Source organism: Mesorhizobium salmacidum (SeqCode), from assembly GCF_037179605.1.
Lineage (GTDB): Bacteria > Pseudomonadota > Alphaproteobacteria > Rhizobiales > Rhizobiaceae > Mesorhizobium > Mesorhizobium salmacidum.
On the sequence record NZ_JAPYKS010000010.1, the window covers coordinates 55,744 to 110,148 of the forward strand.

61 protein-coding genes, 1 tRNA gene and 2 pseudogenes (2 of these 64 cut by a window edge) are annotated in these 54,405 nt (G+C 62.2%); 31 read left to right on the top strand and 33 right to left on the bottom strand.

Annotation, left to right across the window (positions count from 1 at the left end):
- Positions 1-736, bottom strand: partial view of an adenine deaminase gene (ade, locus tag O7A60_RS15225; protein WP_337107004.1) — the 5' end (the start) only. The gene continues 1,082 nt to the left of window position 1, outside the view; only the first 736 of its 1,818 coding nucleotides appear in the window; the start codon lies at positions 734-736; its stop codon lies off the left edge, out of view.
- A gap of 247 nt (positions 737-983) precedes the next feature.
- On the opposite strand from ade, the gene O7A60_RS15230 reads away from it, so the two are divergent.
- Complete coding sequence (locus O7A60_RS15230; RefSeq protein WP_337107005.1) at positions 984-1,646, top strand: outer membrane protein; 663 nt, start codon at positions 984-986, stop codon at positions 1,644-1,646.
- A 279-nt stretch (positions 1,647-1,925) separates the two neighbouring features.
- A tRNA-Leu gene (locus tag O7A60_RS15235) sits at positions 1,926-2,011 on the top strand.
- A gap of 64 nt (positions 2,012-2,075) precedes the next feature.
- On the opposite strand, the gene O7A60_RS15240 is transcribed toward O7A60_RS15235, so the two are convergent.
- Entirely contained in the window at positions 2,076-2,363 is a 288-nt protein-coding gene (locus O7A60_RS15240; RefSeq protein ID WP_337107006.1) for a PilZ domain-containing protein, read from the bottom strand.
- A gap of 211 nt (positions 2,364-2,574) precedes the next feature.
- Here O7A60_RS15240 and O7A60_RS15245 point away from each other — a divergent pair, with 211 nt between their 5' ends.
- Positions 2,575-3,114 (top strand): DnaJ domain-containing protein, encoded by a 540-nt coding sequence (locus tag O7A60_RS15245; RefSeq protein WP_337107007.1) that lies wholly within the window; start codon positions 2,575-2,577, stop codon positions 3,112-3,114.
- A 22-nt stretch (positions 3,115-3,136) separates the two neighbouring features.
- Here the strand turns inward: O7A60_RS15245 and O7A60_RS15250 are convergent, their stop codons facing one another.
- Positions 3,137-3,715: an NUDIX domain-containing protein gene (locus O7A60_RS15250; RefSeq protein ID WP_337107008.1), complete on the bottom strand. Its 579-nt coding sequence runs from the start codon at positions 3,713-3,715 to the stop codon at positions 3,137-3,139.
- Positions 3,716-3,872: 157 nt separating this feature from the next.
- On the opposite strand from O7A60_RS15250, the gene O7A60_RS15255 reads away from it, so the two are divergent.
- The 4 genes from O7A60_RS15255 (at position 3,873) to O7A60_RS15270 (ending at position 6,062) form a co-directional block, all read left to right on the top strand.
- Positions 3,873-4,976 carry an NADH:flavin oxidoreductase/NADH oxidase gene (locus O7A60_RS15255; RefSeq protein ID WP_337107009.1) on the top strand — a complete coding sequence of 368 codons (1,104 nt, stop codon included), beginning with the start codon at positions 3,873-3,875 and terminating at the stop codon, positions 4,974-4,976.
- Positions 4,977-5,141: 165 nt separating this feature from the next.
- Positions 5,142-5,417, top strand: a complete 276-nt coding sequence (locus tag O7A60_RS15260; protein WP_337107010.1) for an SH3 domain-containing protein — start codon at positions 5,142-5,144, stop codon at positions 5,415-5,417.
- Positions 5,418-5,515: 98 nt separating this feature from the next.
- Positions 5,516-5,794 carry a DUF982 domain-containing protein gene (locus tag O7A60_RS15265; RefSeq protein ID WP_337107011.1) on the top strand — a complete coding sequence of 93 codons (279 nt, stop codon included), beginning with the start codon at positions 5,516-5,518 and terminating at the stop codon, positions 5,792-5,794.
- Between the two features lie 28 nt (positions 5,795-5,822).
- Positions 5,823-6,062 (top strand): DUF2188 domain-containing protein, encoded by a 240-nt coding sequence (locus tag O7A60_RS15270; protein WP_027145493.1) that lies wholly within the window; start codon positions 5,823-5,825, stop codon positions 6,060-6,062.
- A gap of 67 nt (positions 6,063-6,129) precedes the next feature.
- Here the strand turns inward: O7A60_RS15270 and O7A60_RS15275 are convergent, their stop codons facing one another.
- Together O7A60_RS15275 and O7A60_RS15280 are read right to left on the bottom strand one after the other, a co-directional pair.
- Positions 6,130-6,411, bottom strand: a complete 282-nt coding sequence (locus O7A60_RS15275; protein ID WP_337107012.1) for a hypothetical protein — start codon at positions 6,409-6,411, stop codon at positions 6,130-6,132.
- Positions 6,412-6,470: 59 nt separating this feature from the next.
- The gene (locus O7A60_RS15280; RefSeq protein WP_337107013.1) at positions 6,471-6,644 is read right to left on the bottom strand and encodes a hypothetical protein; all 174 of its coding nucleotides are present in this window, start codon (positions 6,642-6,644) and stop codon (positions 6,471-6,473) included.
- Positions 6,645-6,923: 279 nt separating this feature from the next.
- On the opposite strand from O7A60_RS15280, the gene O7A60_RS15285 reads away from it, so the two are divergent.
- The 7 genes from O7A60_RS15285 to O7A60_RS15315 all read left to right on the top strand — a co-directional run bounded on the left by O7A60_RS15285 (position 6,924) and on the right by O7A60_RS15315 (position 16,010).
- Positions 6,924-7,667 (top strand): competence/damage-inducible protein A, encoded by a 744-nt coding sequence (locus O7A60_RS15285; RefSeq protein WP_337107014.1) that lies wholly within the window; start codon positions 6,924-6,926, stop codon positions 7,665-7,667.
- Positions 7,668-7,747: 80 nt separating this feature from the next.
- Entirely contained in the window at positions 7,748-8,581 is an 834-nt protein-coding gene (locus tag O7A60_RS15290) for a universal stress protein (RefSeq protein WP_337107015.1), read from the top strand.
- 116 nt (positions 8,582-8,697) lie between these two features.
- Positions 8,698-9,198 carry a xanthine phosphoribosyltransferase gene (gene gpt / locus O7A60_RS15295; protein ID WP_027145490.1) on the top strand — a complete coding sequence of 167 codons (501 nt, stop codon included), beginning with the start codon at positions 8,698-8,700 and terminating at the stop codon, positions 9,196-9,198.
- A gap of 211 nt (positions 9,199-9,409) precedes the next feature.
- On the top strand, positions 9,410-9,898 hold the full coding sequence (locus tag O7A60_RS15300) for an NUDIX hydrolase (RefSeq protein ID WP_337107016.1): 489 nt from the start codon (positions 9,410-9,412) through the stop codon (positions 9,896-9,898).
- A 104-nt stretch (positions 9,899-10,002) separates the two neighbouring features.
- Complete coding sequence (locus tag O7A60_RS15305) at positions 10,003-10,314, top strand: PilZ domain-containing protein (protein ID WP_337107017.1); 312 nt, start codon at positions 10,003-10,005, stop codon at positions 10,312-10,314.
- Between the two features lie 674 nt (positions 10,315-10,988).
- Positions 10,989-14,786, top strand: a complete 3,798-nt coding sequence (locus O7A60_RS15310) for a vitamin B12-dependent ribonucleotide reductase (protein ID WP_337107018.1) — start codon at positions 10,989-10,991, stop codon at positions 14,784-14,786.
- A gap of 186 nt (positions 14,787-14,972) precedes the next feature.
- Positions 14,973-16,010, top strand: a complete 1,038-nt coding sequence (locus O7A60_RS15315; RefSeq protein WP_337107019.1) for a hypothetical protein — start codon at positions 14,973-14,975, stop codon at positions 16,008-16,010.
- Between the two features lie 119 nt (positions 16,011-16,129).
- Here O7A60_RS15315 and O7A60_RS15320 read toward each other — a convergent pair whose 3' ends face one another.
- Together O7A60_RS15320 and O7A60_RS15325 are read right to left on the bottom strand one after the other, a co-directional pair.
- Positions 16,130-16,723 (bottom strand): hypothetical protein, encoded by a 594-nt coding sequence (locus O7A60_RS15320; protein ID WP_337107020.1) that lies wholly within the window; start codon positions 16,721-16,723, stop codon positions 16,130-16,132.
- A gap of 34 nt (positions 16,724-16,757) precedes the next feature.
- Positions 16,758-17,264 (bottom strand): hypothetical protein, encoded by a 507-nt coding sequence (locus tag O7A60_RS15325; RefSeq protein WP_337107021.1) that lies wholly within the window; start codon positions 17,262-17,264, stop codon positions 16,758-16,760.
- Between the two features lie 185 nt (positions 17,265-17,449).
- On the opposite strand from O7A60_RS15325, the gene O7A60_RS15330 reads away from it, so the two are divergent.
- On the top strand, positions 17,450-17,809 hold the full coding sequence (locus O7A60_RS15330) for a hypothetical protein (protein WP_337107022.1): 360 nt from the start codon (positions 17,450-17,452) through the stop codon (positions 17,807-17,809).
- Positions 17,810-17,821: 12 nt separating this feature from the next.
- On the opposite strand, the gene O7A60_RS15335 is transcribed toward O7A60_RS15330, so the two are convergent.
- The gene (locus O7A60_RS15335) at positions 17,822-18,802 is read right to left on the bottom strand and encodes a DUF3592 domain-containing protein (protein ID WP_337107023.1); all 981 of its coding nucleotides are present in this window, start codon (positions 18,800-18,802) and stop codon (positions 17,822-17,824) included.
- 190 nt (positions 18,803-18,992) lie between these two features.
- Between O7A60_RS15335 and O7A60_RS15340 the strand changes: the two genes are divergently transcribed.
- Positions 18,993-19,181, top strand: a complete 189-nt coding sequence (locus tag O7A60_RS15340) for a hypothetical protein (protein ID WP_337107024.1) — start codon at positions 18,993-18,995, stop codon at positions 19,179-19,181.
- 38 nt (positions 19,182-19,219) lie between these two features.
- Here O7A60_RS15340 and O7A60_RS15345 read toward each other — a convergent pair.
- Together O7A60_RS15345 and O7A60_RS31955 are read right to left on the bottom strand one after the other, a co-directional pair.
- Positions 19,220-20,080 (bottom strand): annotated as a pseudogene (locus tag O7A60_RS15345) (glycoside hydrolase family 25 protein); the annotation flags it as partial.
- Positions 20,081-20,137: 57 nt separating this feature from the next.
- A pseudogene (locus O7A60_RS31955) lies at positions 20,138-20,293 on the bottom strand (glycoside hydrolase family 25 protein); the annotation flags it as partial.
- Between the two features lie 328 nt (positions 20,294-20,621).
- Here O7A60_RS31955 and O7A60_RS15350 point away from each other — a divergent pair.
- The gene (locus O7A60_RS15350; RefSeq protein WP_337107026.1) at positions 20,622-21,254 is read left to right on the top strand and encodes a DedA family protein; all 633 of its coding nucleotides are present in this window, start codon (positions 20,622-20,624) and stop codon (positions 21,252-21,254) included.
- Positions 21,255-21,282: 28 nt separating this feature from the next.
- On the opposite strand, the gene O7A60_RS15355 is transcribed toward O7A60_RS15350, so the two are convergent.
- The 5 genes from O7A60_RS15355 to O7A60_RS15375 all read right to left on the bottom strand — a co-directional run bounded on the left by O7A60_RS15355 (position 21,283) and on the right by O7A60_RS15375 (position 24,770).
- On the bottom strand, positions 21,283-22,074 hold the full coding sequence (locus O7A60_RS15355) for a phosphodiester glycosidase family protein (protein ID WP_337107027.1): 792 nt from the start codon (positions 22,072-22,074) through the stop codon (positions 21,283-21,285).
- 114 nt (positions 22,075-22,188) lie between these two features.
- A complete protein-coding gene (locus O7A60_RS15360; RefSeq protein ID WP_337107028.1) occupies positions 22,189-22,815 on the bottom strand; it encodes a transglutaminase-like cysteine peptidase in 627 nt (208 codons plus the stop codon).
- A 147-nt stretch (positions 22,816-22,962) separates the two neighbouring features.
- Positions 22,963-23,835, bottom strand: a complete 873-nt coding sequence (locus O7A60_RS15365; RefSeq protein WP_337107029.1) for an undecaprenyl-diphosphate phosphatase — start codon at positions 23,833-23,835, stop codon at positions 22,963-22,965.
- Positions 23,836-24,026: 191 nt separating this feature from the next.
- Positions 24,027-24,224 carry a hypothetical protein gene (locus O7A60_RS15370; protein WP_140506309.1) on the bottom strand — a complete coding sequence of 66 codons (198 nt, stop codon included), beginning with the start codon at positions 24,222-24,224 and terminating at the stop codon, positions 24,027-24,029.
- Positions 24,225-24,374: 150 nt separating this feature from the next.
- Entirely contained in the window at positions 24,375-24,770 is a 396-nt protein-coding gene (locus O7A60_RS15375; RefSeq protein ID WP_337107030.1) for a GFA family protein, read from the bottom strand.
- A 113-nt stretch (positions 24,771-24,883) separates the two neighbouring features.
- Between O7A60_RS15375 and O7A60_RS15380 the strand changes: the two genes are divergently transcribed.
- Positions 24,884-25,912 carry an isopenicillin N synthase family dioxygenase gene (locus tag O7A60_RS15380; RefSeq protein ID WP_337107031.1) on the top strand — a complete coding sequence of 343 codons (1,029 nt, stop codon included), beginning with the start codon at positions 24,884-24,886 and terminating at the stop codon, positions 25,910-25,912.
- 47 nt (positions 25,913-25,959) lie between these two features.
- Here O7A60_RS15380 and O7A60_RS15385 read toward each other — a convergent pair whose 3' ends face one another.
- The gene (locus O7A60_RS15385) at positions 25,960-26,916 is read right to left on the bottom strand and encodes an alpha/beta fold hydrolase (RefSeq protein WP_337107032.1); all 957 of its coding nucleotides are present in this window, start codon (positions 26,914-26,916) and stop codon (positions 25,960-25,962) included.
- A gap of 119 nt (positions 26,917-27,035) precedes the next feature.
- Entirely contained in the window at positions 27,036-27,284 is a 249-nt protein-coding gene (locus O7A60_RS15390) for a ParB N-terminal domain-containing protein (protein ID WP_140769256.1), read from the bottom strand.
- A 154-nt stretch (positions 27,285-27,438) separates the two neighbouring features.
- Here O7A60_RS15390 and O7A60_RS15395 point away from each other — a divergent pair, with 154 nt between their 5' ends.
- From O7A60_RS15395 to O7A60_RS15415, 5 genes are read left to right on the top strand one after another with little or no spacing between them, the layout of a single operon-like run.
- Positions 27,439-29,079 carry a N,N-dimethylformamidase beta subunit family domain-containing protein gene (locus O7A60_RS15395; RefSeq protein WP_337107128.1) on the top strand — a complete coding sequence of 547 codons (1,641 nt, stop codon included), beginning with the start codon at positions 27,439-27,441 and terminating at the stop codon, positions 29,077-29,079.
- A gap of 1 nt (position 29,080) precedes the next feature.
- Positions 29,081-30,466 (top strand): aminotransferase family protein, encoded by a 1,386-nt coding sequence (locus O7A60_RS15400; RefSeq protein ID WP_337107033.1) that lies wholly within the window; start codon positions 29,081-29,083, stop codon positions 30,464-30,466.
- Positions 30,467-30,471: 5 nt separating this feature from the next.
- The gene (gene kce, locus O7A60_RS15405; protein WP_337107034.1) at positions 30,472-31,401 is read left to right on the top strand and encodes a 3,5-dioxohexanoate:acetyl-CoA acetone transferase; all 930 of its coding nucleotides are present in this window, start codon (positions 30,472-30,474) and stop codon (positions 31,399-31,401) included.
- Positions 31,402-31,420: 19 nt separating this feature from the next.
- Entirely contained in the window at positions 31,421-31,924 is a 504-nt protein-coding gene (locus tag O7A60_RS15410) for a GNAT family N-acetyltransferase (RefSeq protein WP_337107035.1), read from the top strand.
- Positions 31,921-32,949 carry a histone deacetylase family protein gene (locus O7A60_RS15415; protein ID WP_337107036.1) on the top strand — a complete coding sequence of 343 codons (1,029 nt, stop codon included), beginning with the start codon at positions 31,921-31,923 and terminating at the stop codon, positions 32,947-32,949. Before O7A60_RS15410 ends, O7A60_RS15415 begins: the two co-directional genes overlap by 4 nt.
- 15 nt (positions 32,950-32,964) lie before the next feature.
- Here the strand turns inward: O7A60_RS15415 and O7A60_RS15420 are convergent, their stop codons facing one another.
- The 5 genes from O7A60_RS15420 to O7A60_RS15440 form a co-directional block, all read right to left on the bottom strand.
- On the bottom strand, positions 32,965-34,233 hold the full coding sequence (locus O7A60_RS15420) for a cysteine desulfurase-like protein (RefSeq protein WP_337107037.1): 1,269 nt from the start codon (positions 34,231-34,233) through the stop codon (positions 32,965-32,967).
- Positions 34,234-34,281: 48 nt separating this feature from the next.
- Positions 34,282-35,349: an aldo/keto reductase gene (locus tag O7A60_RS15425; protein ID WP_337107038.1), complete on the bottom strand. Its 1,068-nt coding sequence runs from the start codon at positions 35,347-35,349 to the stop codon at positions 34,282-34,284.
- A 117-nt stretch (positions 35,350-35,466) separates the two neighbouring features.
- The gene (locus tag O7A60_RS15430; protein WP_337107129.1) at positions 35,467-35,928 is read right to left on the bottom strand and encodes a hypothetical protein; all 462 of its coding nucleotides are present in this window, start codon (positions 35,926-35,928) and stop codon (positions 35,467-35,469) included.
- A 368-nt stretch (positions 35,929-36,296) separates the two neighbouring features.
- The gene (locus O7A60_RS15435) at positions 36,297-36,512 is read right to left on the bottom strand and encodes a hypothetical protein (protein WP_337107132.1); all 216 of its coding nucleotides are present in this window, start codon (positions 36,510-36,512) and stop codon (positions 36,297-36,299) included.
- Between the two features lie 9 nt (positions 36,513-36,521).
- Positions 36,522-37,028 (bottom strand): DUF1993 domain-containing protein, encoded by a 507-nt coding sequence (locus O7A60_RS15440; protein ID WP_140506332.1) that lies wholly within the window; start codon positions 37,026-37,028, stop codon positions 36,522-36,524.
- 140 nt (positions 37,029-37,168) lie between these two features.
- Here O7A60_RS15440 and O7A60_RS15445 point away from each other — a divergent pair, with 140 nt between their 5' ends.
- Complete coding sequence (locus O7A60_RS15445) at positions 37,169-38,218, top strand: DUF1176 domain-containing protein (RefSeq protein ID WP_337107039.1); 1,050 nt, start codon at positions 37,169-37,171, stop codon at positions 38,216-38,218.
- A gap of 20 nt (positions 38,219-38,238) precedes the next feature.
- Here the strand turns inward: O7A60_RS15445 and O7A60_RS15450 are convergent, their stop codons facing one another.
- Genes O7A60_RS15450 through O7A60_RS15480 form a run of 7 tightly spaced genes read right to left on the bottom strand, consistent with a single transcriptional unit; the run spans position 38,239 to position 44,595 of the window.
- Entirely contained in the window at positions 38,239-39,147 is a 909-nt protein-coding gene (locus O7A60_RS15450) for an alpha/beta hydrolase (protein WP_337107040.1), read from the bottom strand.
- Positions 39,148-39,180: 33 nt separating this feature from the next.
- Positions 39,181-40,791, bottom strand: a complete 1,611-nt coding sequence (locus tag O7A60_RS15455) for a molybdopterin-binding/glycosyltransferase family 2 protein (protein ID WP_337107041.1) — start codon at positions 40,789-40,791, stop codon at positions 39,181-39,183.
- The gene (locus O7A60_RS15460) at positions 40,788-41,492 is read right to left on the bottom strand and encodes an XdhC family protein (protein ID WP_337107042.1); all 705 of its coding nucleotides are present in this window, start codon (positions 41,490-41,492) and stop codon (positions 40,788-40,790) included. The genes O7A60_RS15455 and O7A60_RS15460 overlap by 4 nt, the downstream gene beginning before the upstream one ends.
- Positions 41,493-41,498: 6 nt before the next feature.
- Entirely contained in the window at positions 41,499-41,837 is a 339-nt protein-coding gene (locus O7A60_RS15465) for an XdhC family protein (RefSeq protein ID WP_337107043.1), read from the bottom strand.
- 49 nt (positions 41,838-41,886) lie between these two features.
- Positions 41,887-43,137 (bottom strand): vWA domain-containing protein, encoded by a 1,251-nt coding sequence (locus O7A60_RS15470; protein WP_337107044.1) that lies wholly within the window; start codon positions 43,135-43,137, stop codon positions 41,887-41,889.
- A gap of 4 nt (positions 43,138-43,141) precedes the next feature.
- Complete coding sequence (locus O7A60_RS15475; protein WP_337107045.1) at positions 43,142-44,071, bottom strand: AAA family ATPase; 930 nt, start codon at positions 44,069-44,071, stop codon at positions 43,142-43,144.
- On the bottom strand, positions 44,068-44,595 hold the full coding sequence (locus O7A60_RS15480) for a flavin reductase (RefSeq protein WP_337107046.1): 528 nt from the start codon (positions 44,593-44,595) through the stop codon (positions 44,068-44,070). The genes O7A60_RS15475 and O7A60_RS15480 overlap by 4 nt, the downstream gene beginning before the upstream one ends.
- 175 nt (positions 44,596-44,770) lie before the next feature.
- On the opposite strand from O7A60_RS15480, the gene O7A60_RS15485 reads away from it, so the two are divergent.
- The gene (locus O7A60_RS15485) at positions 44,771-45,844 is read left to right on the top strand and encodes a branched-chain amino acid ABC transporter substrate-binding protein (protein WP_337107047.1); all 1,074 of its coding nucleotides are present in this window, start codon (positions 44,771-44,773) and stop codon (positions 45,842-45,844) included.
- Entirely contained in the window at positions 45,844-46,869 is a 1,026-nt protein-coding gene (locus O7A60_RS15490) for a P1 family peptidase (RefSeq protein ID WP_337107048.1), read from the top strand. Before O7A60_RS15485 ends, O7A60_RS15490 begins: the two co-directional genes overlap by 1 nt.
- Before the next feature lie 9 nt (positions 46,870-46,878).
- Here O7A60_RS15490 and O7A60_RS15495 read toward each other — a convergent pair whose 3' ends face one another.
- Entirely contained in the window at positions 46,879-47,133 is a 255-nt protein-coding gene (locus tag O7A60_RS15495; protein WP_337107049.1) for a DUF2171 domain-containing protein, read from the bottom strand.
- A gap of 277 nt (positions 47,134-47,410) precedes the next feature.
- Here O7A60_RS15495 and purB point away from each other — a divergent pair, with 277 nt between their 5' ends.
- On the top strand, positions 47,411-48,718 hold the full coding sequence (gene purB, locus O7A60_RS15500; protein WP_337107050.1) for an adenylosuccinate lyase: 1,308 nt from the start codon (positions 47,411-47,413) through the stop codon (positions 48,716-48,718).
- Positions 48,719-48,899: 181 nt separating this feature from the next.
- On the opposite strand, the gene O7A60_RS15505 is transcribed toward purB, so the two are convergent.
- The gene (locus O7A60_RS15505; RefSeq protein WP_337107051.1) at positions 48,900-49,712 is read right to left on the bottom strand and encodes a VOC family protein; all 813 of its coding nucleotides are present in this window, start codon (positions 49,710-49,712) and stop codon (positions 48,900-48,902) included.
- Positions 49,713-49,956: 244 nt separating this feature from the next.
- On the opposite strand from O7A60_RS15505, the gene O7A60_RS15510 reads away from it, so the two are divergent.
- Complete coding sequence (locus O7A60_RS15510; RefSeq protein WP_027143685.1) at positions 49,957-50,505, top strand: RBBP9/YdeN family alpha/beta hydrolase; 549 nt, start codon at positions 49,957-49,959, stop codon at positions 50,503-50,505.
- A 125-nt stretch (positions 50,506-50,630) separates the two neighbouring features.
- Positions 50,631-51,830, top strand: coding sequence for an acyltransferase family protein (locus O7A60_RS15515; RefSeq protein ID WP_337107052.1), 1,200 nt, complete (start codon positions 50,631-50,633; stop codon positions 51,828-51,830).
- Between the two features lie 20 nt (positions 51,831-51,850).
- Here O7A60_RS15515 and O7A60_RS15520 read toward each other — a convergent pair whose 3' ends face one another.
- The gene (locus tag O7A60_RS15520) at positions 51,851-52,624 is read right to left on the bottom strand and encodes an HpcH/HpaI aldolase family protein (protein WP_337107053.1); all 774 of its coding nucleotides are present in this window, start codon (positions 52,622-52,624) and stop codon (positions 51,851-51,853) included.
- A gap of 110 nt (positions 52,625-52,734) precedes the next feature.
- Positions 52,735-53,055, bottom strand: a complete 321-nt coding sequence (locus tag O7A60_RS15525; protein ID WP_140506359.1) for a DUF1476 domain-containing protein — start codon at positions 53,053-53,055, stop codon at positions 52,735-52,737.
- Between the two features lie 275 nt (positions 53,056-53,330).
- On the opposite strand from O7A60_RS15525, the gene purC reads away from it, so the two are divergent.
- Both purC and purS read left to right on the top strand, forming a co-directional pair.
- Entirely contained in the window at positions 53,331-54,125 is a 795-nt protein-coding gene (purC, locus tag O7A60_RS15530; RefSeq protein WP_013532127.1) for a phosphoribosylaminoimidazolesuccinocarboxamide synthase, read from the top strand.
- Between the two features lie 43 nt (positions 54,126-54,168).
- Positions 54,169-54,405, top strand: the 5' portion of a protein-coding gene (purS, locus tag O7A60_RS15535) for a phosphoribosylformylglycinamidine synthase subunit PurS (RefSeq protein WP_013895864.1). The gene runs 6 nt beyond the window's last position; 237 of the gene's 243 nt are visible here — the first part of the coding sequence; its start codon is at positions 54,169-54,171; its stop codon lies off the right edge, out of view.

Sequence of the window (54,405 nt, forward strand, 5' to 3'; positions counted from 1 at the left end):
TGCCCTCGTGGTCATCCTCGGGTCCGCCGGCGACATAGCCGTGGAACGGCAAACCAAGATCGCGCGAGGCATAATGCCCGCCAACCGTCTTGCCGGCTTTGACCGTCTCGGCGATCTCGCCCGACATCACCGGATCGTTGGCGGCGACGCCCGGGAAATTCATCACCTCGCCAAGTCCGATGATGTTTTCCCAGCCCATCGCTTCCGCGACATCGGCGACCGTCAGTTCGGCGCCGGCATGTTCGAGCCCAGGCGCCGAGGGCACGCAGGACGGCATCTGCACATGCACGTTGATGGGCATGGCCACGGCCTCGTCATGCATCAGCCGCACGCCCGGCAGGCCCAGCACATTGGCGATCTCGTGCGGATCGATGAACATCGAGGTGGTTCCGTGCGGGATGACGGCACGGCAGAATTCGGTGACCGTCACCATGCCGCTCTCGACATGCATGTGCGCGTCGCAAAGGCCGGGCACGAGATAGCGTCCGCCCGCGTCGACCACCTTGGTGCCCTGCCCGATCGTGTGGCCGGCATTCGGCCCGCAATAGGCGAAGCGACCGCCTGAGATGGCGATGTCGGTGCCGGCGATGATCTCGCCCGAATGGACGTTCACCCAGCGCCCGTTGCGGATGACGAGATCGGCGGGTTTGCGGCCCATCGCGACATCGACCAGATCGGTCGCCATTTCGGTCCACCGTTTGGGTTTCGTCGCGCGAGCGGGCGGCTTCGTGGCCATCAAAGACTCCTGTTTGCCCGACTGTGCCAAGCCGATTGCGTTTTGGCCAGCGAGGAAGAAGGGATTTGCCTGGAGATTGCCGGATTACTCGGGTTTCAGGTCGACTTCGACCTTGGCGTTGCCGGCTGAAATCCGCTCGGCGATGCGCTCGACCTCGCCCTATCACCTTTGCAGAAATCCGATTCCGTTTTGCCGCAGATCAGGTTATGTTCCGATCCAGGATATTTGACTCTTCTCGGGGGGTTCGATGCATCGCCTGGTCGCAAGTGCCGGTCTTCTTGCAGTCCTATCCGTGCCGGCTTTCGCTGCCGACGCGACGGTCGACGTGCCGATGACCGCGCCTGGCTTCGACTGGACCGGCTACTATGCCGGCCTGCAGGCGGGATATGGCTGGGGCCGCTCCGAGATCGCCACAACGGAAGGCGCGCCGTTTTCCATCACGCCCGACGTCGACGGCGGGTTCGTCGGCGGCCATGTCGCCGGCCTCTGGCAGTTCGATCAGGCCGTGCTGGGCGCCGAAGCGGACCTCAACTATTCCTCGGTGGACGGCACGGCGCAATCAGGCTTCGGAGATACATTCGGCGCCAAAATCAAGTGGTTCGGGTCTGTCAACGCCAAGGCCGGCTTCGCCATGGACCACCTGCTGGTCTACGGCATCGGCGGCATAGCCTTTGCCGACATCGAGACGTCGCAGACCTCGGGGCCAGGGTTTGACAACACGCGCACAAATGTCGGTTGGACCGTAGGCGCGGGCGTCGACTACGCGCTGACCGACAAGTTCGTCGTCGGCGCGCAATATCGCTATTACGATTTCGGCTCAGAGAACCATGAGGCGCCGGCCCCCTTCAACGACCGCGATCAGAGCGTGAAACTGAACACGGTCGGCATCAATCTCAGCTACAAGTTCTGAACGTGGCCACCGGCGTCGTTGCTGGACAAGCAGCGCGCAGACCTGTCTTGCCGGATGTGGGGGCGGCCGGCGCCCCCTAGTGGGCGGGGGGATGGGTTGGGCTGAGAGGCGCCGGCCATGGCGGATCAAGTCCGCCGCCCAGATATTTACCCACGCCCGCGGTGCGGATAATTCCGTGATCGCGCCAGTATCGTTACGCGACCTCCTCTGGGTTGCGCGTTCGGGCACCGCAGAACACGACTTGACGGGCTTTGTCTGGCGTCTGAAAAGGGCAGGCCTGCGGACGTGGCGGAATTGGTAGACGCAAGGGACTTAAAATCCCTCGATTTCTGATCGTACGGGTTCGATTCCCGTCGTCCGCACCACATTGGATATGGAACTGCGCTCCTTGGCAGGCGCGCCCCTGAATATCAGGGCGGCCTCCCCTTATCATCTAATCTTCAGCGAGAAATCGCCGTGGATCTGGATGCCTAACCGCTCGCCTTTTCTCCACCGCACTTCCGCTCGATAGGTCGCGCCGTCCAACGGTACGCGCAGCCGGAAGTTATCTGGCACTTTTGCCCCCGCGGCGACACGCAACTCGGCGCCGTGCTCATGCTGATTTCTGACGGCGCAGCCTATTTCGCCGTCCTGCGTGATTATGAACGCGTCCTTCAAAACCACCTCACGCAGGTGGGTTCGACGCTCTACCGGAGGGTCAGAAGGTTTATCGATCATGCAAGCCGCCTCCGACGAGCGAAATGCTCCCAGACTAAAGTCTGCGGCTCAGGACGCAAAGGTCCGACGTTTTCGCTTAAATCCTGTGCCTGTCCTTTGTACGCTCGTCATATTATTAAATCGTGAAGTATATACTCTATAGTCATCGCCAAGGTTGTCACCTGACAGTGCGTCAGAGACAGCCGAAAATGCATGGCATGGGGAACCCGGTATGTTCGTTGACTTCTATGAGATGCTGGAAATCAGTCCGAATGCAAATTCGGAAACGATAGAACGCATTTTTCGTCATTTTGCCATGCGCTACCACCCCGACAACCAGGTCACCGGTAACGAGTCACGCTTCAGCGACATCCTGGAGGCGCACAACACGCTCAAGGATCCGGTCAAGCGTGCGCAATACGATATTCAGTACAAGGCCCATTTGAACCTCCGGGCCGAGCTGACCGATCAGGCGAGTAACAGCAACAACCTCGATCGCGATTCGATCTTTCAAGCCAAAGTGCTCTCACTGCTTTATGTAAAACGCCGACAGGACGTCAACAATCCTGGCATTGGCGACGATGAGCTCGAACGAATGTCAGGCTGTCCGCGTGAGCACCTCGAGTTTCACCTCTGGTATCTAAAAGCGAAGGGCTGGATAGCCAGAACAGAAAACGGGACGTTCGCCATCACAGTCGAAGGCATCGATCGCGTTAATTCCGAACATCATCGTGACGCAGCAACCACCCGCCTGTTGGATCATGCGGGCTGAATTGGAGTCCCTCGGTCCCTGATCAAGCCGCCATCGGGTTCAGCTTCAGATGCTGGATCAGGATGATGGTCTTGGCATCGATGATGCGGCCGTCGGCGATGCCGGCCAGCGCTTCGTCGAGCGGCATTTCCAGGACCTCGATGTCCTCGCCTTCGTCGGGTGCTCCGCCGCCGGCCGAGATGCGGTCGGCGGGCGAATAGCGCGCGATGAAAAACCAGAGCCGCTCGGTCACGCTGCCGGGACTCATGTACGGCGAAAACAGCCGCTCGATCCTGTTCAACCGGTAACCCAGTTCTTCCTCGGCTTCCTTGCGGATGGCGGTCTCCGGATCGTTTTCGTCCAGCAGCCCGGCACAGGCCTCGATCAGCGGTTCGCGGTGGCCGGTGACATAGGCGGGATAGCGGAACTGACGCACCAGAAGCACGGTCGAACGCCGGGGGTCATAGGGCAGGATCACCGCACCGTCGCCGCGATCATAGGTCTGGCGAATCTGCGTCTCCCATTGGCCGTCACGCCGACGGTAGTCGAGCACCGTCTTCTTCAGGACCGCCCAGTCGTTGGAAAGAATCTCTTCCGAGCGGATACGAATGCGGTCTTCCATCTGACACCTCGATGCTTGCTGGCGGAGGCAGGCGTAGCCGCGAACCGGTAAAGGCGCAATCGGGCCAGCGATTGGTCCAGCACCCTTCACTGTCTCGTGTGTGGTATGGACGGGTGCCATTGCCTAAATAGCGCATTCCCGTCCCCGGAGTTTGTTCATGACGACATCGCTTTTCCAACCGATCACACTCGATGGGCTCACCTTCCCCAACCGCATCGCCGTGGCGCCGATGTGCCAGTATTCCGCCGAGGACGGCTCGGCCAGCGACTGGCATCTCTACCACTGGATGAACTTGGCCATGTCCGGCGCCGGCATGGTCACGGTGGAGATGACAGATGTCGAGCGGCGCGGACGCATCAGCCATGGCTGCCTCGGCCTCTATTCCGAAGACAATGAGGCCGCCGCGCGCCGCGCACTGGACGCGGCCCGGCGCGTGGCCGCACCCGGCACGAAGTTCGGCACGCAGCTGGCGCACGCCGGCCGCAAGGCTTCGAACCGCAAGCCTTGGGAAGGTGGCGGCCCATTGCAGCCAAACGAGGATCCCTGGCAGACCGTCTCGGCCTCGGCCATCGCCTACGACACCGGCTGGAACGTGCCGCACGCCCTGGAGGACGAGGAAATTCTGCAGCTCATCGAGCGGTTCGCGGAAGCCGCCATGCGGGCCGAACGCGCCGGCTTCGACTTCATCGAACTGCACGCGGCGCACGGTTACCTGATCTTCCAGTTCCTGTCGCCGCTGTCCAACCAGCGCACGGATCGCTGGGGCGGCTCGCTGGAAAACCGGATGCGTCTTGTCGTCGAGATCGCCAGGGCGGTGAAGAAAGCGGCGCCAAAGCTGATGCTCGGCGCACGGCTGTCGGTGAAGGACTGGGTCGATGGCGGCTTTGACGTCGAGGACGCAATCGAGGTGGCGAAAGCGCTGAAGGCCGAAGGCATCGCCTATCTCTGCTGCTCGAGCGGCGGCAATTCGCCATTGCAGAAATTACCCTCTGGCCCCGGCTATCAGGTGCATCTGGCGGAAGCCGTACGCAAGGGCGCCGGCATTCCGACCCGTGCGGTCGGCCTGATCGACGACCCGAGACAGGCCGAGGCTGTTATAGCCGAAGGCCGCGCCGACATGGTGGCGCTAGCACGCGCCTTCCTCGCCGATCCGCGCTGGGGATGGCGTGCGGCCGCCACCTTCAGTGAAAAAATCCATCCGGCACCGCAGCTCGCCCGCTCGGTGACGACGATGGAACACTGGATGAAGGCCGCGGGCTGATCGCTCATCTCCCGATCCCGGCGCACTCCTGCTTGTGATCCCGGACTGTTCCGCTTCAATTCTGGCCGCAACCTGTTACGCTGGGTCAGGCTGCGGCGGGCGCGGCCGGCTTGGGAGATAATCAGGTCGTTCAGGGCATTCTTGTCGGCTGCAGCACTTACGGCCGTGGTCGCGTCTTGGCTCGGCGCTTCGACGCCGACCGTCGCGCAATATTGCGAGGGTACGGTGCACGGCCTCTCCGGCCGCTACAATCTGGCGACCGGCAGCGGCTTTCTAGCGGTGCGCACACGGCCGAACTCGTCGTCGCGGATGATCGGGCAATTGTTCAACGGCGACCATACCGAGATCTTCGACCGGCGCGGTAACTGGTACCAGGTCGAAATCGGCGGCAGCACCGGCTGGGCGAATGCACGCTGGCTGCGCAACAACTGCGGTTACTGAGACGCCAATGCATCCAGCGCGCTGCGGATGCGACGCGGCTTTTGGGCGCAGGCCGGAGGCCATTTTTGCAACCAAATTGGCTGCTTTGCGTTGCGGCCATGATGGACAACAAACCTTTTGAAACGCCTGTCGTGGTCGAGCTTGGCCACGTCGGCAAATATCGCCATATCCGCTCGACCCAGGAGGCGGCGGAGTGCCTGATGACTGTGTGGCCGCTCAATCGCGGTCCCTGTCATCGTGATGCTCTCGACACTTGCCTCAAAGTGCTGGAAGGTTATCGTTCGACAGCGGAAGCGCGCCGGGCACTGATCGAGGCCGCCAGGGAATCGGAAGTCCTGGTGCCCGACGATAAGCTGCCCGATGACCGGTTGCATTGAGCAGGCGGACCTTTAACTGGAGGTTTTGATGGCGAAGCTGACTTACAAGATCGTCGAGCATGACGGTGGCTGGGCCTACAAGGTCGGCTCAACCTTCTCGGAGACATTTCCCACCCATCAGGATGCGTTGCGCGCCGCCGAGATCGCTTCGGCCGAGCAACAAGTGGCGGGTTCCACCGACGGTATCCAGTATGAGGACGCCGAGGGCAAATGGCACGAGGAACTGGCCGACGGCCGCGACCGGCCTCAGACTGAAATCTCGGATTGATCCAGCAGAACTATGGCCGCGGATAATATGAAAACCATCCGCGGCCAGCCGGCGCCCTGTGGCCGAATTACTTGCCGCAGTACTGATCGTTGACGTTCTGCCCGGAATTGGCGTCGGGACCAGGCGTGTTGTGAGCACATGGCCCGATACCTCCAGTTTGGCCTTGGGTGCTCAGCCCCGAGCCGTAGGCGTTGATGCTTCCCGTGGTGCGTGGATCGACAGTTGTCTCATCATTGTTGCCGAACAGCCACCAGCTGTGGTTGGTATATGTCGGTTCTGACGACTGAGCCATGGCCGATGTGGCGAGACCAATCGTCAGAGCGGATGCGGCTAGAAATTTTACATACATATTAGTTACTCCGTATCTACTTTGGTCGTCTTGGATGCGACAGGGTGAAAACCCAATAGTCAGCCGAATGGTTCCCTGAAATTCTCGTGAAGTAGCGGTGATGCCGGGGCGACAAAAGCGCGCGCCGCGATGCGCTCGATGAACGCGACGACTTGTTCAGGCGCGGCGAATTGCGGCATGTGGCCAAGGCCGTCGACCGCCTCGAAATCGAGCCCGCCGATCCCGTCGCGCATCGGTTCGCCGTGGAATGGCCATGCCGATGACGCGGTCGGCGCTGCCGAATAGGATGCCGGCCGGCATAACAATCTCGCCGTAACGCTGCTCGACGCCGCCGAGATCCTGTTCGACCGCGACGACATCGGTCGAAGTCGCATGGAAATGCGCCGGCCGCAGCCCCAGCCACCCGCCGCCGGCGACCCGGTGATATCCTTGTGGGAACGTTCGCCATTTGGCGGGCATTGCCGCCGCCCGTCGGTCGCGCTATTCAGACGTCCCGTCCGCCGGAGCCTTCCATGCCTGAAATCGTCACTGCCGCCATGCTTGTCATCGGCGATGAGATTCTGTCCGGCCGCACCAAGGACAAGAACATCGGCCACCTTGCCGATATCATGACGGCAATCGGCATCGACCTGAAAGAGGTGCGCATTGTTCCCGACGAGGAAGACGAGATCGTCGCGGCGGTGAATGCCGTGCGCACACGCTATACCTATGTGTTCACCACCGGCGGGATCGGCCCGACGCATGACGACATCACGGCCGATTCGATCGCCAAGGCATTCGGCGTGCCCTGTGAATACGATGCCAAGGCCTATGCCCTGCTGGAGGCGAGCTATGCCGCACGCGGCATCGAATACACGGAGGCTCGCAAGCGCATGGCGCGAATGCCGCGCGGCGCCGACCACATCGACAACCCGGTGTCCGTGGCCCCCGGCTTCCGCATTGGCAACGTCCATGTCATGGCCGGCGTGCCGTCGATCTTCCAGGCCATGCTCGACAATGTCGTCCCGACGCTGAAGACCGGCACGAAAATGCTGTCGGCCACGGTGCACTGTCCGTTCGGCGAGGGCCTTGTCGGGGGGCCGTTGGGTGAGATCCAGAAAGCGCATCCGGATACGATCATCGGCTCCTACCCCAAATATGGCGATGGCAAATTCTGGACCGAACTGGTGGTTCGTGCCCGCGGCGCGGATGCGCTTGAAGCCGCGCGCGCCGATGTCGAGGCCATGGTGGCCGGCTTCGCCGGCAAGGCGAGCTGATCCGGCGCAAACCGGAACCAAGGCCGACGCCGCAACGTTTCCCTGCCGCGACCCGTCACTCGCAAGATCGAGAGATCATCATGCGCTTCAAGACCATCGTTGCCATTCTGCAGAACGAGCAGGACGCCGAGCGGGTGCTCGACTGCGCCATTCCGCTTGCCAGCCGCTTCGAAAGCCATCTGATCGGCATCCATGCCGAGGCGCTCCCGGTGCCCTACACTTCGGCGACGGGTTTTCCCGATACGGAGTTCCTGCAGGTTTCCGCCGACATGAACCGGGAGCGGGCCGAAAAACTCCAGGCTTTCTTTCTGAGGCGCATCGAGGATTCCGGCCTTTCCTTCGAATGGCGCAGCCTGGAGAGCTTCTCCGGCGACAGCGCGCTGACCGGCATTTCAAACGTGCGCGCCGCCGATCTCATCATCGCCGCCCAACGCGAGACCGACGGCGATCCTAGCGCAGACGTCGATACGCTGGTCTACGATGCCGGCCGGCCGGTGCTGGTGGTGCCGCATGCCGGCCCTCTCGTCACCACCTTCAAACGCGTTCTGCTCGCCTGGAACGGCAGCAAGGAGGCCGCCCGCGCCGCCTTCGATGCCCTGCCCTTCATCATCGAGGCCGACAAAACCGACATACTGGTCATCGATCCACCCGATACGCTCGACGAAAGCCCGGAGGCCGCGGGCGCCGAAATCGCCTCCGCGCTGTCGCGCCACGGCGCCACCGTCAGCGTCTCGGTGCAGAAATCGGGCGGCACCTCGGTCGACGACATGATCCAGAACAGGATCGCCGAGACCGGCGCCGATCTGCTGGTGCTGGGCGCCTACAGCCACTCCTGGCTGCGCCAGCTACTGTTCGGCGGGGTGACGCGCACGGTGCTGCGCACGGCACAGGTAGCAGCCTTCCTGTCGCGGTAAGTCCACAGCGATCGCTACCAGCCACCCTTGCCAAGCCGTGGGGTTTCCAGTTAATTCCGCGCGCATTCCCCTGTTTTCTTGCACGCGGCTGTCGCGTGCCGCGGAGTGCGCGAGACATGTCCCTTCCCGAAAAAGCTTTCCCGGTCTCCTGGGACCAGTTCCATCGCGACGCCCGCGCACTTGCCTGGCGGCTTGCCGGCGCAAGCAAGGGTCAATGGAAGGCTATTGTCTGCATCACGCGCGGTGGCCTGGTCCCGGCGGCTATCATCTCGCGCGAACTCGGCATCCGTGTCATCGAGACGGTCTGTGTCGCCTCCTATCACGACTACACCAGCCAGGGACAATTGCAGGTGCTGAAGGAGATCACGCCGGCCTTGCTGGCCGACGATGGCGCCGGCGTGCTGATCATCGACGACCTGACCGACACCGGCAAGACCGCCGGCATCGTGCGCGCAATGATGCCCAAGGCCCATTTCGCGACCGTCTACGCCAAGCCCAAGGGCCGGCCGCTGGTCGATACTTTCGTCACCGAGGTCAGCCAGGACACCTGGATCTATTTTCCCTGGGACATGGGCTTCACCTATCAGAAGCCGATCGCCGACGATCACGCCGGCTGATTCGAGGCAAGCCGCTTTTTGCCAATCAAGCCAGCGCCGATGACGATATTTGCTTGCGCGGAGCGACCCGCCGACAAGCTATCCTGTGAAATCGACGCCTTGTTGACGGGAATTAGCCGGCGTGACCGAAGTTTTTACTTTTATTGGCCACAATTAGCCGTAAGATTCATAAGACGGCAAACGATTCTGGAGGCTGGGGCTAGCTTCTCCGATGTTGACACGGCCAACGACGCACAACCACCTTGCTGAAAGAGTCCGACGGCTCTTTGGCACGGCGCCGTGCCGTCTGCAGGTTGCTGCCCTGCCCTGGCGCGATACTGGGGATGGCGTCGAGGTCATGCTGATCACCAGCCGCGACACTGGCCGGTGGGTGTTGCCGAAAGGATGGCCGGAAGCCAGGGAGCCGCTCTGCGAAGCGGCCGCGCGCGAGGCCGCCGAGGAAGCCGGTCTGCGCGGCAACATCGCCCATCTCGAAGCCGGCCGCTATTTCTATGCCAAGGTGATGGCTTCGGGCGAAGAAGTGCCTTGCGAGGTGCTGGTGTTTCCGCTGCACGTCGACAAGATCGCGGACCGCTGGAAGGAAAAGCACTCCCGCACCCGCAAATGGGTCAGTTCCAGCGAAGCCGTGCGCATGGTCAATGAGCCCGACCTCTGTCAGATCATCGCCTATTTCTGTGCCGACCCGCGCAGGTTCTCCTGATAGACGCCTTTTGCGTGTATCACGGCGGATTCACAACCTTGTGCTGTGCCGCAATGATTTGCTAATTTTTCTTCGCTAAGAATCGGTCACTCCTGGTTTGATCGATGACGAAACCCGTAGACCCACTTCAGCAAGATCCCGGCGAGCCAAAGCGCGAGCATCGGCCGCGCGTGCTCAAAGGTGGAACGATCATCACCGGGATCCAGAATTCAGAAGTCGGTTGCACGGTGCGCAACCAGCATGCGGACGGCGCAGAACTGAAAATGCCGCTCGAAGCCCGGGTTCCCGATCATTTCCTTCTGTATGTGCCGCTCGACGGCGTCGCCTATCGCTGCGAGGTCCGCTGGCGCCGCAACGACCGGATCGGCGTACAGTTCACCGGTACCGAACCCAAGCCGAAGCTGCACTACGGCTGACGCCCTGCGCACCGGCTTGCCTGGCTTTTGCAGCCTGCGGGACAGTCTTACGCAGCCCGCGTATCGCGGACTGGGTGACCGCGTGTGCCTGCCGCCGGAAAGTGGCAGCCACAGCGGTCAATTCTATCCCCGTTATCCACATGTGTGACACACAAGATGTTGGGGTTACAAAAGCTACGCAAACGAATCCTTGACGGCTCGAAACGAGTCGCCTTTTATAGGCCATGCGCTCCTGTTGAGAGCGCGACCGGAAAGTTCTGAGCCCGGTCTTTTTCCCGGATTATGTGCGTTTTGCCCGCATTTCCGCCTGTTTACGAGGCCGGCGGAAGCGTTGGGATCGTGGGTGGTGGGGCGACGAAAGGGAGAATTGTCGGACTGGAATAAATTGTCTGTTAATACTATATTTAGTGTTTGCAGCTAGGTTCGACGCTAGATAGTGTGAACTTCCCTCGGGTGAGGGAATCGAAAAATTCAGTTTTGAGGGACCCGCGGGGTCGGTTGGCAGCCTCGGCAAATGCCCGGCAAGGCGTTTTGTCGTGTGCGTGGCCGCGCCTGCGAAGAGGAGATGCCGGCATTGTTCGCGATGCCGGCAAACGGCGGACTGCGCGTTTCGTCTTTTGGGGGCAGAAATCCCCCGATGAAAGCGCTATATATAGACAAAAGGGACCGGACCAATGCGCATCGAGCGTCGTTTCACCAAGCCAGGACATGCAGGCCAAGAAGGGGCCGCTTATGCGGAGATCGAATTCCGCAAGGCGCTTTCCGAGATCAAGAATCCGGATGGCTCGGTGGTGTTCCGCTTGGACAACATCGACGTGCCGGCGCAGTTCTCCCAAGTCGCCGCCGACATCCTGGCCCAAAAATATTTTCGCAAGGCCGGCGTTCCCGCGCGCCTGAAGAAGGTCGAGGAGAACGACGTCCCTTCCTTCCTGTGGCGCTCCGTCGCCGATGAGGCCGAACTCGCCAAGCTGCCGGAAGCCGAGCGCTACGGCTCCGAGATCGACGCCCGCCAGGTCTTCGACCGGCTGGCCGGCACCTGGACCTATTGGGGCTGGAAGGGCGGCTACTTCAAGGCTTCGGAGGAAGACGCGCGCGCCTTCCGCGACGAGCTTGCCTACATGCTGGCCACGCAGCGCGTCGCGCCGAACTCGCCGCAATGGTTCAACACCGGCCTGCACTGGGCCTATGGCATCGACGGCCCGAGCCAGGGCCACTTCTATGTCGACCCCTTCACAGGCAAGCTGACGAAGTCGAAATCCTCCTATGAGCATCCGCAGCCGCATGCCTGCTTCATTCAGGGCGTGCAGGACGACCTCGTCAACGAGGGCGGCATCATGGATTTGTGGGTGCGCGAGGCGCGCCTGTTCAAATATGGCTCCGGCACCGGCTCGAACTTCTCGCTGCTGCGCGGCGAAGGCGAAAAGCTGTCCGGCGGCGGCCGCTCGTCCGGCCTGATGAGCTTCCTCAAGATCGGCGACCGTGCGGCGGGCGCCATCAAGTCGGGCGGCACGACGCGCCGCGCCGCGAAAATGGTCATCGTCGACGCCGACCACCCCGACATCGAAGAATTCATCGACTGGAAGGTCAATGAAGAGCAGAAGGTCGCCTCGCTGGTAACCGGTTCCAAGATCGTCAAGAAGCATCTCGAAGCGATCATGAAGGCTTGCGTCAATTGCGAAGGCCATGACGACGACTGCTTCGATCCGGCCGTCAACACGGCGCTGAAGCGCGAAATCAAGGCGGCCAAGAAATCGGCGGTGCCGGAAAACTACATCTACCGCGTCATCCAGTTCGCCAAGCAGGGCTACAAGTCGATGTCGTTCAAGACCTACGACACCGACTGGGATTCTGACGCCTACCTCACCGTTTCGGGCCAGAACTCCAACAATTCGGTGTCGCTGAAGGACAACTTCCTGCGCGCCGTCGAGACCGACGCCGACTGGCACCTGACCGCCCGCAAGGATGGCAAGGTCTTGAAGACGCTGAAGGCGCGGGACCTCTGGGAAAAGATCGGCTACGCCGCCTGGGCTTCGGCGGATCCCGGCTTGCATTTCAACACGACGATGAACGACTGGCACACCTGCGCTTCGGCCGGTGCGATCCGGGCCTCCAACCCGTGCTCGGAATACATGTTCCTTGACGACACGGCCTGCAACCTCGCCTCGATCAACCTGCTCCCCTACCGCAATGCCGACGGCACGATCGATATCGCTGCTTACGAGCACACGGTGCGGCTGTGGACCATGGTTCTGGAAATCTCGGTGATGATGGCGCAGTTCCCGTCGAAGGAGATCGCCAAGCTCTCCTACGACTACCGCACGCTGGGCCTCGGCTATGCCAATATCGGCGGCCTGCTGATGACTTCGGGCATTCCCTACGATTCCGACGAGGGCCGCGCCATCTGCGCCGCGCTGACCGCAATCATGACCGGCGTCGCCTACTCCACCTCGGCGGAAATGGCTTCCGAACTCGGCGCCTTCCCCGACTATGACCGCAACGCCCAGAACATGCTGCGCGTCATGCGCAATCATCGTCGCGCCGCCTATGGCGACAAGGACGGTTACGAAAAGCTCGCCGTCAATCCGGTGCCTCTCGTGGCGTCGGACCTGAAGCAGCAGGATTTGGCCACCCACGCCAAGGCCGCATGGGACCGCGCCATCGAGCTCGGCGAGGAGCATGGCTACCGCAACGCGCAGGCAACCGTGATCGCGCCCACCGGCACGATCGGCCTGGTGATGGATTGCGACACCACCGGCATCGAGCCCGACTTCGCCCTGGTGAAGTTCAAGAAGCTCGCGGGCGGCGGTTATTTCAAGATCATCAACCGCGCCGTGCCGGAAGCGCTGCGCACGCTCGGTTATTCCGAGAGCCAGATCGCCGAGATCGAGGCCTATGCGGTCGGCCACGGCAATCTCAACCAGGCGCCGGCCGTCAACCCCGGCTCGCTCAAGGCCAAGGGCTTCACCGACGACAAGATCGCGGCGCTCAACGCCGCGCTGAAGTCGGCCTTCGACATCAAGTTCGTCTTCAACCAGTGGACGCTCGGCGCCGACTGGGTGAAGGAGACCTTTGGCTTCACCGACGAGCAGCTCAACGACTTCTCGTTCGAAATGCTGCCGGCGCTGGGTTTCTCCCGGAAGGACATCGAGGCCGCCAACATCCATGTCTGCGGTGCGATGACGCTGGAAGGCGCGCCCTTCCTCAAGGCCGAACACCTCCCCGTGTTCGACTGCGCCAGCCCCTGCGGCAAGATCGGCAAGCGCTCGCTTTCGATCAACAGCCACATCCAGATGATGGCGGCGGCCCAACCCTTCATCTCCGGCGCCATCTCCAAGACCATCAACATGCCGAACGACGCGACGGTGGAGGACGCCAAGAACGCCTACATGCTGTCGTGGAAGCTGGCGCTGAAGGCGAACGCGCTCTATCGCGACGGCTCGAAGCTATCGCAGCCGCTCAATGCCTCGCTGCTCGCCGATGGCGAGGAGGATGACGACGATGCGATCGAGCAGCTGATCCAGGCACCGGCTGCGGCGCGCGCGGCGCAGATCACCGAGCGCATCGTCGAACGCATCATCGAACGCGTGTCGCGCGAGCAGGAAAAGCTGCCCGGCCGCCGCAAGGGTTACACGCAGAAGGCCAAGATCGGTGGCAACACCATCTTCCTGCGCACCGGCGAATATGACGATGGCCGTCTCGGCGAGATTTTCATCGACATGAACAAGGAGGGTGCCACGCTGCGTGGCCTTCTCAACAACTTCGCCATCGCGATCTCGCTTGGCCTGCAATATGGCGTGCCGCTCGACGAATATGTGCACGCCTTCACCTTCACCAAGTTCGAGCCGGCCGGCATGGTCATCGGCAACGATGCCATCAAGAGCGCGACGTCGATCCTCGACTACGTGTTCCGTGAACTGGCCATCTCCTATCTCGGCCGCAACGATCTCGCCCATGTCGACCAGTCGGACTTCTCCAACACCGCACTTGGCCGCGGCATCAGCGAAGGCAAGACCGACGCCGTCTCCAAGGGCCTGACCCGCGGCTCGCCGGTGAAGCTGGTTTCGAGGGCAAGCGGCAACGAGCCGAAGGGTTTTGCCGGCTCCTCCGGCATCCCTGCCCGTTCGGCGCCGACGGCCTTCTCCGGCTCCAACGTGCTTGCGTTGAAGCCGGCGAGCGACGAGGCGATCGCCTACAAGCGCGACTATGAGGAGCGGGCCAAGGAATTGGCGGAAGACATCGCCTTCGAGGAAGCGGCCTCCGATGCCTCGACCGATCGCACCGCGGCCCTGTTCACCGATACGGCGGCCCATGAAGCGGCCGAGGCGAAGAAACTCGCCGCCGACCGCCGCGCCAAGTCGCTGCTCCAGGGCTACACCGGCAATTCCTGCTCCGAGTGCCAGAATTTTACCATGGTGCGGAACGGGACCTGCGAGAAGTGCGATACGTGCGGCGCCACGAGCGGGTGCAGCTGAGAACTTTGGGATGCTACTAGCCATCCGTATACGCACAAGGCAAATTGTCTTGTGCGTATACGGCTACCGGAACAAAGCTTGAATATGAGGCCAACTGCCAGACCCGTTCGAATTTACCTAGACACCTCAGATTATAACGAGATGGCGAAAGAGGTATCTGAACATTCTGACACCAAGGAATTTCTGTTGGCTGGCATTGAAAGTGGCGAAATAGTTACGGGTTACTCTTACCCGTTAATGTTTGAGCTTTTCAGAAAGTATGATGCCAAACATAAGCCCGAGCGGCTTCGGATAGCGCGCTTTCTCAAAGCCGTTTGTCAGGCTAATGCATTTCCTTACCTGGCAGATTTGAAATCCGGCGCTCAATTTCCTAATGACGGAATTTGGATGCCGTTGTCGGCACTCGAATCTTTCTCTCCCAAGGCGCTAAAGGACAATCTGTGGGAGGGTATCCGAAACGGCATTGCAAAGGATGATCGAATAACTCGAAAGTTACGACGGCAGCTAAAATCAAAATCTGGCTACCTGGATTTAGTTCGCCAATTACCCTATCACGAATTGAAGAAGTCTGATTTTCCAAATATGCCAATCTCAGATGAGATTCTCTCCGGAGGTTATATTCAAGGTTATGTTAACGGCACTATTTCTGCCAATATCGTGTCGAGAGAGCTCACCCGATGGTTAAGCGACCCAGAAGCATTTATTCAGATTTGGTACGAGTACTCAGAAAAGGACAACCCTCTTGAGAATCTAATTGATAAATCATACCATAAACTTTCGACGGCAATTGAGAATTTTAAGATACAGAGCCAGAAAGTTGATGAAATTTACAAATCTGCTAAGAAAGCTCACTCTGATTTACATCATACTCTGCATAATTCTGATTTTCCAAAAGATTTTAGATCGTCAATTGCGCTCCCCGAGCGGCCACGCAAACCAAAGATGCCTAAGGCTGACTTAAAGCTCGACGAGAAGTTTGGAGTCGGCAGGGGTGGCCATTTTGATCATTATTTCAATGCTTTGCAAAATGGTAGAATTGATCCAGCACCATCAGATTTCGCCGACTTAATTCATCTAATTTATTTGAAAGATGTCGACCTGATACGATGCGACCGTAGAATGGCCAATTTGATGAAGGGCTGTCAATCAATCGATACTACCAAAATCGTGGGTAGCTTGCGAGATCTGCCCGAAGCTATCCGTCGCGTTGGGGCGAATCTTTGAAGTAGTTGGTGCTCCAAGATTGCCATCCGCTGCCGCCAACTCGGTAGCGTTACGCTTTGACGTCGACTGGGACAAGCTAAGGTCAATGCGGTCTCTCAATCCCGATTGGCCCAGCGCGCCTACCCCTCCGGCAGCACTTCCAAGGTCTGCTCATCAAACAACGGCTCGTCCTGACCGACGCGGACAAACAGCAGCTTGCGCCCCTCGCCCGCTGGAGCTTCAAAGTATTGGATGCCATCTGGCATTTCGCCCCAATCGCCGCAGGGTGGTTCGGGAACCTCATTGGGGTTGGCAAGTGCCTTCAGCTCTTTCGCATAGGCAGCGTCGGGGCTGAATGTGTAGCGCTTGACGCCGGCGGGCACGGTGCCCTCGGTGTAAGGCGTCACCACGCAGCGTGCGCTGATAGCCTTGTCGGTCTTCTCCTGCAACAGACGCTCCACGGCAGCCTCGCCCGTTTCGCCTGATTTGATGTGGAACACCTCGACAAGAGGATCCGTCGCGCCGCCATCGCTGTACTTGATGGCGAGTGCATTGCCGGCGAATTCGAAATGGATCTGGCGAAAACCGAAGTCGCAACGCTGCACCCAGGCGGCGAGCCCGATATTTTTGTCCGTCAGCCTTTCCCAAACGCATTTGTCGATGGGCGGGCGCGACGGCGCCGATTCGCCCGCCACAGCGGGAATCGATCCGGACGCAAGCAGGGCGAAGGTCAAGCTGATCAGTCTCATCGCGCTATTCATCGCTGCATCACATCAAGGCAAAGGCATCCCAGGCCGAGCCGTCGGGGTTGGCGTTGGTGAAATCCGGCCATTCGGCGAACGTCGCACCGAACTCCGGCAGCAATAGCCCTTTCGGCGCCGGTGTCGCTTCGCGGGAATTCAGCTGCTCGGCGCCGCCTCCGGTCAGGGCGTAGACCTGCCCGTCCCATATCCTGCACAGCCCGCTGCCGTCCTGAAGACCCGCTTCGCGGTCGTCATCGGTGCAGGCGTGGCGGATGGTGCCGAGCGGAAATGCATTTTTGCCGTTGGTCCACGTGATGTCGGCCGGCAGGCTTATGCCGGTGTGGGGCACGGTCAGCGAGAACACCTGCGTCGTCAGTGCCGCCGGTTCGTTGTCGAGCGGCCGGAATTGCATGACCGCGCCCGAACGTGGCTCCCGATAGGTAGCGTGGCTCAGGAGGCATTCCTTGGCGCTCGCCGCTTGCATGAGCCCGAGCGAACCCAGGACAACAAAGGCCAGTTTGCGAATGATCATCGAAATCTCGGGGAAAGCATTGTGAAGCAGGGCCGGTTGCGTGCCGGGCTGCACAGTCTCGCATCATCCGTGCAAAACCATAAGCGAAATCCGGAGCCGCAGCGTTTATCGCACCTCGGTCGAAAACTTGCCCCACACAAGCCCGCAATCTGTATGATCAGCCACAGCGGCCCAGGGAACAACAGATGCAGCGTTTGGCAATGATCATAGCGATCTCCGCGACTACGATTGTGCCGGCCGCAGCGGCAGCGCCCTATGTCGGGACGTGGTCCAGGGACAGGTTGAACTGCCATGCGACCGCAGACGTCCAGCGCCAGACTGTCTTCACGGTGGATCAGTCGGCCCTGTCGTTTCCCAACCTCGGCTGCGAGCACGCGAGCTTCCGCAAAACCGCCACCGGTTGGGTCGTTCGCGCCAGCCAGTGTTATGGCGAGGACCCATCGCTGGACGAGCCATTTTCCCGCATCATCCATATCCAAAGAGATGGCGCGACGGTGCGGTTGACCTGGCGGGGATTCGACAGCGGACCTCTCGTCCGCTGCTGAAGGCGGCGACACTCAGACCAGCCGGACCAGCAACGCCGCGCCTCCGAGAAAGCCTGCCGAACAGACCCACAGCAGCCAGAGCCCGCGCACCCGGCATTCGAGCACCGCCGAGGCGGGATTGGCGGGGTCATAGCGCACGTCGACCTTGCCGCCCTCGACATACCGCCGCGCCTGACCGCCGACGAGGCCGGGCAGCGAGGCCGTCACGCTGGCGCCGAAAGCGACATGATCGGCGCTGTAGCGCTGTCCGGCGACACCATAGCTGTAGATGATGCGGGATTTGAAGACAGTGCGCCAAGGCCGGTAGCCCACGCCTTCGAACCTGTCGCGGGTCTTGATCGCCTGCAGGCCGGAGGCATTGATACGGCCGGCGGTGGTCGGCCATTTTGTCGCCTTCTCAGCCATCGATTTCTGGGCAAAGCCCATGCGCAGCACAAAAAGACCCATGAACAGCAGGAACGCCGCGGCACCGAGGTTCTGCGGCTTGGGCAAATGCGGCCCGATTGCCTCCAGCACGCCACCGACGGAAAACACCAGCACCAGCGCGCCAACCACCAGGCCCGCCGAAAGCTGGATCATGAACTTGAAGGCGCCATCCGGCATGGTGCGCTCGATCACCGCCTTGCCTGGACTGGACGGGTCATAGAACACGGTTACGGCCGCGCCACGCGGAAACCGCGCAAGGGTTTCGGCGACTTCGAAATTTCCGAGGTTCTCCTGCACGCTATAGTGCGAACTTTGAAACATCTTGCCGCCCACCTTGTACTCATAGGTGATGGCCGGGAAATTGCGGATTTCGGTCGAAGTGCTGCTCTCCGAGCCAGTGCCGGAGCTCGTCACCTCGCGCGCCTCGACGCGCGACGAGACGATCTTTCCAGGCGTCGGCAACCAGCGGCTGGTCGCCTTGACCTCTCGCCATTTCAGGAAGGTGACGATCGACAGCATGCCGGCGACCGTGCAGGCAAAGCCAACCAATAGAAATTTGAGCTCCATCTCGTCCCCTGACGACCAAGAGTGCAGCAGCCCGCATATAGACAGCACGGCGACGAAAATGTCTTGTCTATTCGCAAGATTGGGAAATGAACGCCGGCAAGGCCATCCGCACCATGACGTGATAAAAGGGCTACTTGACGATCGACCCGATCGGATAAAATCCAGGAAGACAACAGCCGGGACGATGCGCATGAGTGACAAAGCCGACGACGAACCCGATATCGTGAACCAGCTCGCCTATGTCAGGGCCGACCCAACCCAGCACGACACGCTGACGCTTCTCGCCATGATCGATGCCGCCATCGCCGAGATCATGGATTTGAGGACGCGGCTGCGGCTGAGTGAGGAAAAGCACAGCGGGAGCAACCAGTTCCGATAGGCCGGGAATGAGCGCCTGGGCGGCGGACGTATCCTGTCCTAGTTCGAGTCAGCCATCATCTGCCGGCCGCCGCCGCCGGCCCAGGCGCGCCATTGCCGCTCATCGCCATGGAAGACGTTGAGATCGATGCGGCCGGTCACGCCATGCGACAGGCCGGAGCCGGAATACTGCCAGAACAGCCACTTGCGATCGGGATAGACCTTTGACGGGTGCCGGGCCACGGCGCGCAGCCAGAACGGATAATCCGGGAAGGCGCCCTGAAGGTTGTCTCGGTAGAAATCCGGCGCCGTGTAGATGATCGGCCGCTGGCCGTAGTGGCGCTCCAGCTTGTCCATGAACACCTGCATCTTTTCCAGCACCTTTTCGCGCGAAGGGCGCCGCTGGCAACTGGAGTCGCCGTTCCACTCTACGTCGATCACCGGCGGCAGCGCGCCCTCGACCCTGGGTACGTTGCGGATGAACCAGTCGGCCTGCTCGCCGGCGGTGCGGCACCAGTAGAAGAAATGATAGGCGCCGCGCTTGAGGCCGGCGGCGTCGGCGCCGCGCCAGTTCCTGGCGAACATCGGGTCGAGATGGTCGCCACCGTCGGTCGCTTTGATGTAGGCGAAATTGGCGCCCTGGGCGCGCAGCTTCTCCCAGTTCACGTTGCCTTGCCAGCGCGACACGTCGACACCGTGCACGGCAAGGTGACGGGGCGACGAGCGGCCGAAATTGATCGGCTTGGCATCGCGGAAGCCGTAGCGCGTGACCGGTCCGGCCAGCATGGGCGGTGCCGCCCGCGACAACAGCTTCGGCGGCGACACCAGGGCAGCCTCCTCTATCGGCGGCTCGACGCTGTCGGGCAGTTCGGGTGCGGGAAACGCCACCGTCTCTTCCTCCGCCAGGCCAAAGGGCCGAGCGGTGTCGTCCTCGGACGCGACCTCAACCCGATTGCGCGCCGCGTTTGCCTTGGTCCGCGGAACGGATGCGATCGGCGCGCTTGGCCGGACAACCGAACTGGTGGTTTCACTGGATGGCTTCTGCATGTCGAGCGCATCCATGCCCGATGTCGACGAACAGCCGGCAAGGCACAGCGATGCGATCACGAAACTGATGACGCCTGGTAACCGCATCTGGACCTGTACTCAAAACACAACAGACCGAAGGCAACGGCCGACGGACAACCAGACGAGTTATGAACGAGAAATTACCAATAAAGATTGAATCAAGTTTTTTACCATAGCTGTGGCCTCTTTCAGACAGCCGCCGGCAGCGGTCCGGCCAAGCCTTGACAGCGCCATGATGTGGCTGTTGAGAACGGTTTGCGGCGTTTGCGCCGGCGTTCCCAAGATTCCTGAAAAGGCGCCGGGCCACGCGGCTGGCTCGTCAACGACAAGCTCGACGAACTCAGGGGCCTGCTCGACAGCGGCAGCTGAGGAACACTTTCAAAAGGGAGCTTGCGTGCAGTCGTTCATCGACCAGAGCGTTTGTTTCATCGAGAACCATCAGGCCTGGGCGGGCCTCGTGGTCGGATTGCTGGCCTTCGGCGAATCGCTGGTGCTGGTCGGCATCCTGTTGCCCGGCACCACGGTGCTGATCATCGTCGGCGGCCTGGTGGGCGCCGGTATCGTCCAGCCCCTGCCCGTTCTCCTCGCCGCGATGATCGGTGCGACGCTCGGCGACACCATCTCCTATTTTCTCGGCAAATGGCTCGGGCGCGGCGTCGTCCACAAATGGCCGCTCAACCGCTATCGCCGCGAGATCGCCAGGGCGCGCCTGTTCTTCCAGCGCTACGGTTTCGCCGCGGTTTTCGTCGGCCGCTTCTTCGGTCCGGTGCGTGCCACCGTGCCGCTGGTCGCGGGCATGATGGGGATGAACAGACGCCGCTTCCAGATCGCCAACATCCTGTCGGCGATCGTCTGGGCGCCGGTCGTGCTGTCGCCTGGATGGCTGGTGGCGAAAGGGGCCGACAATCTGCCCGAACTCGACGCGACCAGCCTGTTCGGCCTGGCGGTGATCGCGGCCATGGTGGCGGCGATCATCGTCGCCGTAATAGTCATCAGGCTGCGAGGCGGGCGCGATACACGGGCTTAGCGCGTGTCGCGATCGAGGGCGCCAGGCATCAGCCGCGCTTCCTGAAGACGCCGATCATCGGCCCCAGGTTCCAGTAGTCGTCGTTGCGGCCGATGGCCGGAGCGAGCAGGCTCGATATCGTGCCGTCGAGAAAGAGCGCGTTGTCGCAGCCTAGCACGTCACGAAACAGGCGGGCGAAGGCATGGAACGTCACCGTGCCGTTCGAAATGGCAAAGACGGCAATCCCATCCTTTCGCACCCCGACGCCGTCGCGGCTCTTGCGCGACGTGCCGTCAGACCGGAATTTCGGGTGAAGCTGGCCGTCGATCACCAGCATTGGCCCTGATTGGGTCGCATAGTCGGTCGCTGGCCGCTGCCTGACAAAGTCCCTGGTCGCCCGGACCACGGCCTTGCCGCCGCCGATGTAGAAGATGCCATTCGGCTGCAGCGAAAAATTGCCGCTGCCCGATCCCGTCTTCACACCGGCCATTTCCTGGCCGCGTTCGACATAGAGGCCGACCGGCCTGAGGTCGGGATGATACATGCCGGCATTGATGGCAAACAGCATGGTACGGCCGGCCGTGCGCTGGGCGTCGTCGAGATTGTGCAACGACTGAAAAGGCTTGCCCGCCGGGTCTTTCCAGAACAGTTCGATCGAATACAGTTTTGGATCGACCTCGCAGACGAGAAAGCTCGCCGCCTCGAAGGCGACGTCACGGCACGGCGGCACCGAAGCGAACCACTGGCCGAATGCCACCGTCGTGGCGACCGCGTGCGGCAACGCGGCCTTGAGCAAGGCCAGCAACAAGGGTGCCGAATGCAGGAGTGTCAAAAAATCCATGCGCGTTCCGGATTGTCGGTTCCAACGAACTGTCGTGGATAGCACCGCTTGCCGGCACGATGAAGGATTTGCTTGAGGGGGAGCGTGGACTACGGCCCGGACGGCCCGCGGCGGCTATTTGACGGCGCTGACCAGCTTCTCTTCGCCGGCAAGAATGGAGACCCAGTGCCCGGTGTCGTCGCTCGCCTGCCTTTTCAGATAGCGATACGGCGTCTGGTTCCAGAGACGAACCTTGTCGACAAGGTTGTCGAGGATGAAGTCGCCCTTGTCGGTACGCACCGTCAGCACGGCATGGCCTTCGCCGTCCGGCTTGCGAACCACCGTCATCAGGAGATTGGCTATGGCAATGCCCAGGCTGTTGAGCTCACGCCGCTTTTCCAGCGCGTAATCCTCGCAATCGCCGAAGCCATTGTCCGGATAGGCCCACCATTCCTCCTTGCCGTAATTGTCCATGTCGCTCATCGGCTTGACGCGCGCGTTGACCGAAAGGTTTACGGCGCTGATCTCCCGCGACAGCCTGGCGGTCAAGCGTGCCGGCTCGCTGTCGGGTGAACGGATCGAGCACTCGGCGGAATGGATCTTGCAAAAATCATAGTGGCCAATCGGCTGGGAGGTCGAGCCGCCGATAACCATGGAGACGGGAGCCGTGTAGGCGGAACTCGCCGCCGAACAGAAAGCAATCAGGCCAATCGCAAGCCCCAGCCCCTTCGCCTTCCGGCGCCAACCCATCGAGGATGCCATCCGGCCCCGCCCATCTGTTTTGTTAACAGAACGTTAAGGGCGGATATTGCCGGGAGTCAATGAAGGCGTCCTATCACATCTTCGGGCATGGGTTGATGCTCTCCTGACGGTTGCAGCCGTGCAACACCGGAAGCGTGCGGGTCCGGCCTAGACAAGCCACCCCATCGCCACGCCCGCCAGCAGGACGACCCCAAGCACACCGCGATAGATGACGAAAGGCCATGCGGAGAAGCGTTCCAGCACGCGCATCAGGCCCCAGATGGCGAAAAAGGCCGATATCGATGCCACGAGCAGCCCCAGGCCGAGAACCGACCATCCATGGGCATCGAGATGCACCTTGTGCAGCTCCCATAATTCCTTGAGGCCGGCAAGCGCGATGGCCGGCAGCCCGAGCAGGAACGAGAAACGGGCCGCCTCCGCCCGCTTGAAGCCAAGCCCCAGTGCCGCCGTCAGGGTCGAGCCGGAACGGGAAACGCCGGGTATCAAGGCGCCGATCTGCGCGACGCCGACCAGCAATGCATCGGCCCGCGACGCGTCGGCCATGGTGCGCCGATGGCGGGCAAAGATTTCAGCCAGCCCCAGCAGGACCGCCATGGCGATGCAGGCCCAGCCAATTACTGTCAGGCTGCGCAACGGCGAATTGCAGGTATTGAGAACGCCCGAGAGCGCCACGCCGGCAATGACGATGGGGATCGTCGCCAGCACGATCCACAGCGCCAGACGGAAATGCCGGTCGGCAAAATCACGGCGCGTGAGGGCGGCGAGTGACCCGAACAAAAGATCCCTTACGTCGCCCCAGAAATAGCTGACCACGGCGGCAAGGGCCGCCAGTTGCATGGCGGCGGAGAAAGCGGAGCCCGGATCCTGCCATCCAAGCACGGCCGGCACGATGCGCATATGGGCGGTCGAAGAAATCGGCAGCAGTTCCGTGATGCCTTGCACCAGGCCGAGGAATGCGACCTTGGCAGTTCCAAGGCCGACAAAGCCCGTGTCGACGCCTTGCGTGCAGATATCAGCCATGTCGGGTTCCATGCGGGAGGGATCGGACTAGCGAAGGCATCGATGGCGATCGGTGCCCGGCAAGCCATATCGTCATGGAGCGTAGAATCAATTTACGGATTTGTAAGCTGGCGCCGCCGCGTCAGACGCGCACGGTTCAAACCGGCCCGAAGGGCCGGCGACGCTCCCATGGGTGGAGGTTGGCAAGACGATTACGGGCAAAGCCAGAGTTTCTGGCAGGTCCTGGCAATCACATGCGCGGGCGGCACGACAGGCTCCTCCGCGGATGGCCGGCGAGCCCGTTCGAGCAGCATGCGCACCTGTTCCGGGCGCACACGGTCACGCTCCATCACAAGCAGGACCATCGGATCGCTCAAAAGCTCGTCCAGGGTGCTGATGCTGTCGTTCATCCGTCGTCTCCTCGAATGCCGGGCCCGCGACGCTTAGATAGGGTGACAAAGATGGCCCGCCAATGACGCTTTGCCGGCTATCGCGTGTCTCTTTGGACTATTTTTTGGTCATCCTGGGGCACGTCCTCCTGTTGACGGGAAGGAGGAAGCCTAGGCCGGCGGAGCGCCTTCATATTGCGGCAGGCCGTCGTCCAGCATCACCCAGGGCTGTTTCGAGGTGGTCCAGATATGCATCTGGGGCCTGAACAGCGACGGGTCGTCGAGCGAACCTGTCGTAAGGCCGATGATGCCGGCGGAATCGCGCCGCGAAAACATCGTCGTTCCGCAGTTCGGGCAAAAACCACGCTTGAGATCCGGCGAGGTGTTGACCGTGGCCAACGGCCCCTCGACCGTCACATCATCGATGCGGAACAGAACGCGTGCATTGAAGGCCGCGCCGATCGCCTTCTGGCAGAGCCGGCAATGACAGATGCGCTCGTTGATGGGGTCGGCGTCGGTGCGGTAGCGCACCGCCCTGCACAGGCATCCGCCCTCATATTTTGCCATCGTCTGGATCCATTGGTGGAGTGAACAGGCGGCAAGGTAGCGGCGAGGCCGATTGGGTCAATTGAAAAGCTTTGATACAAGCTCATCGATTATCGTGATGTGGCAGGACCGTCATGACAGCGGACATCGAAACAATCGGCATTGCGGCTCTGTTCGGACCGCCCTCGCCCGCCCGCGACCGCTGCGACGCCAGGATCATGGCCGCCGCGGCTGGCATCGGTTTCATGGCGATTCGGGATTTTCCCGGCGATGACCGGCTGACGCCGGACAAGCGCGCGCAAGTGCTGCGCATCTTTTCGCTTCCCGACGCCGAGAAGCAGAAACTGCTGCGCTGGAATTTCGATCACACGAAGAAGAATTTCTACCGCGGCTGGTTTCCGCTGCAGCCGCAAGCCGTTTCCTACAAGGAAGGTATCGACATGGGGCCGGACCTTGCCGACGCGGCGCGACTGGCAGCCTCCGACGATCCCTTGTGCGAGCCGACACCACTGCCGGCCGAAAATGCGCTGCCAGGCTGGCGTACCGCCGCAGCCGACTACTATCGCGCGATGGAGACGGTCGGCATCATGCTGATGCGGTCGATCGCCCGCGGGCTTGGCCTGCCTGAACTGATCTTCGATGCCTATTTCGACGGTGGCATCTCGACGCTGCGCCTGATCCGCTATCCCCTGCGTGACGCCAACGCCGGCGTCGATACCGGCGGGCCGGAGTTTTCGGTGATCCACAAGGGCGAGACGCGCACCATCATCGGCCGCGAACATGCCGATTCAGGCTTCGTCACTTTGCTGGCGCAGGACGGCGTCGAGGGCTTGCAAGCGAAGAACCTCGCCGGCGAATGGATCGACGTGCCTCCAGCCAACGGCACGCTGGCGGTCAATTTCGGCCGGTTGCTGGAACACTGGACCGGCGGCCGCGTGCGGGCGACACGGCACCGGGTCATTGCGCCGAAAACGGTGCGGTTCTCTATACCGTTCTTCTACGAGCCGCGTGTCGATGCGGAGATATCGCCTCTGCCGTTGGACGACGCCGAACCGTTCGAGCCGTTTCTCTACGGTGACTATCTCTGGGAGTCGGCGACGAACTTCGTCGAGATGAGCGGCATCAAGCATCTGAGGCAGCCGCGCCGAGCCAAGGCTTCCTGAAAAACTCGCCGGCCGTCTCGCTGGAGACGGCCGGCGGAGATGGGGGGTCATTCGGCTTCGCCGACCACCTCGTCCCAGCTCTTCACCTTGGTCTCGCCGTTGAGGAACGGCAGCGCGGCGGCCGTCAGTTCCGGGGCGAAGAAGACGTCGTAGTGGGTGCGGTTCGGCAGGATCGCCAGACGGTTCCGCGACAAGTTCTCGCGCATCCAGCCGGCATCCTTCAGACCGCCGCCGAGCATCTGGTAGAACTTGATCTCATGCTCGGGCTTGTACATGTCGCTGTCGCCGTAAGCGAGCATGACCGGCATCTTGAGCTTGGGAACATCGGCCGAGAAGTCGTCGTTCTGGCGCATGAAATTGCCGAGCGCGTCGAGCAGTTTCGGGAAGTCTTCCGGATGCGGCGCGACGGCGACGTAGGATTTGTACATCGGCGTGTCTTTCATGAACGCCGCCGCGGCGGCGCTCACCTGCGCCTGCTGCGGACGCATCTCGTCGTAAAAGCCATCGGCCGCATAGCCTGTCGAGACAAGGACCAGCCGGCGCACAGCCTCGGGATGCTGGACCGCCATGCGGAAGGCAACGCCGCCGCCCAGCGAATAGCCCATGACGTCGACCTTGTCGTAACCGAGTGCCTTGACGATACCGGCCATGTCGTCGCCGATCGCCTGCAGACTGAATGGCCGGTCGCCAAGCGCCGTGCGGCCGTGCCCCTGCAGGTCGACCCCGATGACGGTGCGGTTTTCGGCAAGCTTGGGCAGGACCGGCGCGAACATATCGAAGGAGCCGAGGCCGCCATGCAGCAGAAGCAGCGGCTCACCCTTGCCATAGACGGCGTAATAGTAGTTGACGCCGTTGATCGGCAGCAGGCCGGATTTTTGCGGCTTCGGCAGTGTTGTCGTTTCGGTCGTCATGGCAGGCTTTGACTCCTCTGTGTTGGCTGGGCCCGACGCGGCCACCAAGGCTGCGAGCGAGACAAGAATGGCGATAAAAGTCGATCTGGACATGTCGGGTCTCCTCCGGTTCTGCCCAAGGACGAGCGAACACGGCGCGGGCCGACATGGTCTGTGGAAATTTTGTCTGGCGAGGATCAGCCAGGCATTGTCGGTCGACTGAAAACTGCGCGTCAGTGGCGCTTGGCTTGCACCAGATAGGCGTCGATCTCTGACTCGCCGAGCCATTTGGCGGCCTCCAGACGATGCAGTCCTTCGACAAGTATGTGCCGCTTCCCGTCATGGCGGACCTGGATCGGCATCTTCATGCCGTTTTCCAGTATATCCTCGGCCAGATGCCGGACGGTTTCGGGGTGCAGCGTCTTCTTGCGCGCGGTGGGCACATAGATATCGTCAACCTTGACCTTTTGCACCCTGAGCATGCCTGTCCCCGTGGCGGAACCGCCGCCGCCCTCTGAGATAGTCCGTTTGCTGAGCGCGGCCAAGGGTGCGGCTAACGAATGCTGGCATGATCGTTTCTATTTGACGCCTGGCCGGCGGATCGCCGAAATGGCGCCTCCGATGGGCCAGGGCTTCATGATCAACCTGCCGACCGAATTTCCCGATTTCGGGCTGACGCCCGAACAACGCCGCCACGCGGTGCGCGGTCACTATTACGAATGGCCGGGCATGGATGGCGAGCGCGGCGAGATCTGGTGCTACAGTGATCGGTTTTCGTATCGTGCCGGCGAAACCATGACGCTGCATGTCAGTTCCACGGCTCCGTCCTTCGGCATGACGATCGTTCGGGACGGCGGCGCCGAGACGAAGGTGTTCGAGAAGTCGGGCATCGCATCGCGCTGGCAGGACAGTCCGGATCAATGCTCGGCCGAAGGCTGCGGCTGGGAAACCTCCTTTGAATTCCGTGTGGAAAACGACTGGCCGTCCGGCGCCTACCGCGTGACCCTGACCGCCGACGGACGCGACGGCAAGCCGATCCGATCCCACTATCTGTTCATTGTCAGCCCTCCGCCAGGCAAGAAACCCGGCCGTGTTCTGCAGGTGGCGGCGACGGGCACCTGGCTTGCCTACAACACCTGGGGCGGCTCCAACCACTATCAGGGCATCACCGGCCCCAACCGCAACCAGTACTCGCCCATCGTGTCGACGCAGCGCCCCTGGTGCCGCGGCTTCGTCGTGCTGCCCGGGGATGCGCCGCGCGTGCCGTTGGAGGTCGCGGTGCCGCCGAAAACCGCGCCGCGCTATCCGCATATGGAATGGGCGCTCGCCACCGGCCATTCGAAGAAATACGCTTCGTCGGGCTGGGCCAGCTACGACAGCCATTTTTTTCGCTTTGCCGAACGGGCTGGTTACGATGTCGACCTGACAAGCCAGCACGATCTGCATTTTTCGCCCGAGATTCTCGACGGATATGACTGCGCGGTCTTCGTCGGCCACGACGAATACTGGACCTGGGAAATGCGCGATGCGGTCGACTTCTATGTCGAGCGCGGCGGCCATGCGGCGCGCTTTGCCGGCAATTTCATGTGGCAGACCCGGCTGGAGGACGAAGGCCTCCGGCAGGTTTGCTACAAATACCGCGCCCGGGCCGAGGATCCCGCCTATCGCGGCGGCGACGTGACCCGCGCCACCAATTCCTGGGAAGCGCCCGAAATCGGCCGGCCGGGTTCGGCGACCTTCGGGCTCAACGCGACACGTGGTGTCTATGCCGGCTGGGGTGGCTGCGCGCCACGTGGCGTACGCGGCTTTCCGGTCTATCGGCCCGAGCACTGGGCCTTCGCCGGCACCGGCATCTATTACGGCGACCTGCTCGGCGCCGACAGCCATGTCTATGGTTATGAGGTCGACGGGCTCGACTTCGAGATACGCGGCGGCCTGCCCCATCCGACCGCGACCAGCGGCGCGCCTGACGGCCTGCAAGTTCTCGCCGTCGGCATGGCCAGCCAAGTCGAGGAAAGCGCCGACATTCCGATCGAGGACCAGTTCCTCACCGACGAGGATGGCCGCTTCACCGCCGAAACCTTGTTCGGTGAGGCGAGCGACGCCAATCTCGAAAAGGTCAAACGCGGCAATGGCATGATCGTCAATTTTGCACGCGGCAAGGGCGAGGTGTTCCACGCCGGAAGCTGCGAATGGGTCGCCGGCCTGCTAAGACAAGACCCGATGGTCGAACGGGTTACCCAGAATGTCCTCGATCGGTATCTTGGAAAGTCCTGACATGTCGAAAGTCCAGCCCGCCGTTCAAGACACCGATGCCCGGCGCCAATCGCATCTGTTCTACCTCTCCAGCCTGCGCCGGCCGCTGATCGACCGCGCCGAAGGCATCTACATGTGGACGCAGGATGGCCGCCGTTTCATCGACGGATCGAGCGGCCCGATGGTCGCCAATATCGGCCATTCCAACCGCAATGTGCTCGATGCGATGAAGCGGCAGATGGATCGCGCCACCTTTGCCTACCGGCTGCATTTCGAAAACGAGCCGGCGGAAGAACTGGCGCGAGAACTGGCTGGAAAATTGCCGGAAGGAATGGACCGCATCTTCTTCGTCTCCGGCGGCTCCGAGGCGACGGAATCCTGCATCAAGCTGGCACGGCAATGGGCTGTCGCCACCGGCCAGGCCAGCCGCTGGAAAGTGATCACCCGCTTTCCTTCCTATCATGGCGGCACGCTTGGTTCGCTTTCGATTACCGGCGACGATGCGCTGGCCGAGACTTTCACACCGATGATGCGGGTGATGCCGACCGTGCCGGCACCGACCGCCTGGCGCGACCGCGACAATCTCTCGATGGAGCAGCGCGGCGTCCGCTATGCCGACATGCTGGAGGAAAAGATCCTCGCCGAAGGTCCTGAAAGCGTCGTCGCCTTCATCATGGAGCCGATCGGCGGCGCCGCGACCGCGGCCCTGGTGGCGCCGGACAGCTATTACGCCCGCACACGCGAGATCTGCGACCGCTACGGAATCCTGCTGATCCATGACGAAGTGATGAGCGGTGCCGGCCGCACAGGGAAATTCCTCGGCGGCGACCACTGGAACTGCAGGCCTGATATCGTCGCGCTGTCGAAGGGGCTGGGTTCGGGCTATGCGCCGCTCGGCGCCCTGGCGGCGCCGATGCGACTGGTCGAGCCGCTGCTCGCGTCAGGCGGTTTCCAGCATGGCCACACCTATGCCGGCAATCCGCTGGCCTGCGCCGCCGGGCTTGCGGTGCTGGGCGAAATGGACCGGCTCGACCTGATCGCCAACGCTGCCGCCATGGGTGACGTGCTGATGGACGGGCTGAAGGGGCTGGCGAAGCGCTTCCCGTTCATCGCTGACGTGCGCGGCAAAGGCTTGCTCACTGGTGCCGAAATGGTCGCCGATCCCGATACGCTGAGGCCAATCGACCAAGGCAAGAAGGCGACGCAGCGGCTGCTCGACCTCGCCTATGAGCGCGGGCTGATCATCTATGGCCGCAGGGTCAAGGGCGGCGTCGACGGCGACAATTTCATGGTGGCGCCGCCGATGATCGTCACCAGCGAGCAGGTCGGCGAGATCATCTCCATCATCGGCGACTCGCTTGAAGTTCTGGCCTCCGAGCTAGACCTGCCGGTCGAAGGCCGGGGATAGAGCAAATGGCACCGCGTAAAGTCATCATCACCTGCGCCGTCACCGGTTCGGTGCACACGCCGTCGATGTCGCCCCATCTGCCGGTGACGCCGGACCAGATTGCCGCGGACGCCATCGCGGCGGCCGAGGCCGGCGCCTCGATCCTGCATCTGCATGCCCGCGACCCAAAAGACGGCCGGCCGACCGCCGATCCCGATGTGTTCATGCAGTTCCTGCCGCGCATCAAGCAGGCGACCGATGCGGTGATCAACATCACCACCGGCGGCTCCTCGCTGATGACGCTGGACCAGCGGCTCGCGGCACCGCTGCGGGCTGAACCTGAAATGTGCTCGCTGAACATGGGCTCGATGAATTTCGCGCTGTTCCCGATGCTCGACAAGCCAAGGGAATGGCAGCACGAATGGGAGCCGAAGCTGCTCGAAGCCACGCGCGACACTATCTTCAAGAACACCTTCGCCGACATGGAAGGCGTGCTCGAGCGGCTGGGCAAAGGCTGCGGCACCCGCTTCGAGTTCGAGTGCTACGATGTCGGCCACCTCTATTCGCTGGCGCATTTCCGCGACCGGGGGCTGGTGTCGGAGCCGCTGTTCATCCAGTTCGTGCTGGGCATCCTGGGCGGCATCGGCGCCGACCCTGACAATCTCGTCCATATGAAGCGCATCGCCGACAAATTGTTCGGCGACAGCTACCAGTTCTCGGTGCTCGCCGCCGGCCGGAACCAGATGCCGCTGATCTCGATCGCAGCCGCGATGGGCGGCAATGTGCGCGTCGGGCTGGAAGACAGCCTCTATGATGGCCGCCAGCTGGCGAAATCCAACGCCGACCAGGTGCGCCGCATCCGTGGCATTCTTGACGGGCTTTCTCTGGAGATTGCCACACCTGCGGAGGCGCGCGACATGCTGGCGCTCAAGGGCGGTGACCGGGTGGCGTTTTGACGAGATGACAGCGCCTGTGATGAGTGCGATCCTCCTCCGCCCCGGCACCATCGATGATGTCGAAACCATCCACGCGGCGATCCTGAAGCTTGGCAGCCATATCGGTGCGCCGGAGGAAATCATCGCGACGGCGGACGATCTCAGAATCTGGGGCTTCGGCGAAAAGCCCGCCTTCTCGACCCTGATCGCCGAAGTCGATGGCGAATTCGCCGGACTTTGCCTGCATTTCCCGATCTTCTCGACATGGATGGGCCGGCCTGGCGTCTATGTGCAGGACCTCTATGTCGAGGACCGGTTCCGTGGCCGCAAGATCGGCGAGCGCCTGCTGCGGCGCGTGGCGGCCGAGTGCCGCAAGCATGGCGGGGTCTATCTCAGGTTGTCCGTCGATACCGACAATGGGGGCGCCAAGGCCTTTTACGAGAGGCTGGGCATTGCCTGGTCGAGTTACGAGCAGACGCAGAAAATCATCGGCGAGGCCTTTTTCGCCTTCGCCGACGCGCCGGAAAATGGGGAGCAGGAATGAAAGCCTTCTATGCGCAGGAGCAGAAGCGGCACGACCCCAAGGCCTTTCTTTCCAGCGGCGCGGCGCAGCCCAACCCGGAAAAACCGGAACGCGTCGAAAGATTGTTAGCCGGCGCAAATTCCGCCGGCTGCACGATCGAGCGGCCGCGCGATCACGGCCTCGGCCCGGTCTCGGCGGTGCACACACCCGAATATCTCGACTTCCTCGAACATATTTTCGAACGCTGGCAGCGCATCGCTGGCGCATCGGCCGAGGTCATCCCCAACATCCACCCGATCGCCCGCAACGGCTCCTATCCGGCCTCCGCCGTCGGCCAGGCCGGATATCACATGGCCGACACCGCTTGCCCAATCTCAGGCGAGACATGGCAAAGTGCACTGTGGAGCGCCTGGAGCGCGGTCGAGGCGGCGGAAACGGTGATGGCAGGCGCTTCCGGCGCCTATGCATTGTGCCGCCCGCCCGGCCACCACGCCTTTGCCGATGTCGCCGGCGGCTTCTGCTTCATCAACAACTCAGCCGTTGCGGCACAAATACTGCGCAAACAGGCGGCCCGCGTGGCGATCCTTGATGTCGACCTGCATCACGGCAACGGGACGCAAGGCATTTTTTATGCGCGACCTGATGTGCTGACGGTGTCGCTGCATGCCGATCCGGTGCGGTTCTACCCGTTCTTCTGGGGCCACGCCGACGAGCGCGGTGAAGGTCCGGGACTTGGCTACAATTTCAACCTGCCGCTGCCGCGGAAATCCGCGGATGCGGCGTTTCTGGAAGCGCTCGACGTGGCGTTCCAGCGTATCCGCGCCTTCTCCCCCGATGCGCTGGTCGTGGCGCTCGGCCTCGACGCGTTCGAAGGCGATCCGTTCGGCGGGCTCTCGGTGACGACGCCGGGCTTTTCGCGCATCGGCGAGGCGATCGCCGGGCTTGGCCTGCCGACGGTCATCGTCCAGGAGGGCGGCTATCTCTGCGACGCGCTCGGCGACAATCTCACCGCCTTCCTCACCGGTTTTGGCGGCAAGGCGCGGTGACAATGCAAGCTCGCGTCAGGGGCGTTGCTGCCTGAGCATGGCGATCACCCGGTGAACGCTCTCAAGCGTCTCGTCGATTTCGGACGCCGTATTGTAGTGCGCGATGCCGATGCGCACGACGCCCTGCTCGGCAGGAATGCCGAGCTGGTGGACGATCTCCCAGGCATAGTTGTGGCCCGACCACAGGAAGATGTTTTCGGCGTTCATCTGCCTCACGATCGTTTCGGGCACTATGCCGTCCACGGTGAAGGAGACAGTCGGCACACGATCGCCGAGCCGTTTCGGATCGGTGATGCCGTGGACGGTCAGCCCGAAAATATCGGACAGCCCATCGATCAGCCTTTGTGCCAGCGGGTTTTCATAGGCGATGGAGACTTCGAACGCCTTGGCAATCCTGCGCCTTCTCGACCCGTACTCGCCGGCCGACGTGCCGAGTCCGGCAAAATAGGCGACCGCGGCCGTGAGCCCGGCCATCAGTTCGATCTGCGGTGTGCCGAGTTCGAAACGCTCTGGCAGTCCGTTCGAGGAACAGCGGCATTTATAGGCTTTCAGACCATCGATAACGTCGCGCCGGCCCCACAATATGCCCATATGCGGACCGAAGAATTTGTAGGCCGAGCAGATCAGAAAATCGCAGCCGAGCTCCTGCACGTCGATCAGGCCATGCGGTGCGAATTGCACGGCGTCGACATAAACCAGCGCGCCGGCCTGTTTTGCAAGTTGGGTCAAGGACTTGACCCTGTTGATCGAGCCTGTGAGATTGCTGGCATAGTTCAACGCCACCAGCCGAGTCTTCCCGGACAACAGGCTTGCCAGCATCGCCTCCTCGATCTGCCAGGTCTTTTCGTCGAACGGCAGCCAGTGCACGACGAGGCCAAGGTCCTCGGCCAGTTGCAGCCAGGGCGACACATTGCCCTCATGGTCCATGCGGGTGAGGATGATTTCGTCGCCGGGCTTCATCGTGCGGCCGAGCGTGCGTGACATGTGATAGGTCAGCGTCGTCATGTTGGCGCCGATGATGATTTCCTGCGGGCTCGCCGCACCGAGGAAATCGGCCATCGCCTGATGCGCCTCGTCGACGACCTGCTGCGCCGCGATCGTCGTTTCAAAATGGCCGCCGAGATTGGCGTTGGTCGTGAGCAGGCAGCGCGAGACCGCGTCGGCCACAGCCTGCGGCACCTGCGTGCCGGCAGGATTGTCGAGATAGATGCGTCGGCGTCCTTTGTCAGTCAGCGAGAGAGCGGGAAATTTTCCACGCACGGCCTCGATCGAAAAGTCCACCATTGTCTCCACCCCTTTGCTGTTACTCGACAATTCCGCGCCCGGGATCGGTCACGGACAGGGATTGCCCACCCTCTGGTGAACGGCATCCACCGCCTTCTGTATTTCTTCGGTCCAGACGACATCCACCGAGGACAGTGCCATTTCCAGTTGGGAAATGGTTGTCGCGCCGATGATGTTGGAGGTCACGAAGGGCCGGCTCGAGACATAGGCATTGGCAAACAACGCCGGCTCCAGGCCGAAAGAGCGCGCCAGTTCATTGTATTCGAGTTGCGCTTCGGCGGCATTGGGCGTCTCATAACGCTGACCCCGATTGAACAGCTGCGAGCGCGAGCCCTTCGGGCGGGCGCCGTGATCGTATTTGCCGGTCAGATAACCCTGCGCAAGCGGCGAATAGGCAAGCAGCGACACCCCTTCGCGCTCGCAAACCTCGGCGAGGTTCACCTCGAAGGTGCGGTTGACGAGGTTGTAGGCGTTCTGGATCGAGGCGACGCGCGGACCGATCTCTTTGCCGGCCTCTGCGAGGAAGCGCATCACGCCCCACGAACTCTCGTTCGAAAGGCCGAAATGGCGGATTTTTCCTGCCTTCACCAGTTCCTCGAACACCGCGAGCGTCTCGGCGATCGGCGTTTCGCCGACTGGTGCGCCGACAGAATCGGCACGCCGCGCCACCGCGCCGATGCGCGTCGGGTTGGCACCCCAGGGGATGTCTCGTTCCGGCCAATGGATCTGATAAAGGTCGAGGTAGTCCGTGCCGAGCTTGGCCAGCGACTTGTCGATGGCATCAAAGATATCGGCCCGCACCAATTGCGAGGGCCGGTCGCCGCGAAACCAGGCATTGGCCGTGCGGCCGACGACCTTTGAGGCAAGGATCACCTTGTCACGATTGCCCTTGGCCTTCATCCAGCTGCCAATGATCTTCTCGGTCCGCCCTTGCGTCTCCGCCTTGGGCGGGATCGGATAGAGTTCGGCGGTGTCGATGAAATTGACGCCACGCGAGAAGGCCAGGTCCATCTGGGCATGGCCCTCGGCCTCGGTGTTCTGCTGGCCCCAGGTCATCGAACCGAGGCAAATCTGGGTAACAAGAAGATCGGTCCGACCGAGACGGCGTTTGTGCATCGAATTCTGCTCCGGAGGGAAGGTATGCGCGGCTGCGCGGAGAGGAATTCGCATCTTAGGAAAAGCGGAGGCGCTCTCCAAGCCTCGCCGGGCCGACTTTTGCGTGAGCAGAGGCGGTTAGCGGCGTGCGGCGGCCACGGCGCGGCGCTTGGCCTCGTCGATCAGCATATTGGCGATCTGCATGCGGATCATGGCGCGCTGGCGCAAATGCGGGGCAACGCGGTCGGGATGATTGGCGAAAGCAAAGCTGCGGCGTATGCGACCGAAATCGGCAGCGTTCTTGGGCTGATCCAATCCCAGTTCGACCGCAATCGATTCAGGATCGATTGGCGGCAATTTTTCTTCCGGCTTCGGCTCTTCGCCAGCCAGGGCGAGCCTGGCCTGTTCAAGCAAGGCGGCAAATTCGCTGGCCAGATCGACACCAGCCTCGCGATATTCCGCGGCGGATACCTTGATGCGGCCGGAATGGAGTTCATCGGCGACCGAGAGATAGTCGAACGGGATGGATGGGCGCGCGCCGGTCTCCTCGCCCTCGCTGCCGTCGCCTTTGTCGGAGGCAACGAAGAGGTCGTCGAGCAGTGATGCAAAATCTCGCTTGGCGCCGGTAGCGATGTCAGCCTCCCCCTTGCCTGACTGTCTGGATTACCGAGCATAGAACCGGCTCGTTAAAAATACATGCCACCGGTCTCAACGAATTTAGCCGTTGCGAGGATTGCTATCGAGGATCAATGCTCCCCAAACAAAAGCGGACTGCACTTTCATGCAGTCCGGAATTCGACGGCGAGGAAACTGGCCATGTGCCAGCTTCGAAGCCTACGATTGGCGCGGCGCATGAGTTTCATCGGGCCGCAAAAAATTTTAAAAAATCATCCGGACATGGCAGGCATGCAAATGCTGCACTGCACAATCTTCACGATTCACCTATACTGTCTGGCGTGGAGGACCAATCAGGAGCCTGAAACATGGGTTTCTTCACGGAAATGTTCGCCCGGCCGCGCCCGCAGGAACATCAGAGATATCGCGCGGCGCTCGCGTTGCTTCATTCGATGAGCAATGCCGAGCGTGCCGACATCGGCGTCAAGCCCGCCGATTTCCCGCGCATCGCACGCGAAATGTCGATCCGCTAAGCAGGTTCCGAGATGTCCCGGATCGATCCAGGACATCTCAATTCCTCAACGCGATCCCAGGAACGTCGCCTTGCCAAGCGGCACGCCATTGTGGCGAAGGATGTCGTAGGCGGTGGTGAGGTGGAAATAGAAGTTGGGCATGGCCACATGCAGCAGGTACTGCATGCCGCGCAATGTCGTTTCCCGGCCCGCCAGCTTCAACTCGATCATCCTGTCATCCGACCCGTCGATATCGGCTGCCGAAAAAGTCGCCAAATAGGCGACCGTCTTGGCGATCCTCGCTTCGAGTTCGGCAAAGCTTGCTTCATTGTCCTCGTATTTCGGCACTTCGCGACCGGCCAGCCGTGACGGCGCGCCCTTGGCATGGTCGGTTGCGATCTGCACCTGCCGGGTCAGCGCGAACATGTCGGGCGCAAGCCGCGCCGTCAAAAACACCTGCGGGTCGATCTTGCGGTCAAGCGCATTCTGTTCGGCTGCCGCCAGCACACTGGAAAGTGCCTTCAGCCTGGCTGAAAACACAGGCACGGATGCCTCATACATCGATATCGTCACGTCAGATCTCCTGTCCGGCAGGAACGCCGGCGGGAGGACCTAGCGCCCTCAAGCCCGATTCTTCAAGCTGAAGCCGCACAGCGTCACCACGTCGCCGCAATCGCCATGGTAGAATCTTCGTTATCGAGCGGAGATTCCCGATGAGACGCGCCCTTCTCGCAGCGACTGCCCTTCTCTCCCTTGCCACGACAGGTCAGACGACATTGGCCGCCAGCGATACACCCGAAGCGCCTTACGTCGATGATCGGTCGAGCGCGGATGCGGTCGTCCGCTCTCTCTACAGCGCCATCAACCGGCATGAATTCGCGCGCGCCTGGGGCTACTACGGCGATACAAAGCCGGCAAAGGATTTCGATACATTCGTCAAGGGCTATGACGGCACCGACAGGGTGGAGGTCAGGACCGGTCCGATTTCGGACGAGGGCGCGGCGGGCAGCATCTATTACAATGTCCCGGTCGCCATCCAGGCAACCGACAAGAAGGGCGAAGCGAAGGTTTTCGCCGGCTGCTACACGCTGCGCCAGGTCAATGCCCAGATCCAGGCGCCACCCTTCCAGCCGATCTTTATCGACAAGGGCGCGCTGAAGCCCTCCACCGCCGATCTCGACGAGGCGTTGCCGCCAAGCTGCGGCGACGGTCCGCCGCCGCCGAAGAAGGATACCGCGCTGGAACAGGCCAAGAAGGCCTTCCTCGCGACCTATGGCGACCAGTGCGACAAGAATCTTTTGGCCAATGAGCCGGAGGTCTTTTCGATCAAATACAAGGACAAGAATGCTCAGCCGGGCGACCCGGACAAGGAAACCCGCCTGTTCCACTTCTCCTGCTCGGCCGCCGCCTACAATGAAAGCTCGGTCTATTACATGACCGACGAGGTGGACGGTGTCAGGCAATTGCAGTTCGCCGAACCTCAGACCGATATACGCTACGAGAATAATGACAGCGAAGGCAAGCTGTTGAGTGTAACGGTAATCGGCTTCCAGACCACAGGATGGGCGGTCAATTCCGACTATGACCAGGACGCCCACACGATCACCACGTTCAACAAATGGCGCGGCGTCGGCGATGCTTCGGATGCCGGGACGTATCTGTTCCGCAACGGCGATTTTTCGCTGGTTCAATATGACGTCGACGCATCCTATGACGGCGAGGAGAATCCGCAGACCATTGTCGACTACAACACCGCGCCTTAGAGCGGTCGACGCATCGGCCTTTACGGCGCCCTCGACAGCATCCAGTTGAGCGTGCCGCGCCAGTCGACCATGCGGATCGGCGTGCCGTGGGTACCGGTTTCGAAGCGGACGAAGCGGGTCGGATAAGTTTTTGATTTCGCAAGGATGGAGCGGAAGAACGCTTCCTGGCTGGCCACGGGAAAGACCACGTCATGGCTGCCCTGGCCGAAGAACACCGGCACGCGACGCTTGAAGGCGGGACTTGCGAGAAAGCCCTCGTCCCACAGCGATCCGAGCAGCAGCAGTCCATTCACGCGGCCGCCAGTATCCTTGCGTGCGGCAAGCTTCCAGCACAGCGCTCCACCCATCGAGCCGCAGGCGACGAAGATTTTCGCGCCCGGGGACTGTTCGGCATAGTGATCGATCAGGGCCGCGACCTGTGCTGCGCCCTTGTCGCCGAAATCAGGAAAATCCGGAGAGATGTAGAGCCCGCCATTGCCGGCCATCAGGTTCTTGAGGCGGTTGAAATTGCCGCCGAAGGTGAAGTCGTCGACGCCTTGCTTACGGCTGCCGCCCTGCCCGTGCAGATAGAGCACGATGACGGCGGCCCCTTGCGTCTTGCCGACGGCGACATGCCTGACATCGCCGGCGTCCGTTTTCAGCAGCAGATCCTGCTGTACCTTGCGCACGCCGGTGTCGGTGTACTGGGCATGCACGCGCTTTTCCGGCACTTCGTCGCGCTGGTTGATGTCGCGCATCTCACGGTAGTCGAGGACCGTGTAGGCGCCGTTGCTGTCGGATGACAGCGTCGCCGGATAGGCGAAGACATCGTCCTTGAACGGTTTTAGCGTGAGAGTATCAGCGTGAGCAGCGATCGGAAATATGATTGCAGCCAGAAAGGCCAGGAAAGCGCGAGATAAGCGGCGGCGAAGCAAGATGGGGAATGCCATACAGAAAGGCATGCGGAATACAGGCCGGGTTTGTCAATCCTGCAGCACGCCGCCTGCGCTTTCCAGCGCCTCTCGGGTGTCGACGTCGACGGATGCGCCCTCGCCGATCTCGACATCGATGACATCGAGCCCCTCGGCCTCGACCAGATGGCGTGCGCCGGTGTCGCCTTCGAGATGGGCGAGGGCCGCGAACAGCGAACGCGGCAGGAGCACCGGATTGCCGCGTTTGCCTTCATGCGAGGCGCGGACCACTGAGTTGCCGCCGGCCCGGCGGAAGGCATCGATCAGCCTGTCAAGGTCGTCGGATGCGACACCCGGCATGTCTCCCAGAACGATCATCGCACCAGCGATGTCCTCGGGGAGATAGGCAGTACCGGCCTTCAGCGAGGTCGACAGGCCATCGGCAAAATCGGGATTGTCGGCGAAGGTGACGTCGAGGCCCGACAATGCCGCGCGGACCCGCTCGCGCTGATGGCCGGTGACGACAATCGTGCCTGAAGCCTTCGAGGCGAGCGCGCGTTCGGTGGTGCGGCGCACCAGCGGTTGACCGTCGAACAGCGCCATCAGCTTGTTCGGTCCGCCCATGCGGCTCGACCGGCCCGCCGCCAGAAGCACGATCCCGACCTTGAGCCGGTTTTTGGCCGGCAGCGGCTCGCGCGGCTGCGGCCGCGTCGGTATCTCCATCAGCAGGCCGCCGACACCCATGCCGGCGATGTCGCGCGCGGTGACATCGAGGCCTGCAATCAACCGGTCGAGCACCCAGTCGAAGCCGTTTTCCTTGGGGCTGCGGGCGCAGCCAGGCGCGCCGATGACGCGCTTGCCGCCGAGTGTGCCGAGCACCAGCAGATTGCCGGGATCGACAGGCATGCCCGCGCGGATGACGGTACCGCCCGCCCTCTCGATCGCCGCCGGAACGACGTCGGCGAAATCGCTCATGGCTGAAGCCCCGAAGATCACTACCATGTCGTTGTCGCGCGCAAGCGCGATGGCGGCCTCGGCGACAGGGCCGATCTCATGCGGCGTCCGGCGCTCCGCCGTCAACCTGCCGCCCGAGCGCGCCAGCCGGGCTTCGGTGACGCGCAACGTCTTGTCGAGCACAGTTGGTTTGGTGCCTGGCAGCACCGTCTGAATGACACCGACACGCACCGGCTGATAGGCGTTGACGGCAAAAATTTCGACGCCGGCGCAGATTTTCACCACGGCGTCGACCAACGCGGAAGAGACCGCGAAGGGAATGATCTTCACCGTCGCGACCATCTGGCCCTTTTCGACCGGCGCGTGCCGGGCCAGCGTGGCGATGGTGATGGCCGGATCGACGGCATTGATGGCGTCGATGACAGCGGCGTTGACCGTGAAGATACCAGCCGCCTTGGCGTGGAGATTGACCCGACCGGTGGCGGCGGGCTTCGCCTCGATGCCGCCAAAGGTCATGCTCTGCGCAATTCTTTGAGCCGCGGCGTCCTCGCCGAGATCGTCAGGAGCCAGCACGGCCGCGACAACCTGCAGGATACCCGCCCCTTTGAGTATGGAGACATCTTCGGCGCTCAGCCTGTGCGCCTTGCGAAACCGTTTTTCGCCGGCGGTGGTGGCATGCGCCAGCACCGCCCCCTCGGCGGCCTCGATCGGTATCGGACCAAATTTCACGCCGCCGCGCCCTTCACATCGAGACCGCGCGAGCGGAAGGCAAGGATGGTCTGCGCGAGAATGGCGACGGCAATCTCGGCGGGGGTTGCCGCCCCGATATCCAGCCCGATCGGCGCGTGGATACGCGCGATCTGGTCGGCACTCGCGCCCAACGCCAGCAGGCGCTCGACGCGCTTGGCATGCGTCTTGCGGCTGCCGAGGGCCCCGACATAGAAGCAGTTGGCGTCGAGTGCCGCCTTCAGCGCGAAATCATCGATCTTCGGGTCATGGGTGACAGCGGCGAGCGCGGTGTAACTGTCGAGCGGCTGGCGCTCCAGCACATCCTGCGGCCAGTCGGCATGCAAGGCGACGTCGGGAAACCGGTCCGATGTGGCGAAGGCGGTGCGCGGATCGATGATCTCCAGGGGATAGCCAGCGATCCGGGCCATCGGCGCGAGCGCCTGGCTGATATGGACGGCGCCGATCACCACCATGCGCGGCTGCGGCAGATGCGCATTGAGAAAAAATGTCCGACCTTCCGCCTCGACGGAGCCGGAATTGCCGGATCGAAACGCCTTGGCGATCGCCGCTCCGAGATCGCCAGCGACCTGATCGCCCTCCCGCACGATACGATCGCGACCATCACCGAGATCGGTGACGAGGATCGCCGCGCGGCGGGCGCGTCGTTCGGCATTGAGCGTCTTCAGCGCGTAGGGATCCATCCGAGGTCAGCCCAATCGCTCAACATAAACCTTGATACGGCCGCCACAGGACAGGCCCACCTGCCACGCCGTCTCATCGGCGACACCGAACTCCAGCATCTTGGCTTTGCCGGAGCCGATGACGTCGACCGCCTCGGTCACGACGGCGCCCTCGACGCACCCACCCGAAACGGACCCATGGAAATTGCCACCGGCATCGATGACAAGGTGGCTGCCGACCGGGCGTGGCGCCGAACCCCAGGTCTCGACCACGGTCGCGATTGCCACATCCTTGCCGTCCTTCATCCAGGTTTCCGCGATGATCAGCGGGTCGCGGGCCTCATCGAGATAAATGCTGTCGCTCATCGTTGCTTCTCTCAGGGTCTGTTTTTCCAGGGAACCAGGAAACATATGGCTATGCGGCGTGCCTCGCGCCAGCACCCATCCACCGCCGCGGATCGACCGAAAGCGCCGATTTCTTGTCGAGCGAGGCGCAGAGATCGGCGAGCGCTTCGAGATTGTGCACCGAGCGGAATTCGTCGACATGCGGCAGCATCGCCTTGACGCCTCGGGCGCGCGCCTGAAAACCATCGAAGCGCAACAACGGATTCAGCCATATCAGCCGCCGGCAGGATTTGTGCAGCCGCTCCATCTCTTCCGACAAGCCCATGACGTCGTCGCGCTCCAGCCCGTCGGTGATCAAAAGCACCACCGCGCCCTGTCCCAGCACGCGCCGCGACCATACAAGGTTGAACTCGGCCAGCGTATCGCCGATGCGCGTGCCGCCCGACCAGTCCTTGACCGCCGCCGAGCAATCGGCAAGGGCGGCATCGGGATCGCGGTGGCGCATCTGCCGAGTCAAATTGGTCAGCCGCGTGCCAAAGACGAAAGTGTGCACGCGCCGGCGCTTTTCCGTCAGCGCATGCAGGAAATGCAGGAAGATGCGCGTGTACTGGCTCATCGACCCGGAAATATCGGCCAGTACCACCAGCGGCGGGTGGGTTTCGCGGACCGAGCGGAATTTCGGCAGGATCAATTCACCGCCGGTGCGCGCCGCCGAGCGCATCATGGCGCGTGGATCGATGCGGCGGCCGTGCGCATCGGCCTTGAAGCGCCTGGTCCGCACCATGTCGAAAGGCAATCGCAGCTCGGCGATAGCCTTCCTGGCGTCCGCCATCTCGGCGGCATTCATCTGCGCGAAATCCTTGCCCCGCAACACCTCGTTGCCGGAAAAGGTGAAGCGGGCGTCGACTTCGATCTCAGGGACTTCCTGTGGTGGTTGCTTTTTCTGGTGGCCCTCGAACATCGCCTGGCTGACGCGGTTTTCGGCCGCGCGCGGCTTCTGCTTCTGCCTGACGTCAGGCGCCACCGGCGAAAACATCGCCAGCAGCTTCTCGATCAGTTCGCGCGATTTCCAGAACAGCCTGAAGGCTTCGTCGAAGGTGGCATGATCCTCATGGCGCGAGACCAGCACGGCGTGCAGCGTCCAGTAAAAATCATCGCGCGAGCCGATGCCGGCGACGAGCACCGCCTCGATCGCGTCCTTGACCGAGGCCGGCCCGACCCGCATGCCGGCCTTGCGCAAGGTGCGGGCGAAATAGACGATATTGTCGGCGATCCGCCCGTCTTCGGTCGCCTCTCTGGGGTCGGGACGCGAAGCCTTCATTCCCCTACTCCGCCGCCGCGAGCTCGGCCTTGACCTCGTCGAGGATGCGCCGGCCCTCACCCGCACCGATGCGGGCAATGTCGTCCTGGTATTTCAGCAGCACGCCGATCGTGTCGGACACGGTCTCCGGATCGAGCGCCACCTTGTCGAGTTCGGTCAGTGCACCGGCCCAGTCTATGGTTTCGGCGACGCCAGGTACCTTGAACAGCTCGAGCTGGCGCAGCTTCTGGATGAAGGAGACCACTTCGGCCGAAAGCCGCTGGTTGGCCCGAGGCACCTTGCGGCGCACGATCTCCAGCTCGCGTTCCGCATTGGGATAGTCGACCCAGTGATAGAGGCAGCGCCGCTTCAGAGCGTCGTGGATCTCGCGCGTGCGATTGGTGGTGATGATGACGATCGGCGGCTCTTCCGCTTTGATCGTGCCCAGCTCAGGCACCGTCACCTGGAAGTCGGAGAGGATCTCGAGCAGGAAGGCCTCGAACGCTTCGTCGGCGCGGTCGAGCTCGTCGATCAGGAAGACCGGGGCGGCGCCCGTCTTGCCGGTCAGCGCATCGAGCACCGGCCGGCGGATCAGGTATTTTTCCGAGAAGACGTTGCGCTCCATGGCGGAGCGCTCGACCTTGCCGGCAGCCTCCTCCATGCGGATCTCGATCATCTGCGCGGCGTAGTTCCACTCATAGACGGCCGAGGAGACATCGAGCCCCTCATAGCACTGCAGGCGGATCAGCCGGCGACCAAGCGCCTCGGCCAACACCTTGGCGATCTCGGTCTTGCCGACGCCGGCCTCCCCCTCGAGGAAAAGCGGCCGTTTCATGCGCAGCGACAGGAAAAGTACCGTTGCCAGCGACCGGTCCGCGACATAGTCCGCGCCGGTCAGGAGATCGAGCGTCTCATCGATCGTCCGCGGCACGGGGCGCGGTTTCAAGTCGCTCATTCTTTCGCCGTGGGTGCGACCGCCCCACTTTCCAGGACGTGGTAGCCGCGCGCGTGGTAGATCAGCGGCCGCAAATTATCGCCCATGCGAAGGCCTGTCACCTTGCCAAAAAGCACACGATGTGTGGCCAGGTCCTTGGTGTCGATCAACTCGCAATCGAAAACGGCGAGCGCGCCCTTCAGCGTCGGCGCGCCGGTGGAAATCACGTCCCACTCGCCAAGCGCGAAACGCTCTTCGACCGGCAACCCAGTCATACCGGAGAATCCAATCGACAGCGGCTCCTGGTGCGAAGCCAGCGTGTTCAAGGCAAACCTGCCGTTCTTCACGAACGGCTCGTTTTTGGGGTTTTCACGGTTGAGGCAGACCAGGATGGTCGGCGGCGTGTCCGACACGGAACAAGCCGCGATCACCGTCGCGCCACGCTTGCCGGCGGGTCCGTCGGTGGTCACCACATGAACGTGACCGGCAAAATGGCTCATCGCGTCGCGATAGGCCTGCGGTCCAATATCGTTTATCTTCAGCACTGGAGATTTCCACAGCCAAAACCTGAACTGTTATATATGGCCAGACATCACATGCCACAAGCGAAGTGCTTGGCCCATATCCGGAATTCGCGTGTTGCACCAAGGCCGGACAGCCTTTAGGTCTTGGCGGGAATTGGCGCCCGCGCGCGCGGGCTTGGAGGGACGGTTCGGCAGGATGCGATCCGGGGGAACGATATCCATCGCACTGGCCTGGCTGTTGCTGACCGGTGCCGCCGGCGCCCAGACGCTCACGATCGGCGTCGCCGCGCCCTTGTCGGGACCATCGGCCATCCTCGGCAAGCAGATCGAGGCCGGCGCCCGGCTGGCGGCAGAGGCGAACGGCATCCAGTTCAAGACCGTGGATGACGCCTGCACCGGCAACGGCGGCGCCGCGGCGGCCAGCGAGTTCGTGGCAGCCAAGGTCAATGTCGTGATCGGCTTCCTCTGCACGGAGGCTATCGAAGCGGCGATGCCTGTCCTGAAGGACGCCAACATCCCGGTCATCACCATCGGCGTGCGAACCGAAAGCCTGACCGACCGCCGCGCCAAGACCGGCTGGCCGGTATATCGCTTGGGACCACGCGGCGACGATGAGCGCAACGCTGTCGCCTCTAACCTCACCCGGCTGTGGCGTGACGAACTGTTCGCCATCATCGATGACGGCACCATCTATGGCCGCGAGATCGCCGAGACGTTTCGCGCGGCGGCCGAGCAGGCAGCGCTGAAACCGGTCTTCGTCGACACGTTCCGGCCGCAGCTCGACAACCAGATCGGCCTGGTGGGGCGGCTGAAAAAGGCCGGCGCCACGCATGTTTTTGCCGGCGGCGACGGCGACGACATCGCCATCATGGGGCGCGATGCCGCCCAGCTCCAGACGGGCATCGTCCTCGCCGGCGGCGAAAACCTGCGCACGCCGCCCGGCGACGTGCCTTATGCAACGGGCACGCTGATGATCGCGCCGCCGGAATGGGCCGATGTCGCGGACCCTAAAGTGCTGGAGAGCTTCTCCGCGCAAGAGATCGTGCCGGATGGCTACACCTTGCCGGCCTATGCGGCGGTCGAGATCGCCAAGGCGGCGACGGCGGACGCTGCTGGCTCCGGCAAACCACTGACCGATGCGCTCACCGGGCATGATTTCACCACGGCGATCGGGCCAGTCCGCTTCGACGCCAAGGGCGACCTCAACCAGAGCCCCTACCGTGTCTTCCGCTTCGACGGCACCCGCTTCGTGCCCTTGGAAAACAACTGATGTTCCGCACCGGTCCGCGCAATCTCATATCAGACGTTGCCGGCCTGCGCGTCGGCAATGTTTCCGATGCCAGGCTTAAGTCCGGCGTGACGACCGTCCTTTGCGACGAGCCGGCGGTGGCGGGTGTGCAAATCCTTGGCGGCGCGCCTGGGACCCGCGAGACGGATCTGCTGGAACCGCACAATTCCGTGGAGACAATCCATGCCGTTGTGCTGTCGGGCGGTTCGGCTTTCGGCCTCGATGCTGCATCGGGCGTGCAGGCCGCGCTACGCGAACGCGGCATCGGCTTCGAGGTGGGCGGCTTCCGGGTGCCGATCGTGCCGGCGGCGATCCTGTTCGACCTGCGCAATGGCGGCGACAAGGACTGGGGCCGCTATCCGCCCTATCGCGACCTCGGCTACGAGTCGGTACAGGCAGCCGCCGTCGATTTCCAACTTGGCACGGCCGGGGCCGGTACCGGGGCACTGACGTGGGGGCTGAAGGGTGGCCTGGGTTCCGCCTCGACGTTGCTGGACAGTGGCATCACCATCGGCGCGCTGGCCGCCGTCAACCCGACCGGGTCGGTCACCGTTGGCCGCACCCGCCATTTCTGGGCGGCGCCCTTCGAAATCGGCGATGAATTCGGCGGGCTCGGTTATCCCTCGCCCATGCCCGACGACGCAAAGCGGATTTTGCTGAAATACCGCGACAAGGATCACGGGCGGCAGATGAAAGCCGGCGGCAATACGACCATCGCGGTCATTGCTACGGACGCGGTCCTCACCAAGGCCGCCGCGAAACGGCTGGCGATTTCGGCGCATGACGGCTTCGTGCGCGCCATCTGGCCGACGCATACGCCGGCCGACGGCGACCTGGTATTCGCGCTGGCCACCGGCAGGAGCGGGGTCGAACTGACCGCCGACGCCGCGGTCGACCTCTATGCCGCGGCCGGCGCCACCATGGCGCGCGCCATCAGCCGTGGTGTGTTTGCCGCGACGCCAGCGGGCAACGATCTGTTTCCCGTCTGGTCGTCACGCCTGGGCTAAAGCCTTCGATCAAACCGGATCGGATTTTTCTTCCTCGAACGTCACCGCGACATCCGAATTCGCGGACAACCACACCTTCTTGCCATCGACCTCGGCAACCAAGGCCAGGGAAATATAATGGTGATGGCCCTTGTGAGCGCCTTCGCCGCTGTCGGCCCTGGTCAGCTTGATGCGCTGGCCATCGACCTTGTCGACGGTGCCGATATGCACGCCATCGGCGCCGACGACTTCCATGTGCTCACGAATTTTGCTGGTGTCGGTCATGTCAGGTTCTCCATTGGGGTGGTTGCCATTGGGATTGCCGACAATAACCAATGACGAGCGGATTGGATGCATCGGCTTTGGCCCGCACGACGTTTTGATTGGGCAATCAACCGCGTCCAATCTCCTCTCAGGTCCATGCGCCCGCCTTCACTCGCCTGTGGAATCCGGCTCTATTTCCGCTTGACCGGCCTTTGGTTTGCGCGGCAGCAACGTTGAGCATTTTGCCCGCCTCTGTTAGGACGCGACCAACGCAACGCGAAGCTGGAAATCGATCCATATGATCCCTCGCTACTCCCGGCCGGAAATGGTCGCCATCTGGTCGCCCGAAACCCGGTTTCGCATCTGGTTCGAAATCGAGGCCCATGCCTGCGAGGCGCTGGCCGAACTGGGCGTCATCCCCAAGGAAGCGGCCAAAACCATCTGGGAAAAGGGAAGCGCGGCGGAATTCGACGTCGAGAAGATCGACGCCATCGAGCGCATCACCAAGCATGATGTCATCGCCTTCCTCACCCATCTTGCCGAATTCGTCGGGCCAGACGCGCGCTTCATCCATCAGGGCATGACGTCCTCGGACGTGCTCGACACCTGCTTTGCGGTGCAACTCACCCGTGCCAGCGACATCCTGCTGGCCGACATCGATACGTTGCTTGCCGCGCTCAAGCGTCGCGCCTTCGAGCACAAGGACACCGTCACCATCGGCCGCAGCCACGGCATCCATGCCGAGCCGACCACCTTCGGCATCAAGCTGGCGCAGGCCTACGCCGAATTCTCGCGCTGCCGCGAGCGGCTGGTGCACGCGCGCGGAGACATTGCCACCTGTGCGATTTCAGGGGCGGTCGGCACCTTCGCCAACATCGAGCCCTATGTCGAGGAACATGTGGCCCAAAAGCTCGGGCTGAAGCCGGAGCCGGTGTCGACGCAAGTGATCCCGCGCGACCGCCACGCCATGTTCTTCGCCACGCTCGGCGTCATCGCCTCCTCGATCGAGCGGCTGGCGATCGAGGTGCGGCATCTGCAACGCACCGAAGTGCTGGAAGCGGAAGAGTATTTTTCGCCGGGCCAGAAAGGCTCGTCGGCGATGCCGCACAAGCGCAATCCGGTGCTGACCGAAAACCTGACCGGCCTTGCCCGCATGGTGCGCTCCATGGCGTTGCCGGCGATGGAGAACGTGGCGCTCTGGCACGAACGCGACATCTCGCACTCCTCGGTCGAGCGCATGATCGGCCCGGACGCCACGGTGACGCTCGATTTCGCGCTGTCACGCCTGACCAGCGTCGTCGACAAGCTTGTCGTCTATCCCGAGAACATGCTGAACAACATGAACAAGTTCCGCGGCCTGGTGCATTCCCAGCGCGTGATGCTGGCGCTGACGCAGGCTGGCCTCTCGCGCGAGGACTCCTACCGGCTGGTGCAGCGCAACGCCATGAAAGTATGGGAACAAGGCGCCGATTTCCTTGAGGAACTTCTGGCCGACAAGGAAGTGACCGCAGCGCTGCCGGAGGCGCAAATCCGCGAGAAATTCGACCTGGGCTACCACACCAAGCACGTCGACACGATTTTCAAGCGGGTGTTCGGAGAGGCGTGAGTACAGCTTCTTTCTCCCCATACCGGGAGAAGGTGCCGGCAGGCGGGGCGGCACCGACTTCGGCGATGAACCCTCGTCGGCTTCGACATTCTCAACACTCTGGCGCTGCCCCTCATTGCCCTGGCGGGCATTTCTCCCCGTATAGAAGGGAGAAAGACGCTCGCGCCGACGCTTTCGCCAATCAAGCCTTGCCGGGAACAGTCCTGATCACCGTGCCCCAGGGGTCCTCACGGGTCGTTTCGCTGCTCACATTATCCGAACGCATCTCGACCCAGGCGAGGCCCGAACGGGCCGGGTCGCGGCGGCCGGCGCCGGCGCTCTGCCAGGCATTGGCGCCGATGTGGTGGTGGTAGTGGCCTGAAGACAGGAACACCGCCTGGCCACCATATTTGGCCACCGTGTCGAACCCGAATTCCCGGTTCCACCAGGCTTCCGCCTCTTCCGGCCTGCCGACGCGCAGGTGGACATGGCCGACAATGCTGTTTTCCGGCGCGCCCTGCCAGCCCGCATCGCCGGCCGGCACTTCGGCAACAACAGAAGGAATGTTCATCCGCTCGGTCGCCATGGCGATCCTGTCGCCGTTCCATTTCCAGTCCTGCGGTCGGCGGTCGGCATAGATCTCGATGCCGTTGCCCTCGGGATCGGTCAGGTACAGCGCTTCGCTGACCAGATGGTCCGAAGCGCCCTCGATGGCGATCTTGTCTGCGATGGCGTGGTTGATCCAGCGACCGAGATCGGCGCGGCTGGGCAAGAGGAATGCCGTATGGAAGAGGCCGGCGCTGCGCGGATCGTCCGGCTTGGCGGCCGCGTCCGGCTCAAGGACCAGCAGCGGACGGTCGGCTGCGCCCAGGGTGATCGCGCCATCGGCACGGCTCAGTTCCTGCAGGCCCACAACCCGGCGATAATAGGCCGCGAGGCTTTCGGCATCACGCGCCTTCAGCCCGACCCGGGCGACGCTCACCGGCGTGGTGGCGGCAAATGGCAGTTCGCTCATCATTGTCTCCGTTGCGGCAACGCTTCGCGAAGTTCCCAAAGCCAAGAGCCCAGCGCCGCCGATCATTGTACGTCGTGTCAGCGCCAAATCCCGGTCCCTCCACGGCTGTTTCGTTCCCGACAGAGATCGTCGATCGCCATCGTTCACACAAGACCGCGAAAAGCGAACATGGTGTTCACCATTGCGAGCGTGAGCGCATCCATCAACGGTTGCATCGGACAATCGCGCTCGCTATCTCAGCGCCATGAAGGTCAAGGACGCAGATATTCTGATCATTCCCGGATACACCAATTCCGGCCCCGAGCATTGGCAGACCCGCTGGCAATCGAAGCTGTCGACGGCGCGGCGCGTGGAACAGGCGGAGTGGTCGAAGCCGGTGCGCGAGGACTGGACGGCGAGCGTGGCCAAAGCGGTCAACGAAGCGCAGAGACCTGTCGTTCTCGTCGCTCACTCACTGGGAGTGGCCGCGGCCGTACAGGCCATTCCGCAATTCCGGAAGCCGGTCGCCGGCGCCTTCTTCGTGGCACCGCCCGACGTCGCCAATCCCAAGATCAAACCAAGGCATCTGATGACCTTCGGCCCCTATCCGCGCGAGCCGCTGCCGTTTCCATCCATCTTGATCGCCAGCCGGAACGATCCCTTTTGTCCCTTCGATGTCGCCGAGGACATCGCCGGCGCCTGGGGCTCGCTGTTCATCGACGCCGGCGAGACCGGTCATCTCAGCGAGGATTCAGGCTTCGGCCCATGGCCAGAAGGCTCGATGACTTTTGCCAAATTTCTGACGGATCTCTAGTCGCTCGGCCGTCCATGCCCCGCTTTTGGAGCTTATATGCCTGGCAAGACGATGGCCGCCGGGCAGCTTTACGGCAAACGGCCGGTCGGATAAGCCAAGGCGGCTGCGAAGTAAGAGGCTGGGATTTGCGTAAGGACGATTCGCTGGAATTCTTGCGGGGCATTGCGTCAATCGTCGTGATGTTCTGGCACACACTGCTCGGTTTTGCGCCTTCGGCGAGCGGTATTTTTGCGAATGGCCCAGCCAACTCGCTGCAGACGAGCTTCGTCTTCGTCGCGCTGAATGGCCAGTCCGCCGTGTATCTGTTCTTCGTGCTGTCTTCCTTCGTACTGCTGAAACGTTATTTCGCGAGCCGCAAGATCGGGGATCTCCTGCTGGCCGCGGCCAAGCGTCTGCCGCGGCTTGCGGGGCCCGTGCTTGTCACGGTGCTGCTGTCCTGCCTCATCTTCAGGCAGGAGCTGTATTTCTTCCGGGATACGGGCGTCCAGACGGGATCACCCTGGCTCGCCAATTTCGCCTATGCCGCAAAGCAGCTGACGCCAGAGACCGCGAACTTTTCGGACGCCTTCGCGCAAGGGGCATGGCGGACGTTCATTTTCGGGGACAGCTATTACGACACGAGCCTGTGGACCATGTGGTTCGAGTTCTGGGGCAGCCTGATGGTCTTTGCCCTCGCGCCGGCCATCTTCTTCGTGCACGACCGCATACCTTCGCTTTCCTGGTGCGTGCTTGCCATCGGCGTGTTCTTGGCATGGTCGGTCAATTTCGTTCTGGTCGCCTTCCCCGTCGGACTTTCGCTGCATCTTCTGCTCGCCTCGAAATTTCGTCCGAACGCTTGGACAAGACTGGCTCTCGTAGCTGTGTCACTGGCTTTGCTGGGCTATGCCGGGAATGCGGTCGGCATCTACCGGCCCTTTGCCGTGCTGGAGGGCGGCGGTCTCCCCGAAAACGCCAGGCGGGCCTATACCGCCATATTGGGCAGCGTCATGCTCATCTATGCCGTGGTGGCCTCGCAGAGCCCGCCATCATGGCTGACGGGCAAAGCCGCGCGCTTCTTCGGCGACCTGTCATTCCCGCTTTATCTCGTGCATGTGCCGGTCATCTGCTCGTTGGGGTCCTGGGTTTTTTTGACCAGCGGCTCCGCTGCCTTCGGCGCGGCAGCGGCCATGCTGGGCTCGGTCCTCACGGCATTGCCGCTAATGGCCTTCAACAATTGGTGGATCGCAGCGCTTCGCGTCCTGTTCGACAGATTCAGGCGCATCGACACGGTAGCGGCGGCTGAAACCGCGCATATCTCATCGCAGAGCGCCCCGGCGACAGGCTAGCGAATCTGGAGGAGGCCTGCTCAGGCCCCGATCGAATCCTTGATGCCTTTCAGCAGCGTCCTGGCTCCCAGCGAAATCAGCGCGTGTTCGGATCCGGTGGCGAGCAGGCGGTAGCCCATCGATACGACGCGGCCGGCGATCGCCGGTTCGACGACGTAGATCGCCGCATGCTTGCCGGCTTTGCGGGTGCGCTCGGCAACCGAGGCCACTGTCTCCATCATGCTTTCCAGCGTGGAATTGACGGCGGCGCCGTTGGTCCAGGCGATCGAGAAATCGGATGGTCCGAGGAAAATGCCGTCGATGCCCGGCGTGTCGAGGATGCCGTCGAGCGCATCGAGCGCGGCGCGAGTCTCGACCATCGCAAAAGCCATGGTGCGCTGATTGGTATCGCGCAGCCATTCGGCATAGTCGCCCTTGCCATGGCGGGGGAAGGCATAGGTCGGCCCCCACGAGCGTTCGCCGAGCGGGGGATATTTCATGGCCGCGGCGAACAGCTTTGCATCGGCCACCGAGTTGACCATCGGCGCAATGACCGCGTCGGCGCCGAAATCGAGGGCACGGCTGGCCATGTCGAAACGGCCAACGGGTATGCGCACCAGCGCCGGCTTGCCCAGGGCCAGCACCGGTGCCAGGCCGCGCAGGACGCTGTCCTCGTGATGGCCGCCATGCTGCATGTCGAGTGTGACAGCATCGAAGTCCTGCCTGGCGAGGATCTCCACGGTCAGGGCGTCCGGCACGCCCGACCAGGCGGTGACCAGCGTTTCATCGGCGGCGAGACGGGACTTCAGGGACATCTAATCTCTTTCCTTGTTAGCGTCGGCAGTTTCAGCCGGAAACCGCCGCAAAGGCAAAGAAAAACCGCCCGGATCGGCCGGGCGGTCGATTGGTCCAGTAAGAGGCCGGATCAGGTGTTCCTGATCTGCTCGATCGCCTGCGCCATCAGTTCATCCATGGTACGGCGGATCTGGTGATCGGACTGCTCGACGCCCGCTGCGTCGAAATCCTTGCGGATCTTGCGGAACACGTCATGGTCGCCGGCTTCCTCGATGTCGGAAACAACGACTTCCTTGGCGTAGGCGTCGGCGTCAGCTCCGGATTTTCCGAGCTTTTCGGCGGCCCACAGACCAAGCGCCTTGTTGCGCCGCGCCGAAGCCTTGAACCGAAGCTCCTCGTCGAATGCAAATTTGCGCTCGAAGCCCTCTTCGCGGTCTTTCATGCTGCTCATGGCGTCCCTCCGGGTCAAATCCGATTCGTTGGCAGGTGAATATGTGTGTTGCCGAAGCACAAACCAAAAGGTTGCGGGCCGGTCAATATGCTTCGTCATATGCTGCGCTGCGGCATTTCAGTCCCGAAAGCGGTTGATTGGAAGGATTTGCCGATTGAGCAAACGGTGTGATTGGGATAGACCCGGCATTGAACGTCACCGTCGCCGCATTAATTCAGCGGACGGACAGGAAGTGGTCGCTTACCGCCTGCCCGCAAATCCAGAGAAAAATTCAAATGAAAAATCGCCGCCGCATTTATGAAGGCAAGGCCAAGATCCTCTATGAGGGACCCGAGCCAGGCACGCTGATCCAGTTCTTCAAGGACGACGCAACCGCGTTCAACAAGAAGAAACACGAGGTCATCGACGGCAAGGGCGTGCTCAACAACCGCATTTCCGAATACATATTCAATCATTTGAACCGCATGGGCATTCCGACCCACTTCATCCGCCGGCTCAACATGCGCGAGCAGCTGATCAAGGAAGTCGAGATCATCCCGCTCGAAGTGGTGGTGCGCAATGTCGCCGCCGGTTCGCTGTCCAAACGCCTCGGCATCGAGGAAGGCACCGTTTTGCCGCGCTCGATCATCGAATTCTACTACAAGGCCGACGCGCTCGACGATCCGATGGTTTCGGAAGAGCACATCACGGCGTTCGGCTGGGCAAGCCCACAGGAGATCGACGACGTCATGGCGCTCGCCATCCGCGTCAACGATTTCCTCTCCGGCCTGTTCATGGGCGTCGGCATCCAGCTGGTCGACTTCAAGATCGAGTGCGGCCGCCTGTTCGAGGGCGACATGATGCGCATCGTCGTGGCCGACGAGATTTCGCCGGACTCCTGCCGCCTGTGGGACGTGGCAACGCAGGACAAGCTCGACAAGGACCGTTTCCGCCGCGACATGGGCGGCCTCGTGGAGGCCTATCAGGAAGTCGCCCGCCGCCTCGGCATCATGAACGAGAACGAGCCGCCGCGTCCGACCGGCCCGGTGCTTGTCGCCTCGACCGACGGTCTCAAAGGCAAGCCGCACTGATTGCGGCTTGCGCCCCAACATTCAGAACAGGAGCATGTCCAGCGTGATCAAGGCCCGCATTACCGTCACCCTCAAGAACGGCGTTCTGGACCCGCAAGGCAAGGCAATCGAACACGCACTGTCAGGGCTGGGCTTCGATGGCGTCGGCGCGGTGCGGCAAGGCAAGGTGTTCGACGTCGAACTGGCGGAAAGCGACAAGGCCAAGGCCGAAGCCGATCTCAAGGCCATGTGCGACAAGCTCCTGGCGAATACGGTGATCGAGAATTATAGTGTGACGCTT

Coding starts and splice junctions, on each gene's coding strand:
- O7A60_RS15485 (WP_337107047.1), top strand. CDS start 44,771: ATGCGATCCGGGGGAACGATATCCATCGCACTGGCCTGGCTGTTGCTG.
- O7A60_RS15230 (WP_337107005.1), top strand. CDS start 984: ATGCATCGCCTGGTCGCAAGTGCCGGTCTTCTTGCAGTCCTATCCGTG.
- O7A60_RS15470 (WP_337107044.1), bottom strand. CDS start 43,137: ATGAAGGCTTCGCGTCCCGACCCCAGAGAGGCGACCGAAGACGGGCGG.
- O7A60_RS15415 (WP_337107036.1), top strand. CDS start 31,921: ATGAAAGCCTTCTATGCGCAGGAGCAGAAGCGGCACGACCCCAAGGCC.
- kce (WP_337107034.1), top strand. CDS start 30,472: ATGGCACCGCGTAAAGTCATCATCACCTGCGCCGTCACCGGTTCGGTG.
- O7A60_RS15400 (WP_337107033.1), top strand. CDS start 29,081: ATGTCGAAAGTCCAGCCCGCCGTTCAAGACACCGATGCCCGGCGCCAA.
- O7A60_RS15510 (WP_027143685.1), top strand. CDS start 49,957: ATGAAGGTCAAGGACGCAGATATTCTGATCATTCCCGGATACACCAAT.
- O7A60_RS15245 (WP_337107007.1), top strand. CDS start 2,575: ATGTTCGTTGACTTCTATGAGATGCTGGAAATCAGTCCGAATGCAAAT.
- O7A60_RS15250 (WP_337107008.1), bottom strand. CDS start 3,715: ATGGAAGACCGCATTCGTATCCGCTCGGAAGAGATTCTTTCCAACGAC.
- O7A60_RS15265 (WP_337107011.1), top strand. CDS start 5,516: ATGATGGACAACAAACCTTTTGAAACGCCTGTCGTGGTCGAGCTTGGC.
- O7A60_RS15395 (WP_337107128.1), top strand. CDS start 27,439: ATGATCAACCTGCCGACCGAATTTCCCGATTTCGGGCTGACGCCCGAA.
- O7A60_RS15340 (WP_337107024.1), top strand. CDS start 18,993: ATGAGTGACAAAGCCGACGACGAACCCGATATCGTGAACCAGCTCGCC.
- O7A60_RS15255 (WP_337107009.1), top strand. CDS start 3,873: ATGACGACATCGCTTTTCCAACCGATCACACTCGATGGGCTCACCTTC.
- O7A60_RS15420 (WP_337107037.1), bottom strand. CDS start 34,233: ATGGTGGACTTTTCGATCGAGGCCGTGCGTGGAAAATTTCCCGCTCTC.
- purB (WP_337107050.1), top strand. CDS start 47,411: ATGATCCCTCGCTACTCCCGGCCGGAAATGGTCGCCATCTGGTCGCCC.
- O7A60_RS15375 (WP_337107030.1), bottom strand. CDS start 24,770: ATGGCAAAATATGAGGGCGGATGCCTGTGCAGGGCGGTGCGCTACCGC.
- O7A60_RS15490 (WP_337107048.1), top strand. CDS start 45,844: ATGTTCCGCACCGGTCCGCGCAATCTCATATCAGACGTTGCCGGCCTG.
- O7A60_RS15355 (WP_337107027.1), bottom strand. CDS start 22,074: ATGGATTTTTTGACACTCCTGCATTCGGCACCCTTGTTGCTGGCCTTG.
- O7A60_RS15475 (WP_337107045.1), bottom strand. CDS start 44,071: ATGAGCGACTTGAAACCGCGCCCCGTGCCGCGGACGATCGATGAGACG.
- O7A60_RS15425 (WP_337107038.1), bottom strand. CDS start 35,349: ATGCACAAACGCCGTCTCGGTCGGACCGATCTTCTTGTTACCCAGATT.
- O7A60_RS15335 (WP_337107023.1), bottom strand. CDS start 18,802: ATGGAGCTCAAATTTCTATTGGTTGGCTTTGCCTGCACGGTCGCCGGC.
- O7A60_RS15240 (WP_337107006.1), bottom strand. CDS start 2,363: ATGATCGATAAACCTTCTGACCCTCCGGTAGAGCGTCGAACCCACCTG.
- O7A60_RS15445 (WP_337107039.1), top strand. CDS start 37,169: ATGAGACGCGCCCTTCTCGCAGCGACTGCCCTTCTCTCCCTTGCCACG.
- O7A60_RS15460 (WP_337107042.1), bottom strand. CDS start 41,492: ATGGATCCCTACGCGCTGAAGACGCTCAATGCCGAACGACGCGCCCGC.
- O7A60_RS15465 (WP_337107043.1), bottom strand. CDS start 41,837: ATGAGCGACAGCATTTATCTCGATGAGGCCCGCGACCCGCTGATCATC.
- O7A60_RS15310 (WP_337107018.1), top strand. CDS start 10,989: ATGCGCATCGAGCGTCGTTTCACCAAGCCAGGACATGCAGGCCAAGAA.
- O7A60_RS15275 (WP_337107012.1), bottom strand. CDS start 6,411: ATGTATGTAAAATTTCTAGCCGCATCCGCTCTGACGATTGGTCTCGCC.
- purC (WP_013532127.1), top strand. CDS start 53,331: ATGAAAAATCGCCGCCGCATTTATGAAGGCAAGGCCAAGATCCTCTAT.
- O7A60_RS15450 (WP_337107040.1), bottom strand. CDS start 39,147: ATGGCATTCCCCATCTTGCTTCGCCGCCGCTTATCTCGCGCTTTCCTG.
- O7A60_RS15380 (WP_337107031.1), top strand. CDS start 24,884: ATGACAGCGGACATCGAAACAATCGGCATTGCGGCTCTGTTCGGACCG.
- O7A60_RS15325 (WP_337107021.1), bottom strand. CDS start 17,264: ATGATCATTCGCAAACTGGCCTTTGTTGTCCTGGGTTCGCTCGGGCTC.
- O7A60_RS15365 (WP_337107029.1), bottom strand. CDS start 23,835: ATGGCTGATATCTGCACGCAAGGCGTCGACACGGGCTTTGTCGGCCTT.
- O7A60_RS15290 (WP_337107015.1), top strand. CDS start 7,748: ATGCGCTTCAAGACCATCGTTGCCATTCTGCAGAACGAGCAGGACGCC.
- O7A60_RS15285 (WP_337107014.1), top strand. CDS start 6,924: ATGCCTGAAATCGTCACTGCCGCCATGCTTGTCATCGGCGATGAGATT.
- O7A60_RS15370 (WP_140506309.1), bottom strand. CDS start 24,224: ATGAACGACAGCATCAGCACCCTGGACGAGCTTTTGAGCGATCCGATG.
- O7A60_RS15305 (WP_337107017.1), top strand. CDS start 10,003: ATGACGAAACCCGTAGACCCACTTCAGCAAGATCCCGGCGAGCCAAAG.
- O7A60_RS15410 (WP_337107035.1), top strand. CDS start 31,421: ATGAGTGCGATCCTCCTCCGCCCCGGCACCATCGATGATGTCGAAACC.
- O7A60_RS15280 (WP_337107013.1), bottom strand. CDS start 6,644: ATGCGCGACGGGATCGGCGGGCTCGATTTCGAGGCGGTCGACGGCCTT.
- O7A60_RS15495 (WP_337107049.1), bottom strand. CDS start 47,133: ATGACCGACACCAGCAAAATTCGTGAGCACATGGAAGTCGTCGGCGCC.
- O7A60_RS15520 (WP_337107053.1), bottom strand. CDS start 52,624: ATGTCCCTGAAGTCCCGTCTCGCCGCCGATGAAACGCTGGTCACCGCC.
- O7A60_RS15390 (WP_140769256.1), bottom strand. CDS start 27,284: ATGCTCAGGGTGCAAAAGGTCAAGGTTGACGATATCTATGTGCCCACC.
- gpt (WP_027145490.1), top strand. CDS start 8,698: ATGTCCCTTCCCGAAAAAGCTTTCCCGGTCTCCTGGGACCAGTTCCAT.
- O7A60_RS15300 (WP_337107016.1), top strand. CDS start 9,410: ATGTTGACACGGCCAACGACGCACAACCACCTTGCTGAAAGAGTCCGA.
- O7A60_RS15360 (WP_337107028.1), bottom strand. CDS start 22,815: ATGGCATCCTCGATGGGTTGGCGCCGGAAGGCGAAGGGGCTGGGGCTT.
- O7A60_RS15270 (WP_027145493.1), top strand. CDS start 5,823: ATGGCGAAGCTGACTTACAAGATCGTCGAGCATGACGGTGGCTGGGCC.
- O7A60_RS15505 (WP_337107051.1), bottom strand. CDS start 49,712: ATGAGCGAACTGCCATTTGCCGCCACCACGCCGGTGAGCGTCGCCCGG.
- O7A60_RS15435 (WP_337107132.1), bottom strand. CDS start 36,512: ATGTCCTGGATCGATCCGGGACATCTCGGAACCTGCTTAGCGGATCGA.
- O7A60_RS15330 (WP_337107022.1), top strand. CDS start 17,450: ATGCAGCGTTTGGCAATGATCATAGCGATCTCCGCGACTACGATTGTG.
- O7A60_RS15385 (WP_337107032.1), bottom strand. CDS start 26,916: ATGTCCAGATCGACTTTTATCGCCATTCTTGTCTCGCTCGCAGCCTTG.
- O7A60_RS15525 (WP_140506359.1), bottom strand. CDS start 53,055: ATGAGCAGCATGAAAGACCGCGAAGAGGGCTTCGAGCGCAAATTTGCA.